53 protein-coding genes and 1 riboswitch (1 of these 54 only partly in view) are annotated in these 56,016 nt (G+C 61.6%); of the genes, 32 read left to right on the top strand and 21 right to left on the bottom strand.

What is annotated here, in order from left to right:
• On the bottom strand, positions 1-139 hold the start of the coding sequence (locus KUA11_RS11255; RefSeq protein ID WP_217410387.1) for an alpha/beta hydrolase family protein. The gene continues 818 nt to the left of window position 1, outside the view; the window shows 139 of its 957 coding nt (coding positions 1-139); its start codon is at positions 137-139; the stop codon falls past the left edge of the window.
• An 89-nt stretch (positions 140-228) separates the two neighbouring features.
• Between KUA11_RS11255 and KUA11_RS11250 the strand changes: the two genes are divergently transcribed.
• Positions 229-681, top strand: a complete 453-nt coding sequence (locus KUA11_RS11250) for an RrF2 family transcriptional regulator (protein ID WP_217410386.1) — start codon at positions 229-231, stop codon at positions 679-681.
• Positions 682-714: 33 nt separating this feature from the next.
• Here KUA11_RS11250 and KUA11_RS11245 read toward each other — a convergent pair whose 3' ends face one another.
• The 8 genes from KUA11_RS11245 to KUA11_RS11210 all read right to left on the bottom strand — a co-directional run bounded on the left by KUA11_RS11245 (position 715) and on the right by KUA11_RS11210 (position 10,091).
• Positions 715-1,686 (bottom strand): ABC transporter ATP-binding protein, encoded by a 972-nt coding sequence (locus KUA11_RS11245; RefSeq protein ID WP_217410385.1) that lies wholly within the window; start codon positions 1,684-1,686, stop codon positions 715-717.
• Entirely contained in the window at positions 1,683-2,696 is a 1,014-nt protein-coding gene (locus KUA11_RS11240; RefSeq protein WP_254454874.1) for an ABC transporter ATP-binding protein, read from the bottom strand. Before KUA11_RS11240 ends, KUA11_RS11245 begins: the two co-directional genes overlap by 4 nt.
• Positions 2,686-3,660 carry an ABC transporter permease gene (locus tag KUA11_RS11235; protein ID WP_217410384.1) on the bottom strand — a complete coding sequence of 325 codons (975 nt, stop codon included), beginning with the start codon at positions 3,658-3,660 and terminating at the stop codon, positions 2,686-2,688. The genes KUA11_RS11240 and KUA11_RS11235 overlap by 11 nt, the downstream gene beginning before the upstream one ends.
• On the bottom strand, positions 3,660-4,658 hold the full coding sequence (locus KUA11_RS11230; protein WP_217410383.1) for an ABC transporter permease: 999 nt from the start codon (positions 4,656-4,658) through the stop codon (positions 3,660-3,662). The genes KUA11_RS11235 and KUA11_RS11230 overlap by 1 nt, the downstream gene beginning before the upstream one ends.
• A gap of 93 nt (positions 4,659-4,751) precedes the next feature.
• Positions 4,752-6,416, bottom strand: coding sequence for an ABC transporter substrate-binding protein (locus KUA11_RS11225; protein ID WP_217410382.1), 1,665 nt, complete (start codon positions 6,414-6,416; stop codon positions 4,752-4,754).
• 3 nt (positions 6,417-6,419) lie between these two features.
• Positions 6,420-7,061, bottom strand: coding sequence for an SCO family protein (locus KUA11_RS11220; RefSeq protein WP_217410381.1), 642 nt, complete (start codon positions 7,059-7,061; stop codon positions 6,420-6,422).
• A gap of 3 nt (positions 7,062-7,064) precedes the next feature.
• On the bottom strand, positions 7,065-9,851 hold the full coding sequence (polA, locus tag KUA11_RS11215; protein WP_217410380.1) for a DNA polymerase I: 2,787 nt from the start codon (positions 9,849-9,851) through the stop codon (positions 7,065-7,067).
• A gap of 24 nt (positions 9,852-9,875) precedes the next feature.
• On the bottom strand, positions 9,876-10,091 hold the full coding sequence (locus tag KUA11_RS11210; protein ID WP_217410379.1) for a zinc-finger domain-containing protein: 216 nt from the start codon (positions 10,089-10,091) through the stop codon (positions 9,876-9,878).
• Positions 10,092-10,184: 93 nt separating this feature from the next.
• On the opposite strand from KUA11_RS11210, the gene KUA11_RS11205 reads away from it, so the two are divergent.
• Positions 10,185-11,288, top strand: a complete 1,104-nt coding sequence (locus KUA11_RS11205) for an alpha/beta fold hydrolase (RefSeq protein WP_254454873.1) — start codon at positions 10,185-10,187, stop codon at positions 11,286-11,288.
• Between the two features lie 10 nt (positions 11,289-11,298).
• Here KUA11_RS11205 and KUA11_RS11200 read toward each other — a convergent pair whose 3' ends face one another.
• Entirely contained in the window at positions 11,299-12,825 is a 1,527-nt protein-coding gene (locus KUA11_RS11200; protein ID WP_217410377.1) for an alpha/beta hydrolase family protein, read from the bottom strand.
• A 180-nt stretch (positions 12,826-13,005) separates the two neighbouring features.
• Here KUA11_RS11200 and KUA11_RS11195 point away from each other — a divergent pair, with 180 nt between their 5' ends.
• Positions 13,006-13,386 (top strand): hypothetical protein, encoded by a 381-nt coding sequence (locus KUA11_RS11195; RefSeq protein WP_217410376.1) that lies wholly within the window; start codon positions 13,006-13,008, stop codon positions 13,384-13,386.
• Positions 13,387-13,431: 45 nt separating this feature from the next.
• On the opposite strand, the gene KUA11_RS11190 is transcribed toward KUA11_RS11195, so the two are convergent.
• From KUA11_RS11190 to cysE, 4 genes are all read right to left on the bottom strand, one after another.
• Positions 13,432-15,327, bottom strand: a complete 1,896-nt coding sequence (locus KUA11_RS11190) for a superinfection immunity protein (RefSeq protein ID WP_254454872.1) — start codon at positions 15,325-15,327, stop codon at positions 13,432-13,434.
• Positions 15,328-15,485: 158 nt separating this feature from the next.
• Positions 15,486-16,514 carry a sulfate ABC transporter substrate-binding protein gene (locus KUA11_RS11185; protein WP_217410375.1) on the bottom strand — a complete coding sequence of 343 codons (1,029 nt, stop codon included), beginning with the start codon at positions 16,512-16,514 and terminating at the stop codon, positions 15,486-15,488.
• Between the two features lie 25 nt (positions 16,515-16,539).
• Positions 16,540-18,192, bottom strand: a complete 1,653-nt coding sequence (locus KUA11_RS11180) for an OprO/OprP family phosphate-selective porin (RefSeq protein ID WP_217410374.1) — start codon at positions 18,190-18,192, stop codon at positions 16,540-16,542.
• Between the two features lie 169 nt (positions 18,193-18,361).
• On the bottom strand, positions 18,362-19,276 hold the full coding sequence (gene cysE / locus KUA11_RS11175; RefSeq protein ID WP_254454871.1) for a serine O-acetyltransferase: 915 nt from the start codon (positions 19,274-19,276) through the stop codon (positions 18,362-18,364).
• Here cysE and KUA11_RS11170 point away from each other — a divergent pair.
• Positions 19,275-19,412 (top strand): hypothetical protein, encoded by a 138-nt coding sequence (locus KUA11_RS11170; RefSeq protein ID WP_217410373.1) that lies wholly within the window; start codon positions 19,275-19,277, stop codon positions 19,410-19,412. The genes cysE and KUA11_RS11170 overlap by 2 nt on opposite strands.
• A 568-nt stretch (positions 19,413-19,980) precedes the next feature.
• Here KUA11_RS11170 and KUA11_RS11165 read toward each other — a convergent pair.
• Positions 19,981-20,724 carry a CbtA family protein gene (locus KUA11_RS11165; protein WP_217410372.1) on the bottom strand — a complete coding sequence of 248 codons (744 nt, stop codon included), beginning with the start codon at positions 20,722-20,724 and terminating at the stop codon, positions 19,981-19,983.
• A 15-nt stretch (positions 20,725-20,739) separates the two neighbouring features.
• Positions 20,740-20,961 carry a CbtB domain-containing protein gene (locus tag KUA11_RS11160; RefSeq protein WP_217410371.1) on the bottom strand — a complete coding sequence of 74 codons (222 nt, stop codon included), beginning with the start codon at positions 20,959-20,961 and terminating at the stop codon, positions 20,740-20,742.
• 255 nt (positions 20,962-21,216) lie between these two features.
• A riboswitch (cobalamin riboswitch) is annotated at positions 21,217-21,442 on the top strand.
• A 121-nt stretch (positions 21,443-21,563) separates the two neighbouring features.
• Between KUA11_RS11160 and KUA11_RS11155 the strand changes: the two genes are divergently transcribed.
• Genes KUA11_RS11155 through cobJ form a run of 7 tightly spaced genes read left to right on the top strand, consistent with a single transcriptional unit; the run spans position 21,564 to position 29,684 of the window.
• Positions 21,564-21,971, top strand: a complete 408-nt coding sequence (locus KUA11_RS11155; RefSeq protein WP_217410370.1) for a DUF1636 family protein — start codon at positions 21,564-21,566, stop codon at positions 21,969-21,971.
• A complete protein-coding gene (cobW, locus tag KUA11_RS11150) occupies positions 21,968-23,017 on the top strand; it encodes a cobalamin biosynthesis protein CobW (protein WP_217410369.1) in 1,050 nt (349 codons plus the stop codon). The genes KUA11_RS11155 and cobW overlap by 4 nt, the downstream gene beginning before the upstream one ends.
• A 6-nt stretch (positions 23,018-23,023) precedes the next feature.
• Positions 23,024-26,377, top strand: coding sequence for a cobaltochelatase subunit CobN (gene cobN / locus KUA11_RS11145; RefSeq protein WP_217410368.1), 3,354 nt, complete (start codon positions 23,024-23,026; stop codon positions 26,375-26,377).
• Positions 26,374-27,597 (top strand): precorrin-3B synthase, encoded by a 1,224-nt coding sequence (gene cobG / locus KUA11_RS11140; RefSeq protein ID WP_217410367.1) that lies wholly within the window; start codon positions 26,374-26,376, stop codon positions 27,595-27,597. The genes cobN and cobG overlap by 4 nt, the downstream gene beginning before the upstream one ends.
• Positions 27,590-28,213, top strand: coding sequence for a precorrin-8X methylmutase (locus KUA11_RS11135; protein WP_217410366.1), 624 nt, complete (start codon positions 27,590-27,592; stop codon positions 28,211-28,213). The genes cobG and KUA11_RS11135 overlap by 8 nt, the downstream gene beginning before the upstream one ends.
• Positions 28,210-28,935, top strand: coding sequence for a precorrin-2 C(20)-methyltransferase (locus KUA11_RS11130; RefSeq protein WP_217410365.1), 726 nt, complete (start codon positions 28,210-28,212; stop codon positions 28,933-28,935). The genes KUA11_RS11135 and KUA11_RS11130 overlap by 4 nt, the downstream gene beginning before the upstream one ends.
• Positions 28,932-29,684, top strand: coding sequence for a precorrin-3B C(17)-methyltransferase (cobJ, locus tag KUA11_RS11125; protein WP_217410364.1), 753 nt, complete (start codon positions 28,932-28,934; stop codon positions 29,682-29,684). The genes KUA11_RS11130 and cobJ overlap by 4 nt, the downstream gene beginning before the upstream one ends.
• Here the strand turns inward: cobJ and KUA11_RS11120 are convergent.
• Positions 29,657-30,439, bottom strand: a complete 783-nt coding sequence (locus KUA11_RS11120) for a cobalt-precorrin-6A reductase (RefSeq protein WP_217410363.1) — start codon at positions 30,437-30,439, stop codon at positions 29,657-29,659. The genes cobJ and KUA11_RS11120 overlap by 28 nt on opposite strands.
• Between KUA11_RS11120 and cbiE the strand changes: the two genes are divergently transcribed.
• Genes cbiE through cobM form a run of 3 tightly spaced genes read left to right on the top strand, consistent with a single transcriptional unit; the run spans position 30,427 to position 32,782 of the window.
• On the top strand, positions 30,427-31,647 hold the full coding sequence (gene cbiE, locus KUA11_RS11115) for a precorrin-6y C5,15-methyltransferase (decarboxylating) subunit CbiE (protein ID WP_217410362.1): 1,221 nt from the start codon (positions 30,427-30,429) through the stop codon (positions 31,645-31,647). The two genes, KUA11_RS11120 and cbiE, sit on opposite strands and share 13 nt — an antisense overlap.
• Entirely contained in the window at positions 31,617-32,033 is a 417-nt protein-coding gene (locus KUA11_RS11110; protein ID WP_217410361.1) for a cobalamin biosynthesis protein, read from the top strand. Before cbiE ends, KUA11_RS11110 begins: the two co-directional genes overlap by 31 nt.
• Positions 32,030-32,782 (top strand): precorrin-4 C(11)-methyltransferase, encoded by a 753-nt coding sequence (gene cobM / locus KUA11_RS11105; RefSeq protein WP_217410360.1) that lies wholly within the window; start codon positions 32,030-32,032, stop codon positions 32,780-32,782. Before KUA11_RS11110 ends, cobM begins: the two co-directional genes overlap by 4 nt.
• Here cobM and KUA11_RS11100 read toward each other — a convergent pair.
• Positions 32,761-33,888, bottom strand: coding sequence for a cobalt-precorrin-5B (C(1))-methyltransferase (locus KUA11_RS11100; RefSeq protein ID WP_217410359.1), 1,128 nt, complete (start codon positions 33,886-33,888; stop codon positions 32,761-32,763). The two genes, cobM and KUA11_RS11100, sit on opposite strands and share 22 nt — an antisense overlap.
• 56 nt (positions 33,889-33,944) lie before the next feature.
• On the opposite strand from KUA11_RS11100, the gene KUA11_RS11095 reads away from it, so the two are divergent.
• Genes KUA11_RS11095 through KUA11_RS11075 form a run of 5 tightly spaced genes read left to right on the top strand, consistent with a single transcriptional unit; the run spans position 33,945 to position 38,914 of the window.
• Positions 33,945-35,267 (top strand): cobyrinic acid a,c-diamide synthase CobB, encoded by a 1,323-nt coding sequence (locus KUA11_RS11095; RefSeq protein WP_254454870.1) that lies wholly within the window; start codon positions 33,945-33,947, stop codon positions 35,265-35,267.
• On the top strand, positions 35,264-35,875 hold the full coding sequence (cobO, locus tag KUA11_RS11090; RefSeq protein ID WP_217410358.1) for a cob(I)yrinic acid a,c-diamide adenosyltransferase: 612 nt from the start codon (positions 35,264-35,266) through the stop codon (positions 35,873-35,875). The genes KUA11_RS11095 and cobO overlap by 4 nt, the downstream gene beginning before the upstream one ends.
• Positions 35,875-37,341 (top strand): cobyric acid synthase, encoded by a 1,467-nt coding sequence (locus KUA11_RS11085; RefSeq protein WP_217410357.1) that lies wholly within the window; start codon positions 35,875-35,877, stop codon positions 37,339-37,341. Before cobO ends, KUA11_RS11085 begins: the two co-directional genes overlap by 1 nt.
• Positions 37,338-38,363 (top strand): threonine-phosphate decarboxylase CobD, encoded by a 1,026-nt coding sequence (gene cobD / locus KUA11_RS11080; RefSeq protein WP_217410356.1) that lies wholly within the window; start codon positions 37,338-37,340, stop codon positions 38,361-38,363. The genes KUA11_RS11085 and cobD overlap by 4 nt, the downstream gene beginning before the upstream one ends.
• Positions 38,360-38,914, top strand: a complete 555-nt coding sequence (locus tag KUA11_RS11075; protein ID WP_254454869.1) for a histidine phosphatase family protein — start codon at positions 38,360-38,362, stop codon at positions 38,912-38,914. The genes cobD and KUA11_RS11075 overlap by 4 nt, the downstream gene beginning before the upstream one ends.
• 83 nt (positions 38,915-38,997) lie before the next feature.
• Here the strand turns inward: KUA11_RS11075 and KUA11_RS11070 are convergent, their stop codons facing one another.
• A complete protein-coding gene (locus KUA11_RS11070) occupies positions 38,998-40,032 on the bottom strand; it encodes an alpha-E domain-containing protein (RefSeq protein ID WP_368041002.1) in 1,035 nt (344 codons plus the stop codon).
• Positions 40,029-41,501: a circularly permuted type 2 ATP-grasp protein gene (locus KUA11_RS11065; RefSeq protein WP_217410353.1), complete on the bottom strand. Its 1,473-nt coding sequence runs from the start codon at positions 41,499-41,501 to the stop codon at positions 40,029-40,031. Before KUA11_RS11065 ends, KUA11_RS11070 begins: the two co-directional genes overlap by 4 nt.
• Positions 41,502-41,749: 248 nt before the next feature.
• Here KUA11_RS11065 and KUA11_RS11060 point away from each other — a divergent pair, with 248 nt between their 5' ends.
• From KUA11_RS11060 to KUA11_RS11050, 3 genes are all read left to right on the top strand, one after another.
• Positions 41,750-42,613: a transglutaminase family protein gene (locus tag KUA11_RS11060; RefSeq protein WP_217410352.1), complete on the top strand. Its 864-nt coding sequence runs from the start codon at positions 41,750-41,752 to the stop codon at positions 42,611-42,613.
• A gap of 38 nt (positions 42,614-42,651) precedes the next feature.
• Entirely contained in the window at positions 42,652-43,734 is a 1,083-nt protein-coding gene (locus tag KUA11_RS11055) for a zinc-binding metallopeptidase family protein (RefSeq protein ID WP_217410351.1), read from the top strand.
• An 80-nt stretch (positions 43,735-43,814) separates the two neighbouring features.
• Entirely contained in the window at positions 43,815-45,599 is a 1,785-nt protein-coding gene (locus KUA11_RS11050; protein WP_217410350.1) for an ABC transporter ATP-binding protein/permease, read from the top strand.
• Between the two features lie 7 nt (positions 45,600-45,606).
• On the opposite strand, the gene cbiB is transcribed toward KUA11_RS11050, so the two are convergent.
• A complete protein-coding gene (gene cbiB, locus KUA11_RS11045) occupies positions 45,607-46,566 on the bottom strand; it encodes an adenosylcobinamide-phosphate synthase CbiB (protein WP_217410445.1) in 960 nt (319 codons plus the stop codon).
• 109 nt (positions 46,567-46,675) lie between these two features.
• Here cbiB and prfB point away from each other — a divergent pair.
• The 10 genes from prfB (at position 46,676) to KUA11_RS10995 (ending at position 55,916) form a co-directional block, all read left to right on the top strand.
• A protein-coding gene (prfB, locus tag KUA11_RS11040) for a peptide chain release factor 2 (RefSeq protein ID WP_217410349.1) occupies positions 46,676-47,807 on the top strand; the annotation gives its coding sequence in 2 pieces (ribosomal slippage) (positions 46,676-46,744 and positions 46,746-47,807; 1,131 coding nt in all).
• 377 nt (positions 47,808-48,184) lie between these two features.
• Entirely contained in the window at positions 48,185-48,853 is a 669-nt protein-coding gene (locus KUA11_RS17730; RefSeq protein ID WP_217410348.1) for an energy transducer TonB, read from the top strand.
• Between the two features lie 36 nt (positions 48,854-48,889).
• On the top strand, positions 48,890-49,855 hold the full coding sequence (locus tag KUA11_RS11030; RefSeq protein ID WP_217410347.1) for a MotA/TolQ/ExbB proton channel family protein: 966 nt from the start codon (positions 48,890-48,892) through the stop codon (positions 49,853-49,855).
• Positions 49,856-49,859: 4 nt separating this feature from the next.
• Positions 49,860-50,285, top strand: a complete 426-nt coding sequence (locus KUA11_RS11025; RefSeq protein WP_166314506.1) for an ExbD/TolR family protein — start codon at positions 49,860-49,862, stop codon at positions 50,283-50,285.
• Positions 50,286-50,342: 57 nt separating this feature from the next.
• The gene (locus KUA11_RS11020) at positions 50,343-50,783 is read left to right on the top strand and encodes an ExbD/TolR family protein (RefSeq protein ID WP_166314509.1); all 441 of its coding nucleotides are present in this window, start codon (positions 50,343-50,345) and stop codon (positions 50,781-50,783) included.
• Between the two features lie 5 nt (positions 50,784-50,788).
• Entirely contained in the window at positions 50,789-52,009 is a 1,221-nt protein-coding gene (locus KUA11_RS11015; RefSeq protein ID WP_217410346.1) for a tetratricopeptide repeat protein, read from the top strand.
• Between the two features lie 90 nt (positions 52,010-52,099).
• Complete coding sequence (locus KUA11_RS11010) at positions 52,100-53,488, top strand: M20/M25/M40 family metallo-hydrolase (protein WP_217410345.1); 1,389 nt, start codon at positions 52,100-52,102, stop codon at positions 53,486-53,488.
• Entirely contained in the window at positions 53,455-54,483 is a 1,029-nt protein-coding gene (gene pdxA / locus KUA11_RS11005) for a 4-hydroxythreonine-4-phosphate dehydrogenase PdxA (protein ID WP_254454868.1), read from the top strand. Before KUA11_RS11010 ends, pdxA begins: the two co-directional genes overlap by 34 nt.
• Positions 54,480-55,208, top strand: coding sequence for a pyridoxine 5'-phosphate synthase (locus KUA11_RS11000; protein WP_217410344.1), 729 nt, complete (start codon positions 54,480-54,482; stop codon positions 55,206-55,208). The genes pdxA and KUA11_RS11000 overlap by 4 nt, the downstream gene beginning before the upstream one ends.
• Before the next feature lie 45 nt (positions 55,209-55,253).
• A complete protein-coding gene (locus tag KUA11_RS10995) occupies positions 55,254-55,916 on the top strand; it encodes a transglycosylase SLT domain-containing protein (RefSeq protein ID WP_254454867.1) in 663 nt (220 codons plus the stop codon).
• The last annotated feature ends 100 nt before the right edge of the window (positions 55,917-56,016 follow it).

Genomic DNA, 56,016 nt, shown 5'->3' with positions numbered 1-56,016 from the left:
ATACCGTCTCGTCCATCGGCGCGTGGGTGTTGGGTGTCTGGCTTTCCTCGTGAGAGGTGACGAAGCTCTTTGCCGCATGAGCCTGCGGTATCGCGACGGCCAGAACCCCTGCCACGATCAGAACATCATTCCATTTCATTATTCGCTTTCCCGGCATCGTCGTGGTGACATGCAGATATTCGTTTAACACTTGTGGCAAAGGATGGGACAGGTGCCTATTTTTATACAATGCGCCTGACCCTGCACACGGATTATGCTCTCCGTACGCTGATCTATCTCGCAAGCGTGCCGGATCGGTTCGCATCTGCCCGCGAAATTGCGCGCGCCCACGGTATTTCCGAAAATCACCTCGTCAAGATTGTTCATAAGCTGGGACAGTGCGGCTTTGTGGAAACGACGCGCGGGCGCAATGGCGGCATTCGTCTGGCGCGCTCCCCTGCGGATATTCGCATTGGAGAGGTCGTGCGTCAGACCGAGCCGACCACCGTTCTTGGTCCCTGCCAGGCAGAAGAAGCCAAGCCCCCTGCGCAGGCATGCTGCCTTTTACCCGATTGCGGTCTTCGGGGCGTTTTCACGGAAGCTAATGATGCTTTTTTCGGCGTGCTCGACCGTTACACGCTGGCCGATGTGATGAAGAAGAGCATCATGCGGACGCTGTTTCCGCCCGGTGTGACTGTGTGATCGCTCGTGCGGATACGGTGAACACACACCAAATTATCCAACTATAGGGAAATGGCACGCTACGAGGCGCTCGTCCCCCAAGGACCGCAGTGTCGGCGCGTCCTGCGCACAGCGTGCCTCCGCTTTCGGGCAACGTGTGTGAAAGCGGCATCCCGATGGCGGGGCGATCGGGCTGGGCACATCTCCACGCAGCAATGTGCGAGAGGCGTGCGGACGAATGACAGGCTCCGGCACGGCCGCGATCAGTGCGGCTGTGTAGGGGTGAGCGGGTGTGTGCAGCACCGTGTCTGTCTCCCCCATTTCCACGATGGCGCCCAGATACATCACCGCCACCCGCGTGGAAATCTGCCGCACCACCGCCAGATCGTGGGCGATGAAGACATAGGTCAGTCCCAACCGCTCCTTGAGGTCCGTGAACAGGTTGACGATCTGTGCCTGCACCGAGACGTCGAGCGCTGAGACCGGTTCATCTGCTACGATCAGGCGTGGTGAGAGGGCCAATGCCCGGGCAATGTTGATCCGTTGCCGCTGACCGCCGGAGAATTCGTGTGGGTAGCGTGTGAGGGCTGAGAACGGCAGCCCCACGAGGTCCATCAGTTCTTCCAGCCGCGCCGCGATGGTGGCGCGCGTTCGCCGCTGGCCATGAACATCGCGGTGGATTTTCAACGGTTCCGCCAGCAGGTCTCCGATACGGCGGACCGGGTTGAGGGAGGCGTAGGAATCCTGAAACACCATCTGCATCCGTGGCCGCAAGGGACGGAGGGTACGTTCAGAGGCGCGGGAGATGTCATGGCCTTCAAAAAGCAATTCGCCGGAGGTCAGATCCGTCAGCCGCAGCAGACAACGGCCAAGTGTGGATTTGCCGCAGCCGGACTCTCCCACCAGCCCCAGCACCTCGCCCGGCCGCACTTCCAGCGAAACGTCATTCACAGCCTGTAATGTCTGGCCCCGATTGAGCCGATACGTCTTTCGGATGCTGCGCGCGACAAGAAGCGGCTCGGTCATGGCGTCTCTCCCGCCGTGATACGGGGCGGCAGCGCACGGCCTTCTGTGGGCAACACACAGGCCACGTCCTGTTCTTCCCACGCGATGAGCGGTGGTTTTGTGGCGCAGCTTGCGTGTGCGTAGTGGCAGCGTGGTGCGAAGGCGCAGCCGGAAGGGCGCGCGGCGGGAGATGGGGGGACACCTGCGATGGAGGGCAGACGCGCGGGGCGTGGGCCGGTCAGAGGCGGGATGGAGTCCAGAAGTGCGGCCGTGTAGGGGTGCGCAGGGTGTGCAAAAAGAGCGGCAGCCGGACCCGTTTCCGCCATGCGACCGGAATAGAGCACCAGCACGTCATCGCAGGTTTCCGCCACAACGCCCATGTCGTGTGTGATGAGCAACACACCCGACCCGTAATCATGGCGCAGTCCGCGCAGAAGATCGAGAATCTGCGCCTGCACCGTGACGTCCAGTGCCGTGGTCGGTTCATCCGCGATCAGTAGTGCTGGGTTACATGACAGCGCCATGGCGATCATCGCGCGCTGGCGTAAGCCTCCCGAAAGCTGGTGCGGGTAACGGTTGGCCGTGCGCTCAGGGTCCGGCACGCCCATTTCGCCCAGCAATTTCACGGTGCGGGCGCGGGCGTCCCGGCGACTGATTTTTTCATGGGCGCGGATGGCTTCGTCGATCTGCCAGCCGATGGTGTAAACTGGTGTGAAGGCTGTCATCGGATCCTGAAAGATCATTGCGATTTCACGCCCACGCACATGACGTAATGCGCGTTGAGACAGCCCCACCAGTTCATGCCCGCGAAAGCGCACCGAGCCGCTGACCACCAGTCCCGGCATGTCCAGAAGCCCCATGATGGCAAGTGCTGTGACACTCTTGCCCGAGCCGGACTCACCCACCAGCCCGAGGATTTCTCCGGCCTTTGCCGTGAACGAAACGCCATCCACAAGGATTATGTCTTTTGCACCGCCAGTGAGCGTCACGCGCAGGTCACGTACATCCAGAAGAGGCATGTCAGCGTCCATCGCGCACTCTCGGGTCCAGCACGAGATAGATCACATCTACCAGCGCGTTCGCCAGCACGACGAAGACGGCGGAATACATCACGCTCGCCATGATGAGCGGCAGATCTAGCGCTCCCATCGCCTGATAGGTCAGCCGTCCGACACCACCGAGGCCGAACACCACCTCCGTCAGCAACGCGCCCCCACCGATGAGCTGCGCAAAATCCATACCGAACATGGAAATGAAGGAAATCATGGACGTTCGCAGCCCATGCACCAGCAGCACGCGCAGCGGTGACAATCCCTTGGCACGTGCAGTCCGCATGAAGTCTTCGTCCATGACGGACACGAGATCGGCGCGGAGGATGCGGGCGTAGAGGCCAATGAACAGCACGGCGAGTGTGCACCATGGGATCACCAGCGCACGAAACCAGCCCAAAGGACTTTCGGAAAACGGGATGTAGCCCGGACCCGGCACCCATGAGAACAGCCATGTGTCATGAAAACGCGCCTGCGTGATGAGATTGGCGACCTGCCCGAGCCAGAACACTGGGATGGAGAGACCCACCAGCCCGATCATCATCAGCGTGCGGTCGATCCATGTGTTGCGAAAAGCCGCCGCTACCGTGCCCATGAGGATCGAGACGCTCACCCAGATTACGGCAGCGCCTGCGGCTAGCGAGAGTGTGATGGGTGCGGATTTCGCCAGTTCCGGCACCACGAGTTCGCCGCGATTGGCGTAGGAGGCGAGATCCCGTGTGATGAAGAGCTTTTTCATCATGGTGGCGTATTGCACGGGCAGCGGTTGGTCGAAACCGTATTCGTGCCGCACGCGTTCGATGGTCTGTGGGGAGGCGTTCTTGCCCGCGATGCGCGATGTTGGGTCCGTACCGGGCGTGGCGAGGAAGACGAGAAACACCATCACGGAAATGCCGAACAGCACGAACACGGTCTGGCCAAGGCGCTTGAGCAGGGCGAGTAGCATTAGCCGTTCTCCCTGCGTGAATCCCGCACATCCAGTGCGTCACGCAATGTGTCGCCCAGCACGTTGAGCGCCAGAACCACCAGCACGATGGCAAGACCGGGGGCCATGGCGACCATCGGACGTGTGTAGATCAGCCCTTCGCCATCCTGAATGATCGTGCCCCATGAGGCCGCAGGTGCCTGCACACCGATAGAGAGAAACGACAGCGCGGATTCCGTGAGCAGGGCAAGCGCCGTTAGTAGGGGGGCAAGTGCTACGAGCGAGCCGGTCACATTGGGCAGAATATCCACCACAAGGATGCGAAAACGCGGCACGCCAAGACTGCGGGCCGCCAGCACGAATTCGGCGTTGCGCAACGTCATCACGCGCCCGCGCACCACGCGGGCGGCGTAGGGGATATAGACCAGTGCGATGATGAAGATGGGCAGAAGCAGATTGTCGGACGCGATGGTGAAGGGACCGATCTTCAGCCCTTGGGCAATGGTGACGATGGAAAGCGAGATGGCGAATAAATAGACCGGCACGGCCCACATGATGTCCATGATGCGCGAAAGCACCATGTCCAGAACGCCGCCGAAGAAACCGGCGAAGATCCCAACTGTGGCGGAAAGGATCATGCACAGCGCGGCGGCGGAGAAGGCAATCAGCAGGGAGTTGCGACCGCCATAGAGCAATCGTGCCGCGACATCGCGCCCCTGACTGTCTGCACCAAGAAAGAAGGGCGCGTGCCATGTCGGACCGACTGGGCTGAGGCCGAGATGCAGCGGATTGTCATCGGGCTGCATGATGTCGATCTGTTGGCCATCGAGCGTGAAACTTCCGGCCACATTCGAGCGAAATGGGTCTGTATGTGCGATGTCGCGGGCATAGAAGGGCGCGCACAGGCTGGCCGTCGCCATGCAGGCCAGAAGGACGAGTGATGCCATGGCGGACCGACTGGCAAAAACCCTTTGACGGGCGCGACGCCATGGACCGGCTGGAGACGCTGCGCCTGTCATGCTCGACGCAACCCGGAGAGAGCGCGATAGGATCGGATGTTTTTTCGAATTGCACGTGATATGAGGGCGGACGAAAAGATGCGGTTCATGGGGTCACTGCACCCGGAACTGCGAAAACACCGCGCCATAGATCGCGGTTGTGACATCGCTTTTCACGCGGCTGGAAAGAAGCGAGACACTGCGGGCCTGATCCAATGGCACGGCTGGGGCCTGTTCCATCAGGCGGCGTGAAACTTCGGCCCAGAGCGTGTCACCCGCCGCGCGGTCGGTCACCGCAACGGTGGCGGCGCGTTGCATGAGCGCATCGATATCGTGGTTGCAGAACTGCGAGATATTCACGGAATTATCCGAATGCGGCACGAAGGTCGCGCAGGAGAACAGCGTTTGCAGGAAGGAAGACGCGGCCGGATAATCCGCGCTCCAGCCGGTCAGGCCGATCTGGATTTTGTTATTGCTGTTCTGGATGTAGGCAAATTCGGCGACGGGAGAAATCGTGCGCACAGAGGCGACGTAACCAAGGTCTGTCAGCGTGTCGCGCAGATCGGTGGCAACCGCTGAATGACCGGCAGCTGAGGGGGCGATGATTGTCACATGCTGTCCGGCTGTGCCGCTGCGCCGGATAAGATCACGGGCTTTTTCCAGATCGGGCGCCTGCCATTGTTGCGCGGGATGTTCGAATGTGGCGCCTTTTGTGTAGAGGCAGGACGGCTCGAATCCCGGCGAGCCTTGCGGGAGCATCTGGCATGCGGGCAGGGAGACGGTCGGGCCGCCGCCATAGATCACGATGGCCTTTCGGTTGACGGCGTAGTTCAGAGCCTGTCGGGCGAGGAGATTGTTGAAGGGTGGTTCGTTCACGTTCAGCGCAGCGTAGAACACGTTGAGTGAGTCCGTGATGCGCACCTGTGGCGCAAAACGTCGGCCCACTTCCGCCTGCCGATCAAGTGGCACGCCTTCCATCCAGTCGAACTGTCCGTTCTCCACCGCTGTCACTTCGGATTCCGGGTCCAGTCCGAAGGTGTAATGGATACTGTCGGGATAGCCCGCAGGTTGGGCTTCCACATCCCATTGCTGGAAATAGGGATTACGCTCCAGCACCATCGAAGAGGTCGGCTCATAGGAGACGATGCGATAGGGCCCGGTTCCGATGGGCGCAGTGTTGCCCATGTCATGCGTCGGCGTGTCCGCAGGCAGGATGGAGGCGTGCTGGAACGCCAGCCTGTCCATGAACTCGGAGTCCGGGTGGGTGAGGTGAAATGTCACGGTGCCCGTTGCATTGTCCGCGATTACGCCGCCGGCGAGGGTGCAGTGCTCCGGGTCGTGCAGGCAGGCGTCACCGCCCACGATATGGCTGTAATACGGACCGGCTGTTGGGCTGTTGACGCGAAACAGTCGCCGCATGGAGGCGGCCACGTCTTCGGCTGTCACCGTATGTCCGTTCGAAAAGCGGATGCCGGGACGCAGATGAAAACGGTAGGTCAGGCCATTGTCCTGCGGGGCCGGAATGGCGTCCGCCAGATCGGGAATGGCGTGTCTGTCGGCGGGGCCGGGCGTTTTCGGAAACGTCGTTAAACCGTCATAGACGATCGCTTCGACCTGATACGTGACGTGCATGTAGCTGATCTGAGGGTCGAGCGTGCCGGCCGACGTTGTGCCAGCCAGCCGCAACACGCCTCCCGGAGTGGGAGGAGCGGGGGTGTCAGCGTGGGCGCAGGTGGCCGCGAGTAATCCTGTGAGGAAAAGAATCCTACTCTGCTGCATGGATCAGGAATGCGGTCCTGCGAGCAGGCCGCGCAGGCGCGTTTCCATCTCCGGCTCTTCCGCGGCCGAGGACAGGGTTCCCGCATAATGGCCCTGCGGGTCCATGATGACGATCTGGGGCGACATCACGTAGGCATATTCCCACACAGGATCGGGACGTTTCTCGATGGGAGCGTGAAACTCCTTCGCTACGGCGTCCAGTGTGGCGGGCGCACCGGTGCCCGCTATGATCTTGGCCGGGAACTTCAGGGCATATTGCCGCAGTTCGGAGGACTGGTCGCGTTGCGGATCGAGGCTGACGAAGATCGGCGCAAAGGTCTTGCCACCCGGATCCACGGCGTTGATCGCGCGGCTCAACTGCATCAGCGTCTTGTCGCAGGCGTTGTCCACGCAATGCGTGGCGCCGAAGAGCACCAGCATCCAGCGTCCGCGAAAGCTGGTGTCGGTCATGGTGCCGTCCGATGAATCCATCAGCCGGAACCGACCGCCGATCTCATTGCCGTTGGAGCCGACCATCGGTCCCATGGATTCGGAGGCTTTGTACGCGCCATAGCCCGCTGCCAGTGCAAGCGCGAGTACGGCGCCCGTGAGCATGCGACATTTTGCGGCCTGTCCGGCGGGTTTGGGCGTCTGTGTGTCTGTCATTGTTCAGTGTGCCTCTGCCCAGTTGGCGCCGGTCCCTGTTTCCACCACAAGCGGGACGCTCAGTTCCGCCGCGTCTTCCATCACGCGCTTGACGAGTGCTGCTGTGGCCTCTGCCTGATCGGCGCAGATCTCGAACAGAAGTTCATCATGCACCTGCAATAGCATGTCGGCGTCGAGTTTCGCGCGTTTCAGTTCATGGGGCAGACGCACCATGGCGCGTTTGATGATGTCGGCTGCACCGCCCTGAAGCGGTGCGTTGATGGCCTGTCGCTCGGCGTAGGAGCGCTGGGCGGCGTTGCGGGCATTGATGCCCGGCACGAAGCAGCGACGTCCGAACGGCGTGGTGACATAGCCGTGCTGCTTGGCTTCCAGCTTGCGCTCTTCCATGTAATCCCGGATGCCGGGATAGCGCGCGAAGTAAGCGTCGATATAGGCGCGGGCCTCTCCCATCGACACACCAAGCTGTTTGGCCAGTCCGAAGGCCGAGATGCCGTAGATGATGCCGAAGTTGATAGCCTTGGCGCGACGCCGCGTCAGTGGGTCCATGCCTTCCTGAGGGATGTTGAACACGTCCGCTGCTGTGCGGGCGTGAATGTCCTCTCCGTTGGCGAAGGCATCGCGCAGGGTGGGGACATCCGCCACGGCGGAAAGCAACCGCAGTTCGATCTGCGAGTAATCCGCTGAAAGCAGCACCTTTCCCTCGGCCGGAATGAAACAGCGGCGGATCTGTGCGCCTTCCTGTGTACGGACAGGAATGTTCTGCAGGTTCGGTTCGTTGGAGGACAGCCGTCCCGTGCTGGTCACGGCCATCTGGAAGGAGGTGTGCACGCGTCCCGTCCCGGGGTCCATCTGCCGCAAAAGCGCGTCTGTGTAAGTGCTTTTCAGCTTGGAAAGCTGTCGCCATGCAAGAATGCGCGCGGGCAGTTCGTGCCCCTGATCGGCCAGATCCTGCAACACGGAGGAATCCGTGCCCCACGCGCCCGCTTTGCCGCGCTTGCCGCCGGGCAGGCTCATTTCATCGAAGAGGATTTCGCCAAGCTGCTTGGGAGAGCCGACGTTGAACTCCCGCCCTGCTAACTGGTGCAACTCGCGCTCGATCACGCTCATCTGCGTCTCGAACGTATCGGACAGACGCTTGAGTTCGGTGGCGTCCACACGGATGCCAAGTTGCTCCATGCTCGCCAGCACTTCGACCAGCGGGCGCTCCATCTCCTCATACAAAGCCAGCGCCTTGTTCGTGCGCAGAGTGGGGTGCAGCACCTGCCACAGCCGCAAGGTCACGTCCGTGTCCTCGGCGGCGTATTCGGCGGCGCGATCCAGTGGCACCTGCGCGAAGGGGATGCGCTTGCGGCCCGTTCCGGTCACGTCGTCATAGGAGATGGGTGTGTGACCGAGATGCAGCTTGGAGAGTTCGTCCATCCCCTGTCCGTGCTCACCGGCGGACTGGGCGTAGGAAATCAGCATCGTGTCGTCGATGGGCATGATCGCGCCTGCGCCCGCTTTGCGCAGGACAAGTAGATCGAACTTGGCGTTCTGGAAGACTTTCAGAACGGAGGTGTCGGTGAACAGCGGCTCCAGAGTGGCGATAGCCTGCGCAGCCGGAATTTGTTCCGGCACAGGCGCGTCCAGCGTGCCTTCATGACGCAGCGGCACATAGCAGGCACGGCCGGGAGCGGTCGCCAGTGAGAAGCCGACCATCTGGGCGCGCAGTGGGTCGAGCCCGTCCGTTTCCGTGTCCACGGCCACGACGCCGGTTTTTCGCGCCTCATCCACCCATGCCTGCAACGTCTCGGTGCGCGTGACGATTTCATACGGCCCATAAGGCACGCGGGCAGGCTCTGAGTCGGGTGCGGCCACGTTCTCGTTGTTCAGGGCGGCGGCGCGCGCGGCAGCTTGCGCAGTGGCGCGGGCGAGAGGCAGACCGTCCCCCAATCCGAAGCGGTGGCGGATAGAGCGGAAGCCCATGCGGTCGAGCCAGTCGCCCAGCACCAGCATGTCCGGCTCCTGCACGGCCAGATCGTTCACGGGCACGGGCAGGGGAATGTCGTTTTTCAGCGTGACCAGTTTGAGCGAGATGCGTGCATCGTCTGCATGTTCGATCAGCGCATCGCGGCGCTTGGACGCTTTCATGGACGGAGCGGCTTCCAGAACGGCTTCGAGCGAGCCGAATTCGTTCACGAAGGCTGAGGCCGTCTTGGGGCCGATGCCTGGCACGCCCGGCACGTTGTCGGTGGCGTCTCCCATGAGCGCCTGCACGTCGATCACATGATCGGGCGGCACGCCGAATTTGGCTTCCACTTCGGCAGGACCGATGGGTTTCTGCTTGATGGGGTCCATCATTTCCACGCAGGGGCCGACAAGCTGCATCAGATCCTTGTCGGAGGAGACAATGGTGCAATGACCGCCATTGGTGCAGATATATTGCGCGTAGCTGGCGATCAGATCGTCTGCCTCGAACCCGTCGAGTTCGATCCCCGGCACACCGAATGCTGCCGTCGCTTCGCGGATCAGCGCGAATTGCGGGCGCAGGTCTTCGGGCACCTCCGGACGGTGGGCCTTGTAGCGTGGGTAGATTTCGTTGCGGAACGTAATGCGTCCTGCGTCGAAAATGACGGCCAGATGTGTGCCGACATGCTCGCGCATCAAGCGCGTGAGCATGTTGCTGAAGCCATAAACCGCGTTGACCGGCACCCCTTCGGGACTGCTCATGGGCGGAAGGGCGTGAAAGGCCCGGAAGATGAAACCGCTGCCGTCCACCAGGACGAGGTGGGGCGCGCCCGTATCGCTCATGAAGTCAATCGGTCCTTAAAGTGTTCAGTGAGTGGTGTCGGTGGTGGCGTTCGGGTCGAGGACGAACAGGCGTGAGCAGTAGGGGCAGAACGTCTGATGATCGCCGATCTTCAGCCATACCTTGGGATGCCCGAGCGCACCAAGACCTCCATCGCACGAAAGCTTGCGCGACTGCACAATGATCGTCTCGACGTGACCGAGCCGCGGTTGTGGGGTCGGGTTCGTGGGCTGGATGAGCATGGGCAGAATCCTGTCGGCAAGAGAGAGCGCAGGCGTGCGGGCGGGGCCGCCCCGTCTGGCCGGATCAACACCGCAATGATACGCAGGAATGCCATGAGTTCAAACCATTCCCACGTCCTTTTGTCCGGCGGGTTGTCCGGTTGGCGGAAAATTGGCGGCGTTGTCGCACTGGCGGTGGTGGGTCTTCTTGGGGGATGTGCGCGGGAGCCGGTCATTCCTGTGCCCGTGCGTCATGCCGAGGACGCGCGGCTGGTGCCGCCGGACCGGGTGGTCGTGCTTTCGGATGGCGCGCGGATTCCGCTGCGTGTCTGGCCGGCTGTGGGCAAGGAGAAAGGCGTCGTCCTTGCCCTGCATGGGTTCAACGACAGCCGTGATGCGTGGGAAATCCCGGCTCCGCGTTTTGCTGCGCAGGGTTATACGCTCGTCGCGCCAGACCAGCGCGGGTTCGGACAGGCACCGGATCGGAGCCATTGGGCGGGGACGGCGCGGATGGTGCGCGACGTGCAGGAGGAGTTGACTCTTCTGCGCACCGAACATTCGGGTGTGCCCGTGTGGATGATGGGCGAAAGCATGGGCGGGGCCGTGGCCATGCTGGCGGCGACAGATGCTGCCACGCCGCCGATGGCGGGCGTGATCCTGCTTGCGCCCGCCGTGTGGCATGTGGGACCGGGCGTGGATTTTCCTCTGCGGCTGATGGCGGCCATTGCACCGGAGGCGCGGGTGAGCGGACGCGAGTTGCCCGTGCATGTTGTGGCGTCCAACAATATCGCGGCTCTGCGTCGTCTCTATTATGACCCGTTGACCCTACACACGACACGATTGGTCGCGCTCCGGGGGCTGATGGATCTGATGAACCGTGCCGCGGCAAGCGCGGGACAGCAGGTGAAGCCCACATTGCTGGTTTATGGAGATCGCGATCAGCTTGTGCCCGAACGGGAGATGATGCCGGTATGGGAGCGTCTGCCGGCTTTTGTGCGGCGCGATGTCATCCCAGGTGGACACCACCTGTTGCTGCGGGAGCGCGACGGCGCGCAGGTGGCGGACGATATTCTGGCATGGATGAAGGATGCGGACGCGCCATTGCCTTCGGGGGGCGATGTGGCGGCGGGAACGTGGACAGCCCTGCATGGGGAAGAGCTGGTTTATCCGGAGCCTCTTGCCGTCCTGCCCGCACAGATGGATTGGCTGACGCCGTAATGGCCCGACATCACGGGCTTACAAACGAATAAGACAGCGTTTGGGGGAGATCGTGCGGGTCGGCGCTGACCTGTTTGGTGAGCACGACTGTATCCGTGCCATGGAAACCGGCGTCAGGACGATAACGCATTCCCGCTCCTTTAAGGATGGTTCCGTTGCATTTCACAAGCGGTCCCTGAGCGTAATGCGGATGTCCCTGAGCGGAGGCCGCGAGCATCAGTGTGCCGTGAAGAGGTTTCTGCACGAGATGGATTTGCGGGATGTAGCGGGCCACGCAATTTTCATCGGAGGCGGAATAGAAAATCGAGACGGTTTTGCCGGTCGGGATGGTGACGCTCTGTTTTTCAGGCGAGGGTTGGGGGTGCGTCGGGACTGGACCTCCCTGCCAGACCACGCGATTGTCATAGGCATAGAGGTGGCAGTTGGTCGTGACCTTCTTGCAGGCGGACAGGGCCTGTCCAATGGGATCGACCGTGTGTCCCGTGCCGCCGATGCTGACGGCGTTGTCTCCCACGACAAAAGCGCGTGGCAGATCCTGTTGCAGAAACTTGCGATACCCGTCCCGCAGAGTGTCGCTGTGAACCGGCAGACGACCGATATCATTCAGTGCTGCGTAGCCCGAAGCAGGAGGTGCCATAAGCGGGAGATAGGATGGCATTACAATCTTGCTGGGCAAGCCTGCGGACTTAAGAAGGCTGTCCGCATGCGCCATCCACGGTGTGAGGCCGTCCGGATCGTCCAGCATGGCGTGAGCGTCATTGAGAAAAGGCGGCACGTCCACCAGTCGGGTATTGGGATTGCCTTCGTGATAGGCCGCGAACATGCTTTTCCATAGAGATGTGGGGGCCAGTGAGTCGTTGTCTCCCTGAACCCACAGGGTGGGGAGGGAGGAGGCTTCTCCGAACTCCCGCGCTCCTGAGAGCAGGCTCGCGTTATCGTTGCGACAGGCTGAACTGTGCATCAGTGGGAAGAACAGCAACTGCGCCTTTGTTCCGGGCAGCGGGGCCGTGCCCATGGCCATCTGGGTCCATCCGCCAAAGCTCATGCCCGCCGTGACGATGTGGGCCGGGTCCATGCTAGGTAACTGTGCGACGGCTTCTGTCACGGCACGGATGTCACGGGCATTGTCCTGCGCCGTTTGCGCAAAGTCGCAGCCATGACCGATGAGTTCTCCTTCCGATTCCGCAAAGCCGCGCAGCATGGGGCGGAGAACGGCGTAGCCGCGTGCGAGGAAATAACCGGCGAGATAGTTGTAACCATCTCGCTTGCCGCGATGAATTCTGGAAATGGCCGTAGCGCCCCCACTAACGATGGCCAGAGGATGCGGTGACGGCGTGCGAGGCAGCAGCAGTGTGGCTTCGAGGATTGTGCCATCGGCTGCGGGAAGGCGGAAAACCTGTTCGTCCACCACCGCATTCTGCCCGGGGATAGTGCCGACATGCGTGGAGACGGGGGCGGGGGGCACCGCCCACAGAGGCGTCGTGATGGACATGCCGAAAGCCAGAGCGGCTCCGCCGTAAAGGATGTCCCGCCGCATGTTCCACGTTCTCCTCTTTCTCATGCCGCAAAGCATAGAGCGCCAATGGTTGAAAGAATGAGAAGTCGTGTTTTTCTGCACGACATACCGTTGATGACGGAGCTGTGATAGGCAGGCGCAACGGGGCGAACCGCAAGACGGCCTCGTCTTTGTTATAGCGAGAACAGGAAAGGGCGGCACATGGACATGCAGGTGATCGACCAGAGTTTTGGCCAGTTGCAGGCACAGGCACAGCAGACCGTGCAGGCACTTCAGACACTGGGCAACAAGTTGCAGGCGGCGGCAAACGGTGGCGATGCGCAGGCGCGTGAATGGTTGCTGGACCTCAAGGAAGTGGCGCTGTCCTTTCAGGGTGAACAGCAGCAGGTGACGGCGCTGTTGCAGGCTCTGCACGCCGGGATGAGCAGCGCGTCACAGCAGGAAGCTCCGGCTGCTGCACCAGCTCCTGCCGCGCCCGCTGGTGGGTTTTTCGGTAATCTGCTCAACTCAAGCTTCGGTCAGGCTATGGAGACCGGCGCGGGATTTGGGATTGGGGACGATCTGATCCACAAAATCTTCTGATCCGGCCCTCCTGTCCGGTGGATGCCGGACAGGAGGGGATGGTTTTCAGTTCGCGTCCGTTTTTGGGCGTGTCTCGACGGACAGTGCGAGGACAAGAGCGGCCACCCAGCCGAGTATGGTCCATCCCAGAAAGAAATTGACCAGAAACACCGTGAACTTGCGCGGAGTATTGCGCAGACAGGCCACGAAAAACGGCACAAGATAGATGCCTGTGCCGATTGCCAGAATAAAGAGCGCGAAACCGAAGCTCATACCCAGCAGGGTGTGGCTTGTCGTGGCGGACGCAACGCTTGCTTCAGTTTCCGGGGCCGTAGGACTGGCGGTTTCAGTGGGCGATATCGTGCTGGTTGCCAGAGTGGAAGGCGCGGGCAGCAAAGCCTGCGCATCGGCGTCCGAGAGGAAAGCGGTGTCCTCAGGGCGGCCGGTGTCTTTCTTCCACGCAAGGATCGCAGCCCGTGTGGATTCTCCATATACGCCGTCAGCAGGTGAAACTTTTGGCAGATAGCCAAGCTGCATCAGGCGGGTTTGCAGGGCGATATGCCGGTTGAGCGGGCGTTGGGATTCCTGGAGTGCAGCTCCGGACAGACGGGCGCGGTATGTCTGTGTCAGACGATCCATGCCTTCGATGTAGCAGACCGCGCCATTGAGCGGCAGGCTCTGGTCGTCCGCACCGGGGATGGGAAGGCTGCATTCGCGGTCAAGATCGTTCTCGGCTGTGATGACCTCCTGCTTTAGCGCTTTCCATCCATCGGGGCCGACGGTCTGACGCAGTGCGTAATAAACCTGATCGAACTGGAGTTCGTGCCGTGCTGCATCGCTGTTAGCGCACAGCATGGCGGCGACGCCGTTCTTTTTTGGTAGGTTTAGACAGGAAAAATCGGGACGGTACCATGTCGCGGCGCGGATGGCGGCCTCGGCATCTGGCGCCACTTTCAGCATTTCATCGCTTGTGACATAGCCCCGCGAGACGAGAAAGCCAGCCAGCCCCTGCGGAAAGGGAAGCGGCGCGCGCTCGTCCTGTGTGCACAGCGCGTCCTGTCGTCCTGTCAGTGTGCAGAGTGAGACCGAGAAAGCCGGATCTTCCTCATGGGACTGATGGGCTTTCATGTAGTCCCATGCTTGCGAAAGCTGTCCCAGTTCGGATTTTGTCGCCACATAGTAAGCGAGAAAACCATTGGGCTCGTTGCCGCTTTGCTCTTTCTGCCAGAAACCTTCGTTACGCTTGAGGTCGGCTTCCAGCCACGGGCGTGAGGCCGCGTCGCGCGTGACGTCGATCAGGCGACCGCCGCTGTAACGGTAGATTATGGCCGGTGGCCACGAGCCTGCGTGGGAGGCAAAAACGTAGAGAAAGCTCTCGTCTTGCGTGACGATTTCAGGCGTGCCGTCACCGTCCACATCGGTGAATAGCGGTGGACCTTCGCCGCTCAGTTCTGGCGTCGCGGTATGCGTCCAGTTCTCGCTATCGGGCGTGCGACCGAGAATGGAGAGCAGGGTGCAGCAATGCGCGCCTCCGGTGAAGACCGAGACGATGGCCTGTGGGAGAGCGGCTTTTGCATCCAGTCTGCGCAGGTCAAGCTGGAGATCGCGCGCGTCCGAACCATCCGCGCTGTAGGAGGTGAGGCGAATCTCGTAAGGGGTGGAGGCCGGGCGCGTCGTGTCTTCCAGGCGCAGCACCGCCATGCGGCAGGATCCACGTTGGGCGTTGTCGCCTTCATCCAGCAGGGTTTCGCCTTGGCAGTCGGTAAGCTGCCTGAGGTCGATGCTGGCTTTCAGTCCTGATGCCGCGACATCCAGATGTGTGCGGTCTCCGATCTCGCCATGCGCCAGAGGGGGCATACTTTGATCTGTCTGTGCCATGGCGGGTGATGTGCCGAAAAGCAGGGCGCAGGCCACGCCAAGAGAGATCGAAAGCAGGGGTCTTGGGGGAGCGCCACGCAGCATCAGGCAGGTTTCCTCTGTGTTTTCCGCAGGCTAGCCCAAAGGTGCGGGGATTGTCATGCGCAGGGGAAACGCGAAAGGGGTGTGGCGGTTGCAAGAACGACAGGCCCCGCTCCTGATGGAGTGGAGCCTGAAGGACATGGTGTGGAACGATGTGTGGGTCAGCTTTTGTAGAGCTGATCGAAAATTCCGCCATCGGCGAAGTGTTTTTTCTGAACGGTCTGCCACCCGCCAAGACTGGCGATGTCGAATGTGTTCACCTTGGGAAACACGGAGGCGTGGGCGGCCAGCACGCCGGCATCGACGGGGCGGAAATAGTGCTTCGCGCCGACAGCCTGTGCCGCGGGTGCGAAGAGGAACTGGGTATAGGCCGTGGCGATGGCCTCCGTGCCATGGGCTTTCACATTCTTGTCCACGATGGAAACCGGCGGTTCGGCAAGAATGCTCAGTGAGGGCACGACAATGTCGAACTCGTTTGCGCCGATGTCATTGACGGCCATGAGCGCTTCGTTTTCCCATGCCAGCAGAACGTCGCCCAAATGCCGCTGCACGAAAGAGTTGGTGGCACCGCGCGCGCCCGTGTCCAGAACGGGAACGTGTTTGAAAAGGGATTTGAGATAGTCTCTGGCAGCGTCCTCAGAATTGCCATGCGCTTTCAGAGCCCAGCCCCATGCCGCGAGATAATTCCAGCGTGCGCCTCCGGATGTTTTGGGGTTGGGCGTGATGAGCGAGACATCGTCGCGGATCAGGTCCGGCCAGTCATGGATGTTCTTCGGGTTGCCCTTGCGGACGAGGAAGACGATCGTGCTGGTGAACGGCGTGGAATTGTGCGGAAGCCGGGTCTGCCAGTCCGTGGCCACCAATCCATGCTGGGCAAGGATGTCGATGTCGTAGGCCAGACCCAGCGTCACCACGTCGGCGGGCGCGCCTTCCAGAACGGAGCGGGCCTGAGCGCCGGAACCGCCGTGAGAGGTGCGGACCAGCACGCGGTCTTCGGCATGGTCCTTCGTCCATGTGGCCGGAAAAAGCCTGTCGATCTCGGCATAGAGTTCGCGCGTCGGATCATAGGACACGTTGAACAGGTTGTAACTGGCAGCCTGTGCCGCGCGAGTACCGAGGAAAGCTGTCACGCCAGCGGCAACACTGCCTTTGAGAAGACTGCGTCGGCTGAAGGTAAAATCATTCGTCATATCGAAAGTCCTTGTTCCTGCGCGATCAGAATGAAGCCTGCGCGCGCGCCACGATGGCGTTGCCGCTGCGTCCGAAGAGATTGACGTTGCCGGACACGCCTTTTGAGCGGGAGACGATGTAGTGGGCGTAATCCACCATGAACTTGATGTGCTGGTTGGGATACCAGTTGAAGCCACCCTGCCAGACGGTCTGCTGATTGCCGTTGATGCCGGTCCCGCCCTGACCTGCCGAACTGTAGAGATCCGTCACGCTCCAACGGCCGCTTACTTCCAGCGCCCCCCAGTGGCCATGTTCAGGATCGAAATCGTAGTCCACACCGGGTGTGGTGAAGGCGGCTGTCTTTGGATTGTAGGCACGCCCATGCCCGAGCAGGGTATAGTTGGCGGAAACATACCAGCCATCGAAGCCCAGCGACGGCAGATTGGAGCCTACGTCCTGATGTCCGCGTGAAACACCGATGTGATAGTATTCGCTTTTCACAAGAAGGTTTTTCCAGCGCACGGCAAGTTGCGGGCCAGCCGCCCAGATCTGGGACACGTTGGTGAGGGCGCCGGAGGTGAGCAGGGACGTTTCGCCCAACGGTATTTCCATGTTGTCGCTGAATGTATACTGACGGCCCTTGGAGTTTTCATTGACCTTGAAGGCGGCGGTCGCTCCCGCGCCGACATGCACGTCGATGTCCTTGCTCATATAGGGGCGTCCGGCAACGCGCGCGACGCCACCCGTCTGGCTGTCGGTGATGGTGGTGTCCTTGTTGCGGTCACCGAATTTCTGGCCTGTGAAATAGGCAGAGGCCAGCCAGCGTTTTTCCCAATGCTCGCCGCCGACGCTGAAGCGGGCGACACCGCCTGCGATATTGCGCACCAGATCGACAATGGTGGGCCGTTCGAGGAACTCGAACGCGCCCGAGCGCTCGGCACTTTCCTCTTCCATGCGCGGCTGGAAATAGCCGACTGTGAGAGTGGTGTTGCGCAGGCCGGTGTAGTTCAGGTTGGCTTCGAACAGTCCCACCGTGCCGTCAACCGAGCTGGAGCCGAAATCCGGCGTCACGTTCACGACCCAGTCTTTGTAGCGCCAGGTCAGGTAGAGACGAAGGCGACGCGCGTTCTCGGTAAACTTGTTGAAGTTTCCAGCGCCTTCGCCATGTTTTGGCCCGGCGCCGAGAAAGCCGCCGAAATCCTCCTGAGCGAGCAGACCTATGGAAAACGCATAAGCCTTGTCTTCGGAGGCGATGGTGGGGCGTCCTTTGGGAAAGCCGATCTGGATGCCGCCGATCTGCATCGTCTCATCCTTGGCGCTGGCTGCCTTGAAATCCGCCCATGATTGTACGGGGCCTTCCGAGAGGGCCATACGGCTGTCAGCGGGCGCGCGCGGTCCGGTCGGACGAGGGGCCGCCTGCGAGAAGACGGGCCGCGGCTCCTCCGGTCCAGCGGAGGCGAGACGTGTGCCATGAGATGTGCGTGTGTGACGTGCGGCGGTCTGTTGCTGTTGATGAACTTCCGCATGCTGACTGCGAAGTTCACGCTTCATGGCCATCATTTCCTGTCGCATGGCGGCCATTTCGCGCCTCAGTTCCAGCACTTCCGGATCGGGCGCACGCGCTAGAAGCTGCTGCGGAAAAGAAAGAGCCATCAATGGCGTGGCAAGAGCGAGAGTCTGGCGGAGAGGGAAGCGCATGGAAAGAACCTGCTGCATGCGGTCGAAGGGACGTGCGCGGGGAGTGAAAAGAGGACGGAAACAACGGACCGGGCGGTCTTCCTGACGAGTTGACAGTGACAGTGGGAAAGGAGCGGGATGGTTCATGATGCGGACTGTGTTCTCGAAAGGGTGAAGAGTTTTTGCTGTGTCAGATGACGTAATCTGGCGCGGGAATGCTCTGGTCCATGGTCAGAGCGGGCAATGTCGCATGCCGTGTGCCCACGGCACGCGCAGGATTTCCCACGACGGTTGAAAAAGGGGCGACATCTTTCAGGACGATGGCGCCGGCTCCCACGCGCGCACCTTCACCGATTTCGATGTTGCCCAGCACTTTCGCGCCGGTGCCGATGAGAGCGCCTCGCCGGACTTTAGGGTGACGTTTTCCGCTTTCCTTTCCTGTGCCGCCGAGCGTGACGTTCTGGAGAAGGGCCACGTCATCTTCGATCACGGCGGTTTCGCCCACGATAATTCCTGTGCCGTGATCGAACATTACACGTTGTCCAATTGTAGCACCCGGATGGATGTCTACGGCAAAGAGTTCCGATGCCCGGCCCTGGATATGACGGGCCAGTGTCGAGCGTCCGTCATGCCACAGCCAGTTTGCCAGTCGGTGAGCCTGTACGGTCTGAAAGCCTTTGAAGAACAGAAAAGGTGTAAGGTGATTCGTGGCGGCGGGATCGCGCGCGCGGATGGAGCACAGATCGGCCGCCGTCCGCTCGATGGCGTCGGGACGTGCCGCCAGAAAATCCTGCATCAGGTGCGTGAGGGCATCGGCGGACACCAGTTCGTTGCCGAATTTGAAGGCCAGAAGATGCCCCAGCGCCGTTCCAAGGTCGGGCTGGTGCAGGATACTGCGCTGGATCAGTTGAAACAGAACCGGGTCTGTCTCGCGACGCGCCTCTTCATGCATGACGAGCCAGAGAGCGGTCGCCAGTTCATACGCATCGATTTGCGATATGTCGGTGGCGATGGAGTTCGATGCTGGGCGAAAGGCGAGGACATCGCTCATGGAGGCGAGGTCTTTTTGTCCGTGCGGGGGCGTGTCATGCTGGCGTGTGAGCATGATGACCTCCACGTGCGGCGCTGCGACGGAACTGGATTGCGGCCTGACGGAGGAGTTCGTTCCGTTCGTCAAGGATCCGGTTGTGGAGAGAGCGGACGCTTTCATGGATGGCATGGAAGCGTGGGCGGGTTCGTGACGAATCCAGAATGATGGTGCCGACGAAGGTGCCGTCGATCTCTACGGTGCGCGATTCAAACATGGCGTTTCTGCCTTCCTGACTGAGAAGTCTGGCCGGCAGGGGAACTACCGGCGATTCAGTGAATGAGGGATGCGTGCAAGGCCCGACATCGGGTCGGGCAACACATTCGGTGCTGGATCGCGCTCATGGTCTTCCCTGTCTGGACCGCGCCTTGCGGGGTCGAATGACATTAGGTTCATATTCGTGTGGGCACGTCAACAAACAACGACAGAATGTGTGAGAAAATATAAAATAATTTTATATAACTATATTTATTTGTATATTAAAATCGTTGTGAATCAATGTTTTGATTGATTGTCTTGGAGTGTGAAAAACAGTAACCTTGAGGCGTTGTTTGATATGGAGGCAAGATTCGACGCTTCATAATAAATACGAAAAATTATAGTGATAATGGGACGCTGCAGTGTAATCTAGATTCATAAGCATCAGAATCAAAAAGTGGGAGAACTCACTAGAGTTCTCCCACTTCATTGATGTCAGTCAGTTGTTCGCCTGTAAGGGCTGTTTAGCCGAGAGTGCGTGCGTGGGACGAGGAACGCTGTGGCGCGCGTAGAACCTTCTCAGCCATGGGCCCGAAGATCAGGGCCATGGCAGACCACAGCACCATCTGGGTGCCGATGGCAGCCTCGCGGAAACGCCACAATACGGTGGCCGGGAAGTTGTCAGGCATCTCACTGATGTCGGGCAACGTGAACTGCATGCCGCTCACCAAAGCGATAAAAAGCACACCTGCGACAATCGTGCCGTTCCATGTTCCAAGCTTCTGGATCAGCGGTCGGGAAGCAAGGCACGCGATGACGGCGCAGCAGACCGAGATGAGGATCATCTCGAAATAGACTTCCGTGCGGAGCCCGATTGTGTCGGGGTTGCCGACGGCAGGTGGATTGGGCGGGTATTTAAGGTCCGGCACCAGCACCAGCACGACAAATCCGATGGCGGCTACAAGCAGGGCGGTCGCTCGGGGTGTCAGTCGGGCGATGCGGCCATAGGCCAGCGAAAAGCCAAGCGCGAACAGGCCGCCGTAAGCGGCGCCAAGCATGACGATGGCGGTCAGCAGGCCCCAGGTGGACTGAACAGTGCGGCTGACAAGTTCGGGTTCGGGAGGCTCGCCCGCGAGGGCATCACGAGCTTCCTCAAAGGAAATGGCGTGCGCGATTGACGGTTCACCGAAAAGGCGACCGAACAGGAATGCAAGGCACGCCGCGACCAGACCCGCGATCAAGCCGCGGGCCAGGAGACGTCCTGTCATGGATGGGTACCCCTCTTAGTGGCAGGGGAAACCCATCAGGTGACGGCCGTCATGCACGAACTCATGCACCATGTGGCCAGAAATCAGGGAGGTGGCGCCCTGCTCGGCTCCCACGAAATAGATCAGCACGAGGCTGAGAAGCAGCCCGAAGATGGCCCATGGCGCCACGGCGCCCAAGGGAATGGCTCCCGGCAGCGTGGTGGAAGTAGGGGCTTGGGAGGCGAATGACTGGCTCATGATGATGCTCCGCTTGGAAATGCGCGTTCCGCGGTGGAAGAAAAGGAGACGGGGTCTGGCTCCACTGTCTTGAGCGACGACAGCGTTACAGTGGCGCGACCGCACCGGGATTGCACCGGCTTCCCGTTCTCCTGCGTGACGTTCGTTTAGACCTCTTGAACGCTGTGCGAGTCAATTGGAAAGCGTGGGCGCGTGCAAGCGGCAGCGGCACGGAAAACGCTGGAAATCGCGCTTTGACAGGTTTTAGGGGTGTCGATAGACATTCCTTCAGATGGCGTCCCGAGAGGGACTGAAAAGGGAAGCCGGTGCGGCCTTGCGCCCAGTCCGGCACTGCCCCCGCAACTGTAGGCGGCCTGTATGCCCCATTTCCCGCGCACTCTGCGTGGGAACGTCACTGGACGGAAAATCCGGGAAGGCGGTGGGTGAGGGAACGTATGTTCCGGCCGCGAGTCAGGAGACCTGCCATTGTTGTGAGAGTGTCATGGCCCGGCGGGGTGCCCGGATCATGTGGGCACGTGCTTTGCGTGCCTCCTTCCGGTGGAAGGCTCTGCTGGATCGCACCCTGTTTTTGCAGCAGCCCGAACGGGCGCAGGGACAGGACCATGAACGACCGATTGACCGGCGTGACGATAGGAAGCGAGGCCACCCAGCCCGTGTTTCATGTCTGTGTCACATGCCGAAAGCCAGCCCCCGATGCCCAGCCGATGGGGCAGGAACTCTACGACAGATTGCTGGAAAGTGCCGGCACCGCAGGCGTGCGCGTGTGTGCCGTGAAATGCCTCGCGGCCTGCGCCAACGGATGCTCGGCGACCATTTCCATGCCGGGGAAATGGGCGTGGCTCCTGGGTCACCTCACGCCCGACAAGAGCGATGATCTGCTGACCTATGCGCAGGCCTATGCGGCTTCGAAAAGCGGCGCCGTCATGCCCTCCCGTCGCCCTGCGTCTCTGTCCGATATGATTCTGGGCCGTTTTCCGGCCCTGCTGCCTGCCGTTGAGGAACCGTCATGACTATTGCTGCGACCGCACCCGTGCGGAAAATCCCCGTTACCGTCATCACCGGCTTTCTGGGTGCGGGAAAGACTACGCTGCTGCGCAACCTGCTTTCTCAGGCGCATGGCCGCCGTATTGCCGTGGTGGTGAACGAGTTCGGCGCGCTTGGCATCGATGGCGAGACGCTGCGATCCTGCGGGATCGAAGGGTGTCCGGACGAGGACATCGTGGAACTGACTAATGGTTGCCTGTGCTGCACGGTCGCGGACGACTTCCTGCCGACCATGCGTGCGCTGATCGACCGGCCCGAACCTCCTGAGCACATTGTGATCGAGACGTCCGGGTTGGCGCTTCCCAAGCCGCTGCTCAAGGCCTTCGGGTGGCCCGACATCCGCACGCGCATGACGGTGGATGGCGTGATCACGCTGGTGGACACACCGGCGGTCGCTGAGGGACGCTTTGCCGATGATCCGGAGGCGATTGCCGCCCAGCAGGCGCAGGATCCGTCGCTCGATCACGACAATCCATTGTCGGAAGTGTTCGAAGACCAGCTTCTCTCGGCGGACCTTGTGGTGTTGAACAAGACCGATCTCCTGTCCGAGGACGCGCTGGAGAAGGTCGAAGCCGAGATTACGTCGCTGCTGCCGCGCAAGCGGGTGATGCTGCGGGCGGTGGAGGGGAAACTCGATCCCGCGGTGCTCCTTGGCCTCGATGCCGGGGCTGAGGACGATCTGGCGGCGCGTCCTTCCCATCATGACGGCGCGGACGAGCATGAGCATGACGATTTCGAATCGTTTGCCCTGAGCGTGCCGGAACAGGCCAGCGCGGAAGCCTTTGTGAAGCGTCTTTCGGATGTGGCCGCGACGTTCGATGTGCTGCGTCTCAAAGGATTTGCCGCTGTGAGGGGTAAGAGCCTGCGTCTGGCCGTTCAAGGTGTGGGCACGCGGATGCGTCATGCGTTCGACGTGTCGCTTACAGGTGCGGATCGCACGGGGCGGATTGTCGTGATCGGCCAGAAGGGGCTGGATCGCGCGGGTATCGAGGCCGCTTTGCAGGAGGGCTGATCCGTCATGCATCTGCTTGTCCGGGAACGCCAGTCGATTGATGAACAGGACGTGGCCGAGGATCTCGCCCATGCGCCGAGCGATGTCATCGTTCTGTCGTTCTCGGACAGCGATCTGCTGTCTTTGGAACAGGCCTATGCCCGTCTGCCGGAGCCGGGATTCTCGCTTCGGGTGGTGAATCTGGGCCGATTGCGCCACCCCATGTCGATCGATCTTTATGTCGAGCAGACCATAGCGCAGGCGCGTTGCGTGGTGGTGCGGCTGCTCGGCGGGGTGGATTACTGGCGTTACGGCGTGGAAGAAGTGGCGGCGTGCTGTCGCGGGGCCGATATTCCATTGGCGCTCCTGCCCGGGGACACGCGCGAGGATGCACGGCTTGTGGGTTGGTCTACGCTGACAGGTACGCCTTACGCGCGGCTGCTTGGCTTTCTGCGCGAAGGCGGCCTGCGCAACGCCCGTGAGGCGTTGTTACTGATGCGGCATTGCGCCAGTCTGGGAGAGGATGACGGCGCAGAGCCGGAGGAGTTGCCGCAGGCGGGCCTGTATCGTGAGGCGATGCAGAGCCAGCCACTGCGGGCCAGCCTTATGTTTTACCGCGCGCATCTTCTGGCGGGCGATACGGACGTGATCGATGCTGTGGCGGATGCGCTGGAGCGCAGAGGTATCGGTGTGGAGGCGCTGTTCGTGTCTTCTCTCAAGCAGCCTGAGGTGGCCGCGTGGGTGGAGCGCTGTCTTCTGGAAGCGACACCGGACGTGGTGCTGAACGCGACGGCTTTTGCTGTGCGGGGCGAGGGAATGGAAACATCCCCGCTGGAAGCGCCGGGGGTACCCATCCTCCAGCTTGTGCAGCCGGGAGCGACGCAGGCCGCATGGCGCGAAAGCTTTCGAGGGCTGAGCCAGTCAGACCTTGCAATGCAGGTCGTGCTGCCCGAACTCGACGGGCGCATCACCACGCTTCCTGTGTCTTTCAAGGCGGACGCCGCTCCCGGTCATCCGGCACGACGCGAACCGTGGGCGCCGGGGATTGCGGTGCTGGGCGAGCAGGTGTGCAGGCTGGCGGGACTGGGGCATATTCCAGCCTTCCAGAAGAAACTGGCTGTTGTGCTCTCGGACTATCCGGGAGCCTGTGCGGATGACGTATCGGCGCAGGTGGCGCATGCTGTTGGACTGGACAGTTTTGCAAGCCTGTCGTCTATCCTCGGGATGCTGCGCGACAGCGGCTACAGTTGTGGGGATGCGGCTGCTCATGAGGCAGAGGAGCTTGTCCGCGCTCTGACGACAGGGGCTGCCGCGTCCTTCCTGTCGGTTTCCGCATATCGCAGGCAATTTCGGGAACTTCCCGAAGCGTTTCGGGCTTCTGTCCTGCGGGCATGGGGCGAGCCGGAGCAGGATGCTGCGGTGCGTGACAGTGCGTTTCATTTGCGTCATCACGTGCTTGGCAATGTGGTCATGGCGGTGCAGCCCGATCGGGGGAACTTGGCTGAGCGCAAGGCGCAGTATCACGATCCGGATGTACCACCCTGTCATGCCTATGTAGCCTTTTATCTATGGCTTCGGCAGACGTGCCGGATCGACGCGCTGGTGCATCTGGGCGCGCATGGCACGCTGGAATGGCTGCCCGGAAAGGCCGTGGCGCAGGCGGACACGGATGCGCCTTCTGTTCTGGTGGGCGGTTTACCGGTGATTTATCCGTTCATTGTCAACAATCCCGGAGAAGCGGCGGCGGCGAAGCGCAGGCTCGGGGCTGTGACCATCGGGCATATGACGCCTCCGGTCATGAAGGCCGGTCTGTCGGATGACATGGCGGAACTTGAAGCCCTGATCGATGAATATGCCGAGGCCGACGGACTTGATCGGCGCCGCGTGGCTTTCCTGCGGCGCGATATTCTCGATCGCGCCACACGCACTGGTTTGCTGGCCGAGAGTGGTGTGAGGGCCGGAGAAGGAGACGAGACGGAAGCGCTGGCGCGTCTGGACGCCTATCTGTGCGATGTAAAGGATCTTCAGATCAGGGACGGTCTGCATGTGTTCGGTCAGATCCCGCCCCAGGCCGCGCAGTTGGCGCAGGCCATCGCGACAGCGGCCGGGGTGCAACCTCGTGATGTGATGTCACGGCTTGAGGCCAGCGCCGAACGTGAACGCCGGGCGTTTCTGGCCGCGCTCGATGGACGGTTTGTCGAGCCGGGACCATCGGGTGCCCCCACCCGTGGGCGACTGGACGTTCTGCCCACGGGACGTAATCTGTTCACAATCGATCCGAGGGCAATCCCCACGCCGTCCGCCGTAGAACTGGCGCGGGTGCAGGCTGAGCAGATCCTTACACGCCACCTTCAGGAAGAAGGCGAGCCGTTGCGGCATCTGGTCATGGACCTGTGGGGTTCGGCCAGCCTGCGGACAGGGGGAGAAGATCTGGCGCTAGCGCTGCTGCTTATGGGCGTGGAGCCGCTTTGGGACGGTGGTAGCGGGCGGGTGAGCGGTATCGAAGTTGTGCCCATGCCGGTGCTGGATCGTCCGCGTGTGGATGTGACGCTGCGTATTTCAGGGTTTTTCCGCGATACGTTTCCGGGGCAGATCGCGCTGTTCCGACAGGCGGTGGAAGCTGTTGCCGTCCGCGTGGAGGCTCCGGAGTGGAATCCGCTGGCCGCATCGCTTGCGGAAGGCGCGTTGGTGCCGTCGCGTGTGTTCGGCTCGGCTCCCGGCACTTACGGCGCAGGCGTGGAAGAGGCGTTGCAGAGCGGGGCGTGGACGGATCGCTCGGAGTTGGGAGAGGCATATCTGGCGGCCAATGACTGGACATATGACCGGGAGCAGGATGTCCGGCGGGAGAGGGATGGGCTTGCGCGCCAGATCGGGCAGGCGGAGGTGATCCTGCATACGCAGGACCATGCCGAAACCGACATTCTGGAAACGCCGGATGTGGCGGCGCATGAGGGCGGGTTGATGGCAGCAGCAGCGGCGCTCGGCGTGACGCCGCGTTCGTGGCATGGCGATACGTCCGATCCGAGCGCTCCGAAGCTGCGGGACACGCAGGCGGAAGTGGTGCGTGTGGTGCGTGGACGGCTGGCCAATCCGCGCTGGATGGCGGGGATGCAGCGGCATGGGTATCGCGGGGCAGCGGAAATGGCGCGCGGGGTGGAGGCTCTGTGCGCCTTTGCCGCGACGATGCCTGAGCGGTTCGATGCGCAGTTCGATCTGGTGTGCGCCACGACGCTTGGCGACGACACTTGCGACGCTTTTCTGCGCGATGCCAACCCGGCGGCGCATGCCGCCATACGGGCGCGGCTCGCGGAGATGATCCGGCGTGGCTTGTGGCATCCCCGTTCCAACAGCGTGCAGGCGCTTCTGGATGATAACGCATGACGAGCGCCTCCCTCGTTCGTGGCTGGTGTCCTGACCTGTTCGCGCCGATGGCGGCGAAAGACGGATTGCTTGTGCGTATCCGTCCGCCTTTGGGCCGACTCACGGCAGCGCAACTGCATGTTGTGGCGGAAATGGCGGAGAGTGGCGGCAACGGCGTTATCGAACTGACCAACCGTGCCAATCTGCAATTACGTGGGTTTTCCCCTTCCAGCGTGAGTGCGGCGCGGGAAAGGGCGGTCAAAAGCGGGCTCACGCTGGCGGATGAGGCGGCGGAGCGCCGGTCCGCGCTGATTGTCTCGCCATTGGCGGGGCTGGACCCGGAATGTGCTGCCGACACGCTGGTCTGTGCGCAGGCTTTGCGAAAGACTGTGGCTGAAGCTGTGGATCTTGCGGTGTTGCCGGGGAAATTCGGCTTTGCCGTGGACGGTGGAGGGTATTTCCCGACCGGGCTGCTTGCGGGCGATATTGTTCTGCGCGCGCGCAATGATGGTTGGGCGGTGTGCTGTGGACACGCCACGACTGAGCCTGCAAGCGTTATGAATGCTGTTGGGGCGGCGGTTCGGGTTGCCCGGATGGTGGCTCTCAGGCACCCGGATCGTGCCCGACCTGCGCGGATTCCTGAAACTGGCCTGAGTCTGCTTGAAGAAGCGGGACTGGTTGCGTGCTCTTTGCGGGTAGAGGCGGTACGGCGTCCGCCAACTGTGGGCCGTTTGCCGGAAGGTACGCTGGGGCTGGCGGTTCCGTTCGGGCGCATGCATGTGGCCACTCTGAGGACATTGGCTGACCATCTTGCCCGCTGTGATGACGCTGTGCTGCGTCTGACTCCGTGGCGCAGTGTGGTGTTGGCCGGGCCCTCGCTGCCGGGCGGCACGATGCTGATCGATGATCCCACCGATCCAAGGCTGCGGGTGCAGGCCTGCACCGGGCCGGGCGGGTGCGCGCGGGCGCAGGTGGATGTTGCGCAGGACGCGCTTGCGCTGGCCATGGACGTGCCAAGGGGCAGGACGCTGCACGTTTCGGGCTGTCCGAAGGGATGCGCTCATCCCGGCCGGGCGGACGTGACATTGTGCGCCCAGAGCGGGGGATATGACGTGATTCCCGATGGGCGCGCAGGAGACATGCCATGGCGATCCGGTGTTGGCAGGGAGGAGATCGTTGCCCTGTTGCGCAGGCTGTGGAAGGAGAGGCCGGACGTGACCGGGGAGAGACGTGATGCTTGATTACATTCGCGATGGGGCCGCGATTTATGCCCGGTCGTTTGCGACCATCCGCGCGGAGGCCGATCTGTCGGCCTTTTCGCCCGCGGAAGCGCAGGTGGTTGTGCGCATCATTCACGCCTGCGGCATGGTGAATGTGGCGCAATCGGTGGAGATGACGGTGGATCTCGTGGCATCGGCCCGCAAGGCGTTGCGGGCGGGCGCGCCGATCCTGTGCGATTCCGAGATGGTGGCGCACGGCATTACGCGCGCGCGTCTCCCGGCCGATAACGAGGTTATCTGCACCCTGCGCGATCCGCACACTCCCGATCTGGCCCGTGAGATCGGCAACACACGTTCGGCTGCCGCACTCGATCTGTGGGGCGAGAAACTGGCGGGCGCGGTAGTGGCCATTGGCAACGCACCGACGGCGCTGTTCCATCTTCTGGAACTGATCAACGCGGGGGCACCGCGTCCGGCGGCGATCATCGGCATGCCGGTGGGTTTCGTGGGGGCAGCGGAATCCAAGGACGAACTGGTGACGCGTCCGGATCTGCCGCACATCGTAGTACGAGGCCGTCTTGGCGGGAGCGCCATGGCGGCGGCGACCGTGAACGCGCTGGCGAGCGAAGTGGAATGAGCACCGCCACGCTTCATGTCGTGGGCGTCGGTCCGGGCGATCCGGAACTGCTCACGCTCAAGGCGGCGCGCGTGATCGAGCAGGCGGCGGTCGTGGCGTATTTCTGTCGTCATGATCGGCCGGGGCATGCGCGCACCATCGCGGCGGCGCATGTGAGCGAGGACCAGCGCGAACTGCGCTTTGCCTATCCTTTCACCACCGAACGCACCGTGCAGGATCCGACCTATCAGCCCGATATGAGCGCGTTCTATGATGAATGCGCGGCCCATATTCACGGCGAGCTGCGTGAGGGGCGGAATGTGGCGCTTCTGTGTGAGGGCGATCCGTTTCTCTATGGTTCGGCCATGTATCTTTTCGACAGGCTCCATCGGGAAGTGTCCTGTACGGTCGTGCCGGGTGTCACGGGCATGGGGGGATGCTGGGCGCAGGCCGGGCAGCCGATGGTGCATGGTGATGACGTGCTGTGCGTGCTCCCCGCCACCATGCCGGAGCCGGAGCTGACGGCGTGGCTGGAACGTGCCGATGCGGCGGTGGTGATGAAGCTCGGCAGCAATCTTCCCAAACTGCGGGCGGCGCTGGCCACAGCCGGACGTGCGGAAGAAGCGATCTATGTCGAGCGCGGAACCCAGCCGGATGCGCGGGTTATGAAGCTGTCCGAGAAGGAAGGAGCCGCTCCTTATTTTGCGCTGGCGCTCGTGCCGGGCCGAAAGGACGTGCGATGAACACGCTGTTCATCATCGGGTTGGGGCCGGGTAATCCGGACCAGCTTACGCCGGAGGCACAGGCGGCTCTGGCTGGCGTGACGGATCTGGTGGGGTATGGCCCCTATGTCGCGCGGGTACAGGCGGGGCCGGATGTTGTGCGGCACGGATCGGACAACCGCGTGGAACTTGATCGCGCCCGCCATGCGCTGGAGATGGCCTGCGCGGGACGCCGCGTGGCCGTCGTATCGGGTGGGGATGCAGGCGTGTTCGGTATGGCGAGCGCTGTGTTCGAGGCGGTGGAGCAGGGACCGCCCGAGTGGCGTGCGCTGGATATCCGCGTCATTCCCGGCGTTTCGGCGGTGCTGGCCGCTGCCGCGCGGATCGGTGCGCCTCTTGGGGGCGATTTCTGCGTGATGTCGCTGTCCGACAATCTCAAACCGTGGCCTGTGGTGTGCGAGAGACTGCGTCACGCGGCGCAGGCCGGATTTGTGATTGCGCTGTACAATCCGCGTTCGCATGCGCGGCCCGACCAGTTGGGGGAAGCGTTCGATCTGCTGCACACGGAATTGCCGGGAGATGTGCCGGTGGCCTTCGCCCGCGCCATCGGGCGTGCGGATGAACGGCTGCTGCTGACGACACTGGCGCAGGCACGGGGCGAGGATGCGGACATGAGCACGCTGGTGCTGATCGGAACGCCGCTGACCCATCGCATTGCGCGACCCGACGGGACCGCTTGGCTCTATACGTCCCGCCGCGTGCCCGCATGAGAAAGGCTACGCAGCCAGTCTATCGCTTCGTGAACGGTGGTGACCGTTCGCGCGGGCGGAAGGGTGGGGCGTGCGATCATCACAACGGGCAGACCCAGATCGCGCGCGGCGGCAAGTTTTGGAGAGGTGGCGTCGGAGCCAGCGTCTTTCGTGACGAGGATATCGACACGGTGCTCTCGCATCAGGCGTGTTTCGGACTCGCGCGTGAAGGGGGGACGCTGGAGCAGGATCGTGTGATCCGGCGGCAGACTGGCCGGATCGGGGGCGACAATGCTGCGGATGAGATAGTGATGTTGTGGCGCGGCGCAAAAAGGCGCGAGATCCTTGCGTCCGGTGGTGAGGAACGCACGGCGCGGCGTGGCGCCAAGAGCGGCCGTTGCGGCGTCGATGTCCGGCACAATGATCCAGTCATCGTCCGGCGAGGGTTGCCAGCCGGGCCGTTGCAGACGCAGGAGCGGTGTGCCGGTCTGGGCGCAGGCAGCGACAGCATTGCGACTCATCTGCGCGGCAAAAGGGTGTGTGGCGTCGATCACCGCGCCAATTTCCTGTGCGTGAAGATAGGTGGCCAGACCTTCGATGCCACCAAAACCACCTTGTCGCGTTTCGATGTACGGCAGATGTGGGGAGGGCGTGATGCCTGCCAAGGAAAAGATGCCGTGCAGGTCGGACATATTTTCCAACGCGCGTCCCAGTGCGAGGGCTTCGGTGGTGCCGCCGAGAATCAGCACGCGCAGGGGATGAGATGATGACGCCATGGCTTGCCGTTATCGGGATTGGTGAAGACGGTGTCGAGGGGCTTTCACCTCAGGCGCGCCGTCTTGTGGCGCAGGCTCGGTATGTGATGGGCGGGGAGCGTCATATCAGGCTTGCGCGCTCCCTGATCGCTGGAGAGGCGCATATCTGGCCCCACCCGTTCAGCCGAGGTGTGGAGCAGGTGCTGCACTGGCGCGGGGAGCCGGTCGTGGTACTGGCGTCAGGAGATCCGTTCTGCTTTGGCGTGGGGTCCGTTCTGAGTGGCCGGGTGGAGGTTGGAGAGATGATATGCCTGCCTGTGCCGTCTTCGGTGGCGCTGGCCTGCGCGCGTCTTGGCTGGGCCGAGCAGGACGTGCGCGTGCTGTCATTGTGCGGGCGGCCGCTGTCGAACCTGATCCCGGCTTTGCAGCCGGGACAAAAACTGCTGGTCCTGTCAGCCGATGGCGCAACACCGCGGCAGCTTGCCGCATGGCTGACGGAGCGTGGTTTCGGTGAATCATGGCTGCATGTGTTGCAGACGCTTGGCGGCCCGGACGAGATGGCCCACACGTGCCATGCGCGGGAGGGTGTTCCGGACGGAATCGCGGCGTTGAATCTCGTGGCGGTGGATCTGGTGGCCGGTCGTGGTGCATGTGTGATTCCACGGGCTCCGGGGTTGCCGGATGACTGGTTCGAGAGTGATGGGCAACTGACCAAGCGCGACATTCGGGCCGTTACGTTGTCCTCCCTTGCGCCGCGTGTGGGTGAGGTGTTGTGGGACGTAGGTGCCGGGTCCGGATCGGTGGCGATTGAATGGATGCTGGCGCACCCGGCCAATCGTGCGATTGCCATCGAAAGCGACCCCGACCGTGTCGCGCGTATTACGCGCAATGCGGTCTCGCTGGGCGTGCCGTCATTGGATATCGTGCAGGGACGGGCGCCGGACGCGCTGGACGGACTGGCAGAACCGGATGCCGTCTTTGTCGGTGGCGGCCTGACCGCGCCCGGTCTGTTCGAGCGTGTGTGGGCCTGTCTGCGTCCGGGTGGTCGGATCGTGGCCAATGCCGTCACGTTGGAGAGTGAAGTGGTGCTGATTGCGCAGCAGGAGCGGCATGGGGGCACGTTGTCCCGTATATCCGTTGAGCGGTTGGACCATGTTGGAAGGTTTCGGGCGATGCGTCCGGCCATGACAGTCACCCAATGGTGCGCGGTGAAGGAGACGGACGGATGATCGTGGCGGGGATTGGCTGTCGTCCGGGGATTTCTGCGGACAGTGTGGTGGAACTGGTGGCGCAGATGCAGCAGCAGGCGGGTGTGAGCGCCAATGTGCTGGCCATTCCGGCTTTCCGTCAGGAGGAGCCGGGGCTTGCCGAGGCGGCCGAGCGCTTGTCCCTGCCCGTGCGCGTGCTGGATCTGGAGATTTTGCGGTCGCGGCAGGGCGAGTGTGTCAGCGTGTCGGACGCGGCGCGCAAGGCGCATGGGCTGGCCTCCGTCGCGGAAGCATGCGCGCTGGCAGGTGCGGGGAAAGGGTCCATCCTGCTGGCACCACGTGAAAAGGGGCGGGACGTGACCTGCGCTCTTGCAAAACGTCTTGTCAGGACTGGAGACGAATCATGACCGTCCATTTCATTGGCGCGGGTCCGGGAGCGGCCGATCTGCTCACGCTGCGCGGACGCGATCTGCTGGCAAGCTGCCCGGTGTGTCTGTATGCGGGGTCGATCGTGCCGCGGGAAATGCTTGAGCATTGCCCGCAGGATGCGCGGCTGGTGGACACGGCCCCCCTCTCGCTCGATCAGATCGAGGCGGAATATGTCCGTGCGGAGAAAGGGGGACAGGATGTGGCGCGCCTTCATTCCGGCGATCTCTCGCTCTACAGCGCTGTGGCCGAGCAGACCCGTCGTCTGGACCGTCTGGGAATTGCATGGACCATGACGCCCGGTGTGCCGGCCTTTGCGGCGGCGGCGGCCGTGCTCGGGCGGGAACTAACGGTGCCGGAGGTGACACAGAGCGTGGTGTTGACGCGCGTGAGCGGTCGGGCTTCAGCCATGCCCGAGCGTGAGGCGCTGTCAGCTTTCGCCGCGACGGGGGCGACGCTTGCAATCCATCTTGCCATCCATTCGCTGGAACGCATTGTTGAGGATGTGACACCGTTTTACGGCACGGACTGTCCGGCAGCGATCGTGGCGCGGGCAAGCTGGCCGGATCAGGTAGTGGTACGGGCCACGTTGGGGACGCTACTGGAACGCGCGGCGGAAAATCCGGTTGAGCGGACAGCGCTTGTTTTGATCGGCCCTGCTTTGGGCGCCTCGGAGTTTCGGGAAAGCGCGCTCTACAGCCCCGATTATCACCGGCGTTTCCGGTCCTGACTTTCATGCGGCGCATCGAGGCTCCAGCCCTGATCCATGGCCTGCCCGACGCACTGACCGGTGCGGTCGAACACAAGCACGTCAAGGGCCGTCGGTGCGCCGTCCAGCACGTCCAGCGCCACGCTGCGCGCCTGTCCCGCAATGGCATCCCCAAGATTGAGGCCAGCGTTCGTTGTCAGGAGGAACGCTTCTGCCACGGTGGGAGTCGTGGAGATGCGTTGCGCAAGAGCGTTGTTCGCTCCGGACTTTTTTGCAAGTTCGGCGAGAGCTGCCATATCGGCAAGGCCGCGTTTGGAGTGCAGATCGAGCCGCCCTTGCGCGAGTTTGGTCATCTTGGCGATGCCACCGGCGATGGTAAGGCGAGGGACCGGGTGGTCGCGCACGTATTTCAGCACACCTCCCGCGAAATCTCCCATTTCGATCAGTGCGGCATCGGGCAGGTTGAACAGAGCCTGCACGCTGCGTTCGGACACGTTGCCCGTGGACGCCGCCAGATGTGGCAGGTGCATGGCACGGGCCACATCGATTCCGCGCCGGATACTGTCGATCCATGCCGAGCACGAGAAGGGCACGACAATGCCCGTCGTTCCCAGAACCGACAGGCCGCCGACGATGCCCAGCCGCCCGTTGAGGGTGCGTTGCGCCAGTTCCTCACCATTGGCAATCGAGATCGTGACAGAGGCATCGGGTGTGGGGCCGCTGACCTCCTCAAGAGCTGTGCGGATCATGGCGCGGGGAACGGGATTGATCGCAGGCTCTCCCGGCGGGATCGGCAGGCCGGGGCGCGTGACGGTACCCACACCAGCGCCTGCGTGAAAAGTGATGCCGGAACCGGGCGGCAGGGCCGACACATCGGCGCGGATCAGTGCGCCGTGCGTGACGTCGGGATCATCGCCTGCGTCTTTCACAACTGCGGCCCACGCTCCATTCGGCGTGAGACCGTGGTCGGCCAGAGCGAAAGCGACCTGTTTTCCACCCGGCAGCGTGATGGTCACCGGATCGGGTGTGTGCCCGGCGCAAAGCGTTGTCCATGCGGCCTTGGCGGCGGCGGTGGCGCAGCTTCCAGTGGTCCAGCCGGAGCGCAGATGGGGAGAAGGCGCATTCATCCGGTGCAGGATAAGGCAAACAGCCGTTGGCGCGAATGGTTTTCGGAGGAACCGGCATGACGACGCGCGCGCTCATGATCGCGGCTCCCCGTTCGGGTGGCGGCAAGACGACCGTGACACTCGGACTTCTGGCAGCGCTTCGCGCCCGTGGTGTGCGGGTGAGGGGAGCCAAGACGGGGCCGGATTATATTGACCCCGCCTTCCATGAGGCGGTGACAGGTCTGCCGAGCTTCAACCTCGACAGTTGGGCTATGGCACCCTCATTGCTGGAAGGTGTGCTGGCGGATGCCACGCAGGATACCGATCTGCTCGTCGTGGAATCCGCGATGGGGCTGTTTGACGGTTTGATGGAGCCGCAGGGAAAGCGGGGCGCGCCGTCCGATATTGCGGCACGGTTTGGCATTCCTGTTGTTCTGGTTCTGGATGTGTCGGGACAGGGACAATCGGCTGCCGCCGTGGCGCATGGGTTCGCAACGCTTGATCCGGCAGTGCATGTGGTGGGCGTGGTGCTCAATCAGGTGGTGTCCGCGCGACATCTGGCCATGGCAAAAGGAGCCGTGGAAGCCGCAGGGCTGAGTGTGCTGGGCGCGTTCTTGCGTGATAAGACATTGGTGTTGCCGGAGAGGCATCTCGGGCTGGTGCAGGCGCGCGAACAGCATGAACTGGAGACGCTGGTGGGGCGATTGGCGGAGCGCACCGTGGCGTCACTCGATCTTGATGCAATGCTGGCTGTGGCGCAGCCGCTGGACGTTCTTGGTGGGCACGACATCGCTGTGGCTCCGCCGGGGCAGCGGATCGCGGTGGCGAATGATGTGGCGTTCTCGTTTTTTTACGGTCACCTAGCGCATGGATGGCGCAGAGCAGGTGCTGAACTGGTGCCGTTCTCACCGCTGGCAGACGAAGGGCCGGGCGCATCGTGCGATGTCTGCTGGTTACCCGGAGGCTATCCCGAGCTTCATGCGGAGCGACTGTCACAGGCGCGAAATTTTCTGGAAACTCTTGCAGGGTTTTCACAAACACGACCTGTGCATGGTGAGTGCGGCGGCTTCATGGTGCTCGGCCGCGCGCTTGAAGATGCGCAGGGCGTGATGCATCCTATGAGCGGGCTTCTTGGTCATGTCACAAGTTTTGCCAAGCGAAAGATGAATCTCGGTTATCGGGAAGCCGTGCTTCGGGAGGAGTGTGCCCTTGGAGGTCGCGGGACATGCCTTCGTGGACATGAATTTCATTATGCGCAGGTGATTGAGGCCGGTCATGATGAACCGTTGGTGGATCTGCGCGATGGGACGGGGCGGGGTTTGGGTTTGGCGGGCGGTCGGCGTGGACGTGTGTCAGGCACGTATTTTCATGTGATGACGCAGCGGGAGACACGTGCATGAGTGAAGAGCAGGACGAAGCGCTGCGACATCAGGAGAAAATGCGCAGGCGCAAGAGCGTGCAGGATCGGGAGGTTGCGGAGAAAACCATCGAGAAGGGGCTTCTCGCAGTGAACACCGGTCCCGGCAAGGGAAAATCCACGGCGGCTTTTGGGCTGGTGCTGCGGATGCTCGGGCGCGGGAAACGGGTGGTGGTTGTGCAGTTCATCAAGGGCGCGTGGTCCACTGGGGAGCGTATCGCGCTTGAGCGGTTTGACGATCTCCTTGAATGGCACACGATGGGCGAAGGATTTACATGGGAGACGCAGGATCGCGCACGCGATGTGGCCGCATGCGCCAGAGCGTGGGAGGTGGCGCGAGCGGCTCTGGAGCGTGAAGACGTGGCGCTCGTGGTTCTGGACGAACTCAACATTGCACTGCGCTACGATTATCTGCCTCTTGAAACGGTGCTGGATGATCTGGGTGCCCGCCCAGAGATGCAGCATGTGGTTGTCACGGGACGCAATGCGCCACCTGCGTTGATCGAGGCAGCGGATCTGGTGACGGAAATGACCTTGGTGAAGCATCATTTCAAGGCAGGTGTGAAGGCGCAGGAAGGCATTGAGTTCTGATGGCCCGGGCGCTGATGTTTCAGGGAACGGGTTCGAGCGTTGGTAAATCGGTGCTGGTGGCGGGACTTGCGCGGTCTCTTACGCGGCAAGGCCTGCGGGTGCGACCCTTCAAGCCGCAGAACATGTCCAACAATGCCGCTGTGACAGTGGATGGGGGCGAAATCGGACGAGCGCAGGCGTTGCAGGCGCGGGCGTGCGGGGTGGCGCCCTCTGTCGATATGAATCCGGTGCTGCTCAAGCCTCAGAGCGAGACGGGCGCGCAGCTTGTGGTGTGCGGGCAGGTACGGGGCGCGTTTCGGGCGCGGGATTATCAGGCGATCAAGCGCGAGTTGATGCCGGATGTTCTTGGTGCTTTTCACAGACTTGCCGAGGAGGCCGATATTGTTCTGGTTGAAGGGGCGGGTTCGGCCTCCGAGGTCAATCTGAGGGCGGATGATATTGCCAATATGGGGTTCGCGCAGGCAGCGGACGTGGATGTCGTGTTGGTGGGCGATATCGATCGGGGCGGCGTGATCGCCAGTCTTGTCGGAACGAAAGCGGTTCTGAACAAGATGGACGCTGAACGCATCAAAGGATTTGTCGTTAACAGGATGCGGGGTGATTCGACCCTCTTCGCTTCGGGGATGAAGGCGATTGCCGCTTTTACCGGCTGGTCACCGCTTGGGTTGGTGCCTTATCTCGATCGTGTGCGAGAATTGCCTGCGGAGGATGCGGCGGATTTGCGCTCAGACGGTGGCCATGGGGGAGGCGTGCGGGTGGTTGTGCCGCACATGCCTCTGATTGCGAATTTCGACGATCTGGACCCATTGAGTGCGGAGCTGGGTGTGGATCTGATGATCGCCGAACCGGGAAAACCGCTTCCGTTGTGCGATCTGGTGATTCTGCCCGGATCGAAGGGAACAATTTCAGATCTTGCGTTCTTTAGGAAAGAAGGATGGGATATCGATCTGGCAGCGCATGTGCGCCGTGGCGGACGTATTCTCGGGATCTGTGGTGGATATCAGATGTTGGGATGTATGATTGCAGACCCGAAGGGAATTGAGGGAGTGCTTCAGGAAGCACCGGGTCTAGGATTGCTGGATGTGTGCACGGAACTGACAGCGGAGAAGCATTTGGTCGAAACATCGGGTGTTCTGGTTCCAGAGAATGTTGCTGTCCATGGCTACGAAATTCATATGGGCCGCACACGGGGGCGCGATTGTGACCGTCCATTTGCGCGGTTGGACGGCATTCCCGATGGCGCGCGCTCAGTTGATGGGCGTGTATGGGGGACGTATCTGCATGGTGTCATGCAGAGTGGGATGGCGCGTGCGGCGCTTCTGGGGCGCATTGGCATGGTGACAGGCCCGTTGAGCGATCATGAGGAACGTGTGGAGGCGGCTCTGAACGCATGGGCGGATCATCTGGAGAAACATATCGACATGCAGGCACTTGTTGCCCTCGCGCGCCCGGTGTCGCGCGGATGAGTTGTGTTGTGCGCCTGCCGGAACACGGTGGGCAGGTGCGGCAGGTGATGGCGTCTTTCCCCGATGCGCCTGCTCCATTTATCGATCTTTCTACCGGTATCAGCCCGTATCCTTATCCGTTTCAGATGCCTGCCATGATGGAGCTGATGCATCTTCCGGAACATGCGGATGAAGAGCGGCTTGTGGCGGCTGCGGCGGATGCCTACGGCGTGCATTCGCAAGAACTGATCGTGGCCGGTCCCGGCACGCAGATTCTGATCGGCCTTCTGCCGTATGTGCTTCCCGGTCGCGATGTGGTGCTTTTCGGTCCCACCTATAGCGGCCATGAAACGGCATGGCGAAACGCGGGTGCGCATGTGCAAGTTGTAGAGGATATGCCAGCATTTTCCGCGAGAGCTGTGCGGAGTGGGTGCATTGCAGTCCTGTGCAATCCCAATAATCCCGATGGTCGCCGCGTATCGGCTTCCCGCTTGCTTCAGTTGGCGGCTCGGTGTGGGGAAGTCGGCGCGTATCTGGTTGTGGATGAGGCGTATGCGGATATTGAAAACGAAAACAGTCTTGCGTCATGTCTTCCGCATCCAGCGTTGATTGTTTTCAGGTCTTTCGGAAAGAGCTATGGCTTGCCCGGTGTGCGGCTTGGTTTTCTTCTGGCCAATAGAGAGATCGCGGCTCGCATGCGGCGACTGTTGGGGCCATGGGCGGTGGGGACGGTTGCGATTTCTGCCGGATGCGTAGCTCTGGCGGATCGTGATTGGCGTGAGCATCGATGCGCCGTTCTTGCCAAAGACATGACGCGGTTACTGGATCTTTTGGCGCAATGTGGACTTTCAGTGGTCGGTCATACGCTGCTTTTTGCTCTTGTGCGGAGCGCAGATGCTCCCAGTCTATGGCAGTGGTTGTGTCGGCATGGCATCGTCACCCGGGCTTTTGATGATCGCCCGACGGAATTGCGATTTGGGCTTCCGCGTAATGATGAGGAGTGGAGGCGTCTGGAAGAGGCGTTGCGGGCCTGGCGTCCATGAAGCGGGCGGAACTTATATGCATTGCTTTGCCGCTTCCTCAAGCAGTGAAATGCGGTGTGTTTCCATCTCCACACGACAGGATAACGATCGATCCGAAGAGCTTTGCGTTTCTTCCTGTTTCTGCTCCGCTCTGCGTGGGACACGTTGAGGATCGCCTCGCTCTCCTTGATACAGGACGACAAGATGTTTTTCTGGAAGCATGTTTACGTGATCGCGATTTCGGCCTGTGGGCGGGGGGAAGTCTTCGGGAGTTATCACCAGAGCAGGTGGAACAGTGGGTGACGGAGCCATCATTCCAGCCACCGGGAGGTGAAAGCCGAAACGCCATGCTGCAACGTCTCTCGGAATGGTTGGCGAGAGCACCGACATGGGAGGGCGTTTCATACGCAGCCCTGCGTCCTGGTGTTGTCCGTGGTTTGGTGCTGGCCACCTTGGGGGCGGGGGCTGCGGCGGAAAATGCGCTTGATGTGCCGCCCGAGACCGTCACAGCGATGACATGGGCTGGGCGGTGGCGGGTGCGGATGGTGGGGAGTCCGACCTTTTTGGAATGATGCCTGCGTTTGTAAGATTTTTGCGAGAGACGGAGAGAGTCTGACCCGCAGAAGTTCGGTGCTCCTTGCAGGTCAATTCTTGCTTATTGTCCGGTGTGAGGTGAGATGTCTTGTGGGGGCATCTGCGGCGCTGGCCAATAGGCTGCGGCTAGATCGTTTTGCAGAGCGGCGATCTCTTTCTGTATCCATTTCATGTATTCGTGCAGCCCGCGGATAATCATGTCTTCTGTTGTCTGGTCTTCCAGCGTGGCGCGCAGTTCGGCCAGCCGTTCGCGCACGGGTGAGCACTGACGCCGAAGGTTGTAATGCGTGGAGAGCGCTGTCAGCAGGCCGTCTGCCTGCCGCAGGTTCAGCGCTAGCGAACGGGGAAAACCCTCATTCTTGAGAAGGAAGCCGACCACATTCGTCGGAGTGGTGGTGACGGGCTGCAATCGGCGAAATGCGTGATAGGCGGCGGCAGAACGCAGAACCGAAGCCCATTGCGTCGTGTCGATTTCCGAGCCGACTTCTTCATCGGCTGGCAGCAGGGTGTGGTATCGCGTGTCGATCAAGCGTGTGATCTGGTCTCCGCGTTCCAGATGTCTTCCCAGAAGGTAGAAGAGCCACGCCTGATCGCGGTAGAGCGTGCCCTCGGTGATGCCTGTATGGGTCTGGCAATCCTGTTTGATCCTGTTACACAGTGCGGAAAGGCCCGTGCGGCGGATATGGGAAGGCTCAAGCTCCAGAAGTGACTTCGTGAAGACATTGAGGTGCATCCACATTTCCGTCGAGATCAGCGGACGGACGGAACGGGCATTTTCACGCGCGGCATTCGCCATCGCTTTGATGGAGCCCGGATTGGCGAGATCCGTGATGTAGAATGCGAGATAATCATCTTCGGTGGCGTGGGGATACAGGGTGTGGAAATGCACCTCATCCGTGTTGATTTGTACGATGGTGTCCCACACGGTCCTGCCATCGGGGCCGCGCACGAATGTTTCCGTCACCTCGATCAGGCGGGCGAGGTTTTCGATGCGTTCCATGTAACGCGCCAGCCACATCATGCTTTCGGCATAACGGGAAAGAAGTGTGTTCAGGCCGGGAAGCATTCCGGACGAAACCGGAGACATCTGTGTCATGCCGACATCACCCATGTATCTTTGGAACCGCCACCTTGTGAGGAGTTAACCACCAGAGACCCTTTACGTAGCGCCACGCGCGACAGTCCTCCCGGCAGCACCCATGTGGATTTTCCGGTCAGGGCAAAGGGACGCAGATCCACATGCCGCGCTTCTACGCCATCTGGACAGATTGTGGGTGTGACCGAGAGATCGATGACAGGCTGGCTGATATAATTGTCGGGACGCGCCTTCAGACGCGCGCGGAAATCATCCAATTTGGTGGCTGTTGCGTGCGGGCCGATGAGAAGACCGTATCCGCCGGATTCTCCCACAGGTTTGACAACGAGTTTTTCGAGATTGGCCAGTGTGAAAGCCAGACCTTCGGTTTCAGCGCAGATATGGGTTTCCACACTGTCGAGGATTGGATCTTCGTCGAGATAATAACGGATGATGCGCGGCATGTAGGCATAGACCGCCTTGTCATCCGCAACACCGGTGCCGAGCGCGTTGGCGATTGTCACATTGCCGCGTCGATAGGCCTCCACCAGTCCGGGAACGCCGAGCAGGCTATCGGGATTGAAGGCAAGGGGATCGAGAAAGGTATCGTCGATGCGGCGATAGATGGAATGGACCGGCCGTAGTCCGGCGACGGTTCGCATATAGACGCGGTGATTCTCGACGAGGAGATCGTGTCCTTCCACCAGTGGCACGCCCATCTCACGGGCAAGGAAGACATGCTCGAAATAGGCGGAATTATAGATGCCTGGCGAGAGCAGGACGACCTGTGGATCTGTCACACCGGCGGGTGCGACTTCGCACAGCGTCCGGTAAAGTTGGCTCCCGTAATCCTCCACGGAGCGCAGGGGGACGCCAGAGGCGAGGTCGGGCATCAGGCGCAGCATCATATGCCGGTTTTCAATGACGTAGGACACGCCCGACGGCGTGCGGGCATTGTCTTCGAGCACCAGAAAGCGACCGCTGCGGTCACGGATCAGGTCCGTGCCGTTGATATGAACATAAACGCCGCCGGGTGCGTCCACTCCCACCATGGCTTCGCAATAATTGGCGTTTTGAAGAACCAGATGCTCGGGCACGACCCCGTCGCGCAGGATGTTTCGGTCGTGATAGATGTCGTGCAGGAACAGATTGATGGCCTGGACGCGCTGCTGCACGCCTTTTTCGATGTGAGTCCATTCCCGAGCGGTCAGGACGCGCGGAATGACGTCGAAGGGAAGGATGCGATCGATGGCTTCGCGGTCGGAATAGACGGTGAAGGTGATGCCCAGGCGATAGAGCTGCTTTTCGGCGTTTTCCGTCCTGTGGCGAAGTTCCGCGAGATCGAACTGGGCCAGCCGGTCACGGACAGAGCGTAGCTCATCGGGCAGCGGACCACCGCGGTTCATCAACTCGCAAAAGAAATCCGGCACGTGATAGGCAGCGAAGATGCCTGCGTCCTGAAGCTGGGATTGCAAGATCCTGGCGCCCATCTGTCTGCCTCGCGTCTGGATCGGGCGAAGAAATCTGCGCCAGATCGTTACGATAATTTATTAAAACACTCGCCTCTGTCTTTGCCAAGAAGCAAAAGAGTAACGGGTCCGTTTTATGCTGAGAGGAAGCGAAGAGTTGCCGCCCTGCGTGTTCCTGTTACGATGTCAGAAGGAAATGACGGCCTTGTCATGGTGGCATGTGAGAAGACGCGGCCGGTGGCGAGAACGTGTTTGGGAGAGATGTCCGGGTGAGTGCTCATGTCGCGTTGCGTCATCGGACATCCTATCATTATGACCGGCCGGTTTCTCTCGGTCCGCAGACGATCCGCCTTCATCCGCGAGAGATCGGGGACAGGGTCGTGCTGACCTATGAGCTGGATGTCGGGCCAGCGGATGGTACGGTTCTGTGGAAAACCGATGGGTACGATAACACTGTGGCCGAGGCCGTTTTCGCCGGGGTAATGTCGCGGTTCGATATTGAAGTCCGCATGACGGTCGATCTTTCGCCCTATGATCCGTTGGAATGTAGAAGCGGCCAGATGGCGATTCTTCGGCGCGAAGCTGAGCGCGCCAGTTACCGCATGCCGGTGGTCAATGGGCCTTTTCCTGACGATTTTCTGACCCCGCCAGAAAGTGGTGCGACAGCCATACCGCTGGATTGGCTACGCGGTCTCAATCAGCGCATTGCGTCTTCTCTCACGTATCGCACTCGGTTTGAGCCCGGAGTCTGGTCGCCGGTCGAAACTCTGACGCGTCGAAGCGGATCGTGTCGTGACAGTGCATGGCTTTTCATCGCCCTTGCGCGTCGTGCGGGCTTCGCCGCGCGGTTTGTGTCCGGCTATCTCGTTCAGAATGAAGATGGAAACGGAGGCGCGTTGACCTGCGATCTGCACGCTTGGGCGGAGGTCTTCGTGCCGGAGCGTGGATGGCTGGGGTTTGACACCACGTCCGGTCAGATTGTCGCGCAGAATCATATTGCGCTCGCTGTTTCGGCCGTGCCGGAGGAAGCGGCGCCTGTGTCCGGCCTTCTAGACCGTTGTCAGGCGCGTTTCGACGTAACGATGGAAGCGCGGGCATTGCCACAGCCATTGCAAGTTTCCGCAAGAGCCTGACATGATAGAACGATAGAGGCGATGAGGGTGGCGGTCGCGTGAAGCTGTTTTCCTGTCAATGCTGTGAGCAGCCGCTGTTTTTTGAAAATACGGTGTGCGAATCCTGTCATCATCCGGTGGGGTATCTGCCCGGCCTGTCCATGCTGACGGCGCTGGAACCCGCTCAGGTGGCAGGGCGGTGGCACCCGATGGAGCCTCAGGTCCAACATGCGGAAGTCGTCTACTGCGCCAATCATGCGTATGATGTGTGCAACTGGCTGACCTCAGCCACCGATCAGAACCACACGCCGGTCTGTTTTGCCTGCCGTTTCAACCGCACCATTCCCGATCTGTCCGTCCCGGGCAATCTGGAACGCTGGCGCAAGATCGAGATCGCCAAGCATCGTCTGTTTTATACCCTGCTGCGTTTGAGACTTCCCCTTCGCAATCGTTGGGAAGACCCCGAAGGAGGACTGGCGTTCGATTTTCTCGACGATGCCCCCGATGGATCGGCCCCCGTCATGACGGGGCATGACAACGGACTGATCACGCTCGCGATCCGGGAGGCCGACGATGCCGAGCGTGAACGAATGCGCGTGGAGATGGGCGAGTATTACCGCACGCTTCTGGGGCATTTTCGCCATGAAGTGGGCCACTACTACTGGAATCTTCTGGTGCGCGACGCTGGTCGTATAGAAGCCTGTCGCAGCGTGTTCGGGGATGACCGCGAGGACTATCAGCAGGCCTTGCAGGCGCATTATGGCCGCCCGCTGTCCACGGACTGGCGGGAGCATTATGTCAGTGCCTACGCCACGGCCCATCCTTGGGAAGATTTCGCGGAAACCTGGGCGCATTATCTTCACATCGTGTCCACGCTCGAAACCGCTTCTGCCTATGGCGTGACGATCAATCCTGCCACCGGAACAGCCGCTGTCTCTGCTCCGGGGACATTGAAAGATCCATATCTTCGCGCCTCTTTCGACGAGATCATGAATGCATGGATGCCCCTGACATCGGCGGTGAACAGTCTGAACCGTTCCATGGGGCTGTCGGATTTCTATCCGTTCGTCCTGACGGCGGGTGTGCGCAGGAAACTGGCCTTCATTCACGCCCTGATCCGCGAGACACAGGCGCTGCGATAGGCCTGGCGGCCTCTCTCCATTGCGTGATGCGAGCGAATGCGTGAGGGTGCCGCTCCGCACGATGAGGAGAAGATGCATCCATGAAGAAGTTCCGGCGGCTTGTGAGTGAGGTGTGGTATCTGAGCCGCCCCTATTTTATATCTGAGGACCGCAAATGGGCGTGGGGGCTTCTTCTTGCGGTCGTGGCGCTCACACTGATTCTTGTGGGGCTGGACGTGCTCCAGTCCTTCTCGCGCAATATCTATTACACGGCGCTCCAGCAGCGGGACGTGAAGAACTTCATGCTCGGGCTGTTCTGGTACGTCCGCACGCCGGACGGCCTCGTGCCGGGCTTCTTTATCATTGCCATTCCGTCGCTTCTTGGGGCGGTCTATGCCACCTATCTCCAGCAGCTTCTGCAACTGCGCTGGCGTGGATGGATGACACGCCATATGCTAGCGCAATGGCTTGAGCGCAACACGGCCTTTCTCATTGCCGTGCATGAGGCCGGACTGGACACGGCACCCGAAAAGGAAAGCACGCCCGGACAGGGACCGGACAATCCGGATCAGCGTATTCAGGAAGACATCGATCGCTTTGCGGCCGACACGCTGACGCAGGTGACGGATCTTCTCTCGAACGTCATCACCCTGTGCAGCTATGTCGGCCTCCTGTGGGTGCTGTCGGGGCCACTTGTGGTGTTGGGTGTGCGTATTCCAGGATATTTCCTGTGGGTGGCGCTGATTTATTCCATCGTGGCGACACTTATCACCCATCTGGCGGGACGCCGGCTGATCGGTCTGCGGATGTTTCAGCAAAAAGTGGAGGCGGATTTCCGCTACGCGCTCGTGCATGTGCGTAACAACGCCGAAAGCATTGCGCTTACGGGAGGTGCGGCACAGGAGCAGGCCGGGCTTCTGGGAAAATTCACGTCCGTTTACGGCAATTTCCTGCGCATCATGAATCGTACGAAGTGGCTGGGGCTGCTGACGAGCGGGCTTGAGGTGTTGTCGGGAAACTTCGCGCTTCTTGTGGGGTCGATCCGTTATTTCGCGAACAAGATCAGTTTCGGCACACTCATGCAGCTTGTGCTGGCCTTCTCCCGTGTGCAGGGCGCTCTGGGGTGGATTGCTTCCTCTTATGCCTCACTTGCGGAATGGCGTGCCAATGTTGCGCGTCTGGCCACGTTCCAGCGCACGATGGACCGGGCGCGGGCACATGAACAGGCCATCGAACGTGTGAAAGGTGCTGCTGACTCGGACCTGCTTGTGGAGCATCTGAGCGTCATGCGCCCGGATGGAAGCATGCTGCTCAACGATGTCTGCCTGACGCTGCCGCGTGGTCATAACATTGCGCTGACAGGCCCCTCGGGTATCGGCAAATCCACGTTTCTGCGCGTGCTGGCCGGTATTTGGCCGTTTGCCGCTGGGCGTATCGTACAGCCGGACGCGCGAATGATGTTCGTGCCGCAGACGCCGTATCTGCCGTTGGGCACGCTCAGACAGGCTCTGTGCTACCCCGGTGCTGTGGAAGCGCACACTTCGGAGGCGGTCAACGCTGTGCTGGCGAAGGTGGGACTGGAAGCCTTCGCGGGCCGGCTCGATGAGGAAGCACGCTGGGCGGAGACCCTCTCTGCGGGTGAGCAGCAGCGGCTTTTGTTCGGACGTGTGCTGCTGACCGCGCCGGACTGGGTGTTTCTCGATGAGTCCACCTCCAGCCTCGATGAAGATGCGGAAATAGCGCTTTACAGTCTGCTGCGGACGGAATTGCCGTCGGTCACGCTAGTGTCCATTACCCATCGTCCCGGCCTGCTGGCGCGACAGGACGTGCAACTCGATATTGCGCGTTTCCGTCCCGCTGGGCCTGCGGTCTCGGCACTCGGGTAAGGGTTGCTCAGCTTGGGTGACGCACGGACAGCGCTGAGAGAACTGTTCCCTGAAGCAGGCACGCGGTGCGGTAGAGACGCAAGGCCGCGCGGATGTCGCTGGGAGTGAGGTCCGCGCGGCCCGTGCCCATCCAGCGCACCTCCGTCATCTTACCTCCATACACACGTGGACCGGCTAGAGCGACACCGAGTGCACCTGCCATGGCGGCTTCCGGCCAGCCGGCGTTAGGGGAACGGTGATGGGAAGCGTCGCGCTGGATGGTGCGCAGGGCTTCTTTCCAGTCCGCGCCGGAGAGAAACGCAGAGAGGGTAAGCAGAAGGGCGGCGAGGCGTGAAGCGGGCAGGTTGATCGCATCATCCAGCCGGGCGGCGCATTTGCCGAAGGCTTCGAAACGGTCGCTGCGATGGCCGATCATGCTGTCAGCAGTGTTCACGGCCTTGTAGAATACGGCGCCCGGCAGTCCGCCAAGCGCGCACCACAGGGCCGGCGCCACGATCCCGTCCGAGAAGTTTTCGGCCAGCGTCTCAATGGCTGCCCGGCAGATCGCAGGTTCATCCAATGTGGCCGGATCACGCCCCACGATCATAGAAACGGCGCGGCGCCCTTCTTCCAGCCCATTTTTTTCCAGTGCAATGGCCACAGCTTCCACGTGTTGATGCAGAGAGCGTTGGGCCATGCAGGCGCTTGCGAGAAGGCCGCAGGGCAGCGGTTTTTTGCCAAGAAGCCGCGCGGCGGAGGCCGCAAGAGCGGTGGGAATGAGGGTAATGACCCCTGTTGCAGCCGCGCCGGCTATAAGGCGTGTCGTGCGGGAGGTCGTAGGGCGATTGAGGCGACGTTCCAGCGCGTCGATGAGGGCGCCCATCCACACGACGGGGTGACGGATACGTCGATACAGCGGGTCTGGGTAGCCGCAGAGGCCTTCCGTCAGGAGAGCGATGGCGGCGGTGGTGGGCGAGAAGCGGAGCATGGAGACAGCATAGCGGTGGCGAAGTGCTGCGGGCAGGGGTGACACGTCTGCCTGTCGGCTGTATCTGGTGCCGTTTGTCGATAACCCCGAGAGACGGAGTCACGGTCGCATGTCCGCCGAGACGGAAGCGCTCAACGAACAGATCAAGCAGTCGGTCGCGCTGCTGAGGAGGCATCTTTGACTGGGATGTCGCTCAGGGCAGGCTTGCCGAACTGAACAACCGGGCCGAAGACCCGGATTTGTGGAATGATGCCGAGGCCGCGCAGAAGATGATGCGTGAGCGGACGCTTCTGGCCAACCAGATCGAAGGTGTTCAGAACCTTGAGAACGAGGTTCAGGACTCGCTCGAGTTGGTGGAAATGGCCGAGGCGGAAGGCGACACCGACATGGTGGCGGAGGCCACCGCGACGCTCAGACGTCTGGCTGAGGAGGCCAAGCGGCGCGAAATCGAGAGCCTGCTTTCAGGTGAGGCCGATTCCAACGACTGCTATCTTGAGGTCAATGCGGGTGCGGGTGGCACAGAGGCTCAGGACTGGGCTGAGATGCTGCTGCGCATGTACACCCGCTGGGCGGAAGCGCATGGCTACAAGATCACGCTGATCGAAAGTTCGGAAGGTGAGCAGGCCGGTCTCAAATCCGCGACCATTCAGGTTAGCGGGCCCAATGCCTATGGCTGGCTCAAGACCGAGGCGGGCGTGCATCGTCTGGTCCGTATCTCGCCGTTCGATGCGGCAGCGCGTCGTCAGACGTCATTTGCATCGGTGTGGGTCTATCCGGTGATTGACGACACGATCGAGATCGAGATCAACGAGGCGGATCTTCGTGTCGATACGTTCCGCGCGTCCGGCGCGGGTGGTCAGCACGTCAACAAGACCGAATCCGCCATCCGTATTACGCACGTGCCCTCGGGCATTGTTGTTGCGTGCCAGACGGATCGTTCACAGCACCGCAACCGTGCGACGGCCATGGGCATGCTGCGCGCCCGTCTCTATGAGGCGGAATTGCAAAAGCGTGAGGCGGCGGCGGCCCAGACCGAGGCGGCCAAGACCGATATCGGTTGGGGACATCAGATACGTTCCTATGTTCTGGCGCCTTACCAGATGGTCAAGGATCTGCGGACCGGCGTGGAGAAAACCAATCCGGACGCAGTGCTGGACGGTGATCTGGATGACTTCATGGCGGGATCGCTGGCGGCCCGTGTGGGGGCGACCCGTTCGGAGGCGAGCGCCAGCGCTCAGTAAGAGGTCCGTGCTGGTGAGGAAAATGTCTGTCCGGAACGTCGATGATGCTCTGGACAGCGTTTTCTTGTTGTCCTCCGTCCAGGGAGAGCGTGACGCGTTGCCAACCCGTGTGGGCGGACCATGGTTTCGACTGTGGGATTTGCGCGGGAATCCGGAAAATCTTGTAAAATTTCACGGTTTTCCTGTTCACGAATGTGTATCAAAATATGTCGTGGTGACTTGACATCCGTTGTCCTCAGCGGCCCAATCAGGCATCACGGGCGCGATCCGGATCGTATTGCGAAAAGTTCGCAGTTCGGGCAAGTGTGCTGTGCCATTGATCCGACCCAATTGTAGGGTGGATGATCCGGTGACGATGTCTAGGGAGATGTGCTGGAATGCTGGAGTACGCGCGGCAACGACGCAAACCGACGAAGCAGATCGTCGGCATCTCGGGTGTCGTCCTCGTGTCCATGGTTATTGCGATCGTCTATGAAAACTGGGTCGATAAGGAAACGGTTCCAGTTTTGCGCGCGCCCCTGAAGACAACCGTCATTCATGAAGCGGCACCTCCTCCTCCGCCTCCACCACCACCGCCTCCACCCAAGATGGAGGCTCCGCCGCCGCCCTATATTCCGCCTCCGAAGATTCATACGGAACCGCCGCCCAAGCCGGTCATGCGTCATGTCACGCATACGAAGCCGCCCAAGCCGGTGGAGCAGAACGCCAACAGCGAACGCTCGACGGCGACGACACCGGCACCTCCGGCCAATGCCGCGCCGGATCGCCCGGCAAGCGAGAGTGTGGTCAACCACGTCACGCCGATCTATCCGCCCGAAGCGCTGGACGAAGGGCGCGAAGGGGAGGTGACGGCCGTGTGCGATGTGGAGGTGGATGGCCGTCCTACCAACTGCACGTTCAAGACCGTGCGCGGCGGACAGGATTTTGCAAAATCGGCCGCTGATTTCTTCCGCAGAGCCCGTTACGCGCCTGCCACTTTGCGTGGTGTGCCCGTGAGGGAAGTGCATCATGTGTTTACCATATCCTTCGATCTGTCCGACAACTGATCCTGTTGCCGCTTCATTCATGAGGACGCTGCCACGATGACCCGACTGTTCCGCCGCCTGCCTTTCTCCGCGCTGGGTGTTCCCGCTCTGGCCGTTCTTCTGGCGACGGCCGCGCCCGTGGCGGCCTTTGCTCAGGGAGCCGCGCCTGTCGCACAGACGGCGCCGCAGTCGGCACCTCAGCCCGGCACGCCTGTGGCAGGTCAGGAAACGCAGGTTCCCGCGACGACGCCCGCACCGGTCGCAACCTCGCCCACCGGCACCGAGACCGTGGTCAATCCCTACGGACTTGGCGCGCTGTGGGGGAATGGCGATATCGTGGCGCGGACCGTGCTGATCATCATGCTCGGGATGTCGCTTGGTTCGTGGTACATCATGATCACGAAGTTCTTCGAGCAGTCGCGCCTCTTCTCGGCCTCACGCGAGGCGGCGAAGAACTTCTGGACGCGCCCGACGCTTCAGGAAGGCGCTTCTTCGCTGAGCGGAGCGTCTCCTTTCCGCTATATCGCGGAGACCGCGATCGTGGCGGCGGAGCATCATGAAGGCACGATGCAGGAATCCATCGACCTCTCTGACTGGACGTCCTCACAGATTCAGCGTGCGGTTGATTCGGTGCAGAGCGATCTTCAGAGCGGACTGGCCTTCCTCGGCACGGTCGGTTCCACCTCGCCGTTCGTGGGGCTGTTCGGCACGGTCTGGGGTATCTACCACGCACTCACGGCCATCGGCATCGCGGGGCAGGCCTCCATCGACAAGGTGGCGGGTCCGGTGGGTGAGTCGCTCATCATGACGGCCATCGGTCTGGGCACCGCCGTTCCCGCCGTGTTGGGCTACAACCTGCTGGTTCGTCGCAACAAGACGAGCATGGACCGTGTGCGCAACTTCGCGGCCGATCTTCAGTCCATTCTGATCGGCGGTTTCCGTCATGGTGCCGTGCGCCAGACGGTGGTTGTACGTCCGGACAATTCGCCCACCACGGCAACCACAAACGATCGGGTGGGCTGAGACCATGGGCATGTCCGTCGGCGGAGGGCATGACGAGGACGAGGTCGTCTCGGCAATCAACACGACGCCTCTCGTGGACGTCATGCTGGTGCTCCTCATCATCTTTCTCATCACCATTCCGGTGGCGACGCACACGGTGAAGGTGACGCTGCCCAAGGACACCAACCAGCCCAGCAAGGTGCTGCCGGGCAACATCACGCTGGCTGTGACGCCGGACGGGCAGGCTTACTGGAATCAGACGCCGCTGCGCGACCGGGACGATCTGATGGCTAGACTGGCGCAGGTGGCGGTCGAGAAACCACAGCCCCAGATCATGATCCGGGGCGATGCAAGCGCACGTTATGAATCGGTGGGGCGCCTGATTGCGGCCTGTCAGGAAGCGGGCGTCACGCGTGTGGATTTTGTCATTGAGCAGCCGCACACGAATTGATTGGCAGCGTTCCGCCGTCCTGGCGGCGGAACGGATCAGCCGGGGAGGGTTTTGGTTATGGGCATGAATGTCGGGTCCGAGAGCACGACCGAGGACGAAGGCATCGTCGATATCAACACCACGCCGTTGATCGACGTGATGCTGGTGCTGCTCATCATGCTCATCATCACCATTCCGCTTCAGACGCATTCGGTGTCGATGGATCTGCCGCAAGGCAATCCGCCACCGCAGACAACGCCCGATCCGCGTGTGGTTACGGTGGGGATCGATTTCGACAACACGATCACATGGAACGGCGCCCCCGTGACCAATGAGGCCGAGTTGCAGACGCGCTTCCGTGAGGCCGCTGCCGAGCAGCCGGAACAGCCGGAGATGCACATCAGCCCGAACCGTCTGGCGGATTACAAGACGGTGGTTCATGTGCTGGCGGACGCGCAGCGGCTTGGCATCACGAGGCTTGGCATCGTGGGCCAGGACCAGTTTACCGACGGAGATTGAGTTTCATGAGCCTGCGTTCGTTTCGTGCAGCCCTTCTTGCTTCCGTCCTGATCTGTGGCGCGCCGGTTGTGGCGCATGCCGAGGAAGAACTCGGCCCCAAGGTGGGAGCAGCTCTTCAGGCAGCGGAAACCGCGCTGGGGAAGCATGATTACAGCCGTGCGATGGCGGCGGTGAATGAAGCGCAGGCGGTGCCCGGTCGCAGCGATTATGAGACCTACACGATCGAGCAGATGCGCGCTGCCGTGGCGTCCCAGTCGGGCGATCTGGCGGGCGCGACGCAGGCCTACGATCAGTTGATCGCCTCACCGCGCACTTCTCGTGAGGCTCGTGCCCAGATGCTCAAGGCGGAAGGCACGATGGCCTACACCGCCAAGGACTATCCGCGTGCCGTGAAGGGGATCGAGCGTTACCTCAAGGAGGTCGGTCCGGACGCGCAGATGGAGAACCTTCTCGCGCAGGCCTATTATCTCCAGCACGATTATGCCAATGCCGCGCGGGTGCAGCGAATGTTGGTGGACAGTCTGCAAAAGCAGGGCAAAAAACCAACCGAAGACCAGCTTCTGCTGTTGGCGACCTGTGCCACGCAGATCAAGGACACGTCGGCGCAGACGCACGCCTATTCCCTGCTGGCCACACTGTATCCCAAGCCGGATTACTGGGCGCAGCTTCTGCATGCGCTGGTGACCAACGACCGCTTGCCGCCCTCGCTGCATTTGGACGTCTACCGCATTCGTCTCGCGCTGGGGAACCTGACGCAGACAGCCGATTTCATGGATGCGACCGAGATCGCCGTGCAGATGGGACTGCCGCAGGTGGGCCTCGACATCATGACGCAGGGCTATGCCTATGGCGCGCTGGGACAGGGGCCGTCGGCCGCGCGTGAAGGACGTCTGCGCGCGCTGGTGATGAAGGCCATTGCGGACAGAAAGGCCTCCGCCGATGCGGATGAGGCTTCGGCCCGACAGGAAAAGACCGGCAACCGACTGGTGACGGTCGGGTACAACCGCGTGTTGGCCGGACAGGTGGATCAGGGTCTTGCTGTGATGAAAGACGGCATCGCGAAAGGCACGACGGATCTCGATATTTCGAAACTGCGTCTGGGCGAAGCCGAGATGGATGCGGGCCGGACGAAGGACGCCATTGCCACGTTCCACACCGTGGGAGGCGATAATGGCGCAGCGGATATTGCACGGTTGTGGGTGCTGAAGCTGACCTCGGGGAAATAATATCAACGGATCGGTTGTTTCACCGGTCTGGTCGTTCATGCCACTATCGCCCGGCTTCCGATCCGTTGCGGGAGCAGGGAAGGGAGAGTCATGACAGCCACCCACAAGGCGCTTGAACAGGTCGATTCCAACATCAACGACAGTCTTGAGCGGCTGTTCGCCTTTCTGCGCATTCCCAGCATTTCCACACAGGCCGCCCATGCGCAGGCTTGTTGTGCTGCCGCTGACTGGCTGGTGAAAGAACTGCACGCGCTTGGGTTCGAAGCATCGAGCCGTGAGACGCCTGGACACCCCATCGTCGTCGGGCATCGGGCTGGGCCACAGGGCGCGCCGCATGTGCTGTTTTATGGGCATTACGATGTTCAACCGGTCGATCCACTGGATCTGTGGCAGACGCCCCCTTTCGAGCCGTGTCTTATGGATGGGGCAGATGGTGCGCAGGAAATCCGCGCACGGGGAGCGGCGGACGACAAGGGACAGGTGATGACCTTCCTTGAAGCCTGTCGCGCCCTGATCGACGCGAATGGTGCGCTTCCCGTGGGTGTCACGATGGTGATCGAGGGGGAGGAAGAGTCTGGGGGCACGAACCTGCTGCCGTTCCTCAAAGCCAATGCGGCGGAACTCAAGGCGGATGTCGCGCTGATTTGCGACACGGGGATGCTGGATGCGAAAACACCAGCTATCACAACCATGTTGCGCGGTATGGTGGGCGAGGAAGTCATCGTCACGGCGGCGGATCGTGATCTGCATTCGGGCATGTTCGGTAATGCGGCGCACAATCCCATTCAGGTGCTGTGCGACATTCTTTCGGATCTGCGTGACGGTGCGACGGGGCGTGTCACGCTTGCAGGATTTTATGACGGCGTGCCAGAGCTTCCTGATGATGTGCGCACGCTCTGGCGCGATATCGGGCCGTCGGATGAAGCTGGTCTTGGGAGTGTCGGTCTGCGCTGGCCTGCGGGCGAGGTGGGATATACCGCGCTGGAGCAGACATGGTGTCGTCCAAGTTGCGAGATCAACGGCATTTCCGGCGGATATGAGGAGTCGGGCTTCAAGACCGTGCTGCCGGCAAAGGCTTCGGCCAAGGTGTCGTTCCGCTTGGTTGGGACGCAGGAGCCGGAGACAATCCGCGCGGCGTTTCGCGAGCATGTGCGCCTGCGCCTGCCCAAAGACTGTTCGGTCGAGTTCATCGCGCATGGCGGATCTCCGGCCAGCGTCGTCCCGTCCGACATGCCGCAGCTTGAAAAAGCGTTGGAAGCACTTAGTGAAGAATGGAACACGCAGGCCGCCGTCATTGGCTGTGGCGGCTCCATTCCCGTGGTGGGGGAGGTGAAGGAGGCGCTCGGACTGGACACGTTGTTGATCGGGTTCGGGCTGGACGATGACCGCATCCATTCTCCCAACGAGAAATACAGCCTGACATCCTTTCACAAGGGCACGCGCTCATGGGTGCGCGTGCTCACGGCGCTGGCGCGATGAGCGCCTTGCCGTTGGCCCTAACCATGGGCGATCCGGCTGGGATCGGGCCGGAGATCACGGCGGGCGCGTGGGAAAGGCTGCGCGAGAACGGGCCAGTATTCGCATGGCTGGGTGATCCGGCCTGTCTTCCGGCGGCGGTGCCCGTGCAGGAGATTGAAGAAATTGGTGAAGCTTCAGTGGTTTTTGCTGAAGCGTTGCCGGTGTTGCCCATGCGGTTGTCCGTCCCCGTTCGCGCGGGTGAACCGGATTCCGCCAATGCCCAGACAGTGATCGACAGTATCGCGCGTGCGGTCGGGCTGGCGCGGGCCGGGGCGGCAGGTGGGGTGGTGACCAACCCGATCAGTAAGGCCGTGCTTCGTCGCGCAGGATTTCCGCATCCCGGACATACGGAGTTCCTTGCCGAACTGTGCCATGTGCCGGGGCGTGAAGTGATGATGCTCGCAAGTCCGATGCTGCGGGTCGTGCCGGTGACGATCCATGTCTCATTGCGGGATGCGTTGGGCATGCTGGATGAGACGATGATCGTGGAGACGGCGCGCATGACGGCGCAGGCGTTGAAGCGCGATTTCGGTATTGCCTCACCACGACTGGCGATTGCGGGTTTGAACCCCCATGCGGGTGAGGGGGGAATGATGGGACGCGAAGAGATCGAGACGATCATTCCGGCCATTGAGTGCCTGCGGGCGGAAGGGCTGGATGTGCAGGGGCCGATGCCGCCCGACACGATGTTCACCCAAACTGCGCGGAAACGCTATGACGCGGCGCTGTGCATGTATCACGATCAGGCGTTGATCCCGCTCAAGACGCTGGACATGGCGAATGGCGTGAACGTAACGCTGGGACTGCCTATTGTGCGCACGTCTCCCGATCATGGCACGGCGTTCGATATTGCCGGGAAGGGCGTGGCGGAACCGCAGAGTCTGGTGGCGGCGTTGCGGCTGGCAGGTGAGCTTGCGCACAATCGGCAGGTTTTCGAAAAAGGAGAGAGCGCATGAGCGGTTATCAGCGTCTTGGCGTGAACATCGATCATGTGGCGACGCTGCGCAACGCACGGGGCGGCCAGAGTCCGGACCCGGTGGAAGCCGCGCTTCTGGCTGTGAAAGCCGGTGCGGATGGTATCACGGCGCATCTGCGTGAGGACCGGCGGCATATCCGTGATGAGGATCTCAGGCGTCTGCGCACGGAGTTGCGAGTGCCGCTCAACATGGAAATGGCGGCGACGGAGGAGATGGTGAACATCGCCTGCGAACTGCGTCCGCATGCGTGTTGTATTGTCCCGGAACGTCGTCAGGAAGTGACGACGGAAGGCGGCCTGAACGTGGCTGGTCAGGTGGAAGCGCTCATTCCGCAGGTGAAGCGCCTGCGCGAGCGCGGTATTCGGGTGTCTTTGTTCGTGGACCCCGATGCGGCGCAGATCGAAGCGGCGGCGGCGGTGGAGGCTGCGGTCGTTGAACTGCACACCGGTGCGTATGCGGAGGGGACTGAAGGCGAACTGGCGCGACTGAAGGCAGCAGCCCGACAGGCAGCGTCTCTCGGACTGGAGGTCCATGCCGGGCATGGGCTGAGCTTCGGCAATGTCGCGCCTGTGGCTGCCATCCCTGAGATCGTGGAACTGAATATCGGTCATTTCCTGATCGGGCAGGCGATTTTCGACGGGCTGGAATCGGTCGTGCAGGAAATGCGACGGTTGATGAAGGCGGCGCGCTCGGTCGAGGTCTGAGCCGCCCTTAACCGGGCGTGAATATCTGCCCGTTACGCGGGCAGGATGGTTCTTTCGCTTCGAGATCTCTGTGCGCTGGGTGCGTTGGCGGCCTGTATGGTCGGGATAACGCCTGCTGTGGCGGACGAGACGTCGTGCGAGCAGGCGGCGGCCTTGGCCGAGCAGCGGTTGGATATTCCACGCGGGCTTCTGGCTGCGATCGGTCATGTGGAGAGCGGCAACCGTCCGCTGGCTGTGAACGTCAACGGCCTGTCCGTGCCGTTCGAGCGCCCTGCGCTGGCGGCGGATGCGGTGAAGGGCATGCTGCAATCGGGCGCTTTCGGGGCACGGCCGCGGGTGGATGTCGGCTGTTTCCAGATCAATCTCGGCTGGCACGGCGCGGTCTTTGCAACCATCGAGATGGCGTTCGACCCGGTGATGAACGGTCTGGCGGCGGCGGCCTATTTGCGTCAGCTTCGTGGGGAGACCGGCTCATGGCGCGGCGCTGTCGCGCGCTATCATGCTGCGTCTTCTGAAGGTGTGCGGTACGCACAGGATGTTTTCCGGTTTTATGAGAGGCGGCTTGCATCGTCTGTGATCACGCCCCATCCCTCCGGCATTGGAGCGCCTAAGGGATGGATCGCGAAGATGTCCGCCCACGGCATTACCGTCTTTGAGCCAGCGAGTAATCCGTCCTCCGTGCGGAAAGCCTTGCGCACGGTAGGTTGAGCCGCCGCGTAGAGCGTGACCGGCTTATGGCCGGTCACAGCTTTCCGTCAGGGTGTTGAAATAAAGGCCTTTCGAGCACTGCACGACGTTGGAGGGCGCG

This window comes from Acetobacter estunensis, assembly GCF_019083805.1.
GTDB lineage: Bacteria > Pseudomonadota > Alphaproteobacteria > Acetobacterales > Acetobacteraceae > Acetobacter > Acetobacter estunensis_A.
The sequence above is the reverse complement of the archived record's forward strand: the minus strand, read 5'-3'. Positions and strand labels throughout refer to the sequence as shown.

Excerpts from the sequence above, each read along its gene's own strand:
- KUA11_RS11100 (WP_217410359.1), bottom strand. The coding sequence starts at position 33,888 with ATGAATGCGCCTTCTCCCCATCTGCGCTCCGGCTGGACCACTGGAAGC.
- KUA11_RS11120 (WP_217410363.1), bottom strand. The coding sequence starts at position 30,439 with ATGGCGTCATCATCTCATCCCCTGCGCGTGCTGATTCTCGGCGGCACC.
- KUA11_RS11130 (WP_217410365.1), top strand. The coding sequence starts at position 28,210 with ATGAGCACCGCCACGCTTCATGTCGTGGGCGTCGGTCCGGGCGATCCG.
- KUA11_RS11250 (WP_217410386.1), top strand. The coding sequence starts at position 229 with ATGCGCCTGACCCTGCACACGGATTATGCTCTCCGTACGCTGATCTAT.
- KUA11_RS11245 (WP_217410385.1), bottom strand. The coding sequence starts at position 1,686 with ATGACCGAGCCGCTTCTTGTCGCGCGCAGCATCCGAAAGACGTATCGG.
- KUA11_RS11050 (WP_217410350.1), top strand. The coding sequence starts at position 43,815 with ATGAAGAAGTTCCGGCGGCTTGTGAGTGAGGTGTGGTATCTGAGCCGC.
- KUA11_RS11165 (WP_217410372.1), bottom strand. The coding sequence starts at position 20,724 with ATGACAGGACGTCTCCTGGCCCGCGGCTTGATCGCGGGTCTGGTCGCG.
- cbiB (WP_217410445.1), bottom strand. The coding sequence starts at position 46,566 with ATGCTCCGCTTCTCGCCCACCACCGCCGCCATCGCTCTCCTGACGGAA.
- KUA11_RS11220 (WP_217410381.1), bottom strand. The coding sequence starts at position 7,061 with ATGACAGACACACAGACGCCCAAACCCGCCGGACAGGCCGCAAAATGT.
- KUA11_RS11110 (WP_217410361.1), top strand. The coding sequence starts at position 31,617 with ATGGTGCGCGGTGAAGGAGACGGACGGATGATCGTGGCGGGGATTGGC.
- KUA11_RS11205 (WP_254454873.1), top strand. The coding sequence starts at position 10,185 with ATGAGTTCAAACCATTCCCACGTCCTTTTGTCCGGCGGGTTGTCCGGT.
- KUA11_RS11160 (WP_217410371.1), bottom strand. The coding sequence starts at position 20,961 with ATGAGCCAGTCATTCGCCTCCCAAGCCCCTACTTCCACCACGCTGCCG.
- KUA11_RS11155 (WP_217410370.1), top strand. The coding sequence starts at position 21,564 with ATGAACGACCGATTGACCGGCGTGACGATAGGAAGCGAGGCCACCCAG.
- cobW (WP_217410369.1), top strand. The coding sequence starts at position 21,968 with ATGACTATTGCTGCGACCGCACCCGTGCGGAAAATCCCCGTTACCGTC.
- cysE (WP_254454871.1), bottom strand. The coding sequence starts at position 19,276 with ATGCTCACACGCCAGCATGACACGCCCCCGCACGGACAAAAAGACCTC.
- KUA11_RS11095 (WP_254454870.1), top strand. The coding sequence starts at position 33,945 with ATGACGACGCGCGCGCTCATGATCGCGGCTCCCCGTTCGGGTGGCGGC.
- KUA11_RS11020 (WP_166314509.1), top strand. The coding sequence starts at position 50,343 with ATGGGCATGAATGTCGGGTCCGAGAGCACGACCGAGGACGAAGGCATC.
- KUA11_RS11210 (WP_217410379.1), bottom strand. The coding sequence starts at position 10,091 with ATGCTCATCCAGCCCACGAACCCGACCCCACAACCGCGGCTCGGTCAC.
- cobO (WP_217410358.1), top strand. The coding sequence starts at position 35,264 with ATGAGTGAAGAGCAGGACGAAGCGCTGCGACATCAGGAGAAAATGCGC.
- cobN (WP_217410368.1), top strand. The coding sequence starts at position 23,024 with ATGCATCTGCTTGTCCGGGAACGCCAGTCGATTGATGAACAGGACGTG.
- pdxA (WP_254454868.1), top strand. The coding sequence starts at position 53,455 with ATGGGTGCGCGTGCTCACGGCGCTGGCGCGATGAGCGCCTTGCCGTTG.
- KUA11_RS11195 (WP_217410376.1), top strand. The coding sequence starts at position 13,006 with ATGGACATGCAGGTGATCGACCAGAGTTTTGGCCAGTTGCAGGCACAG.
- KUA11_RS11070 (WP_368041002.1), bottom strand. The coding sequence starts at position 40,032 with ATGACACAGATGTCTCCGGTTTCGTCCGGAATGCTTCCCGGCCTGAAC.
- cbiE (WP_217410362.1), top strand. The coding sequence starts at position 30,427 with ATGATGACGCCATGGCTTGCCGTTATCGGGATTGGTGAAGACGGTGTC.
- KUA11_RS11235 (WP_217410384.1), bottom strand. The coding sequence starts at position 3,660 with ATGCTACTCGCCCTGCTCAAGCGCCTTGGCCAGACCGTGTTCGTGCTG.
- KUA11_RS11230 (WP_217410383.1), bottom strand. The coding sequence starts at position 4,658 with ATGACAGGCGCAGCGTCTCCAGCCGGTCCATGGCGTCGCGCCCGTCAA.
- KUA11_RS11185 (WP_217410375.1), bottom strand. The coding sequence starts at position 16,514 with ATGACGAATGATTTTACCTTCAGCCGACGCAGTCTTCTCAAAGGCAGT.
- KUA11_RS11225 (WP_217410382.1), bottom strand. The coding sequence starts at position 6,416 with ATGCAGCAGAGTAGGATTCTTTTCCTCACAGGATTACTCGCGGCCACC.
- KUA11_RS11075 (WP_254454869.1), top strand. The coding sequence starts at position 38,360 with ATGAAGCGGGCGGAACTTATATGCATTGCTTTGCCGCTTCCTCAAGCA.
- KUA11_RS11190 (WP_254454872.1), bottom strand. The coding sequence starts at position 15,327 with ATGCTGCGTGGCGCTCCCCCAAGACCCCTGCTTTCGATCTCTCTTGGC.
- KUA11_RS11000 (WP_217410344.1), top strand. The coding sequence starts at position 54,480 with ATGAGCGGTTATCAGCGTCTTGGCGTGAACATCGATCATGTGGCGACG.
- cobM (WP_217410360.1), top strand. The coding sequence starts at position 32,030 with ATGACCGTCCATTTCATTGGCGCGGGTCCGGGAGCGGCCGATCTGCTC.
- KUA11_RS11025 (WP_166314506.1), top strand. The coding sequence starts at position 49,860 with ATGGGCATGTCCGTCGGCGGAGGGCATGACGAGGACGAGGTCGTCTCG.
- KUA11_RS11135 (WP_217410366.1), top strand. The coding sequence starts at position 27,590 with ATGCTTGATTACATTCGCGATGGGGCCGCGATTTATGCCCGGTCGTTT.
- KUA11_RS11085 (WP_217410357.1), top strand. The coding sequence starts at position 35,875 with ATGGCCCGGGCGCTGATGTTTCAGGGAACGGGTTCGAGCGTTGGTAAA.
- KUA11_RS11030 (WP_217410347.1), top strand. The coding sequence starts at position 48,890 with ATGACCCGACTGTTCCGCCGCCTGCCTTTCTCCGCGCTGGGTGTTCCC.
- cobJ (WP_217410364.1), top strand. The coding sequence starts at position 28,932 with ATGAACACGCTGTTCATCATCGGGTTGGGGCCGGGTAATCCGGACCAG.
- KUA11_RS11200 (WP_217410377.1), bottom strand. The coding sequence starts at position 12,825 with ATGCGGCGGGACATCCTTTACGGCGGAGCCGCTCTGGCTTTCGGCATG.
- KUA11_RS10995 (WP_254454867.1), top strand. The coding sequence starts at position 55,254 with ATGGTTCTTTCGCTTCGAGATCTCTGTGCGCTGGGTGCGTTGGCGGCC.
- cobD (WP_217410356.1), top strand. The coding sequence starts at position 37,338 with ATGAGTTGTGTTGTGCGCCTGCCGGAACACGGTGGGCAGGTGCGGCAG.
- KUA11_RS11170 (WP_217410373.1), top strand. The coding sequence starts at position 19,275 with ATGATGACCTCCACGTGCGGCGCTGCGACGGAACTGGATTGCGGCCTG.
- KUA11_RS11240 (WP_254454874.1), bottom strand. The coding sequence starts at position 2,696 with ATGGACGCTGACATGCCTCTTCTGGATGTACGTGACCTGCGCGTGACG.
- polA (WP_217410380.1), bottom strand. The coding sequence starts at position 9,851 with ATGAGCGATACGGGCGCGCCCCACCTCGTCCTGGTGGACGGCAGCGGT.
- KUA11_RS11180 (WP_217410374.1), bottom strand. The coding sequence starts at position 18,192 with ATGCGCTTCCCTCTCCGCCAGACTCTCGCTCTTGCCACGCCATTGATG.
- KUA11_RS11015 (WP_217410346.1), top strand. The coding sequence starts at position 50,789 with ATGAGCCTGCGTTCGTTTCGTGCAGCCCTTCTTGCTTCCGTCCTGATC.
- KUA11_RS17730 (WP_217410348.1), top strand. The coding sequence starts at position 48,185 with ATGCTGGAGTACGCGCGGCAACGACGCAAACCGACGAAGCAGATCGTC.
- KUA11_RS11065 (WP_217410353.1), bottom strand. The coding sequence starts at position 41,501 with ATGGGCGCCAGGATCTTGCAATCCCAGCTTCAGGACGCAGGCATCTTC.
- cobG (WP_217410367.1), top strand. The coding sequence starts at position 26,374 with ATGACGAGCGCCTCCCTCGTTCGTGGCTGGTGTCCTGACCTGTTCGCG.
- KUA11_RS11010 (WP_217410345.1), top strand. The coding sequence starts at position 52,100 with ATGACAGCCACCCACAAGGCGCTTGAACAGGTCGATTCCAACATCAAC.